A 57,671-nucleotide genomic window follows, 5' to 3' on the forward strand; every position below is an offset into this window, starting at 1 on the left:
TGCGACCTCCAGCTTCACGGGTAAGTTATGTGGCTCCAGTTCAGCAGCGGCTTCGAAGTAGGTCAGGGCTGCAGCGCGATCTCCACGCCTGCGAGCCACGTGACCGAGCGCTATGCGTGCACCGGCGTGCTGCGGAGCCTGTTTGAGGATCTCCTGGAGAACTGCTTCCGCCTCATCCAGCCGGCCGAGCTCGCGCAGATCTGCTGCGACCTCCAGCTTCACGGGTAAGTTATGTGGCTCCAGTTCAGCAGCGGCTTCGAAGTAGGTCAGGGCTGCAGCGCGATCTCCACGCCTGCGAGCCACGTGACCAAGCCATATGCGTGCACCGGCGTGCTGCGGAGCCTGTTTGAGGATCTCCTGGAGAACTGCTTCCGCCTCATCCAGCCGGCCGAGCTCGCGCAGATCTGCTGCGACCTCGATTTTGAAGGAAATCTGATTGGGATCGGCGGCTAGAGCGGCTCGGAGATGGCAAAGCGATGCGGTCCGATCACCGCGGCTTCGGGCTTGGCGCGACAAGTCCATCAGTGTTCGGGGTTCACCACGCATTCAGGATCATTCTCAACAGTTTGCCGCTCGGTACCGGGGATAAGGGAGACGACAACGGCACGGAGTAGAGCTTCAAGTCAGATCACCTCGAGGTGCTTAGCGATTTGGAGTGCAATGACCAAACCTAAGGCACTCGCACAGCGCTTTAGGTTTGATGATAGATGCATGGTCAAAAGGTCGCACTTTCAGATGAGTCAAGCTTAAAGCTTACCCGCGAGGAGGTAGATGGGAGAATGCAAAGGGGGAGCTTGAACGGTGGACTGTGGCCTTTCAGACTTTGCTCCCGTCGACGTCTCCACCAATGATGTAATAGAATTTTTTAGGTGCGCTTCTTGCAGCGGTCGCCTACAACGTTGTATATGAAGTGGTTCAGTTCATGGTTTTTATTATGTCTTGCTACAATAAGAAGTATATTTGAGAAGGTAGACAAACTTAACCCGACATAATTCCTTAGGTTCATCGCTATCTGGAAGTCAATGAGGGATCGTTTCAAACGCGACTCTGGATAGTCGATTCCATCAGGCAAATCCGATTTGAACTCGATCTTAAAACCATAATTGGCCGCAGCAACTTTGATTGATGACTTCTCTATTAGCAGATCGTCTTCGTCACAGCAGGCCCAAATCCTGTCGACTCCACTCAGCTCTGGGGTGTTAGCAATTTTGCTAAAGATTTTATCAACATCGACGGTCACGTGCTCATTGTCGCGTGTAAGTTCAACCGATCCGAATTTCCTAATTAGGTGTTCCTGCCAGTCACGTTCAATTCGGAGCTGTAGAGCGGTTACTCTGCTTAGGTCAAAATGCCCTGTGATGTCTGCTGCGACCTGCTGTAGCTGTTGTGTGGGAACCAAGTTAGCGGTAACAGTTATCGCTGCCGAGGCGGCTTTATCTTCTTCAGGATCAAAATTAGGTTTTGCTGCTCGGGTCAGCGCCTTCGCGCCAGCGGGAAAGCAATCATTAAATGACAGCACTTCGGTTGCTGGCTTCTCAGTCAACAAGTTTTCCGGGATGCTGTTCAGAAATGTGTTCTGATCGAAGGCTTCCCAAATCTGGAGCGTGTCAGACTCGGACGGTGACTTTCCAGCCATCGGCGTAAAGTCAAAAACATGATCCGGAATTCGCACCTTCCCATTTCGCTCAATTGCCGTTGCGAATAGGCCAGCGATACTCATCTTTTGGTTGTTAAGCCCGCCAGCCAAGGGCCCTAGTTCGAAAACTTCCATATTTCCATTCCAGCTATTCATTTGACGTGGCTGCCCGCGTTGTATGAAGCTCGCAAAGCAGCGTTCACTCTACCACTAAGCCCCTGTAGAGAAAGACGCAATAGCTCCAAGGGTCTGCTGGAGACTTCCATTGAGCGGATGACACCAATCGACGCTGATCCCCTTGCATTGACCTGGTCGCGGAGGACTATAGACATGATTTGACCTGCGCCGGTTTAAAACCCGCCACCGCCGCCATGCTGTTCTGGGTTCTGCTCGCATCTGGTGAGATCACCATGCGCAAAATTGACGGCTGGAAGACGCTCCAACAGGCATCAGTTTCAAGAGTGACGATTGACTGCAAAGCCTGACCTAATCATCATAATGTTACTGGAGGTCGCTCTGTCCGAAGTTCCATACAACTCGCGATTGGAATCGGCGCAAGATGCAGGCGCATGCAGCGGGGGCAGGCTACGAGGTTCTGCACCTACTAGTGACTCTTAAACGGGCACTCAGATTTTACTTAATTGCTCTGGTCCCCTTGGCGACCACGCGAAGCTGGTCGGCTTCCTTCTCACCTCAATTGAGCTGCGCTTAAAAAAGCTCTGATGTCATCAGATAGTATCAGTGGGAGGAACTCATCGACCTGCTGGTCGGGCCAATCCCACCAGCGCAACGAAAGAAGGTGTTCGACAATATCGGGAGTGAAACGATAACGGATAACGGCAGCTGGAATTCCAACTGCGATAGCATAAGGAGGAACGTCTTTCGTTATAACGGAGTGGGCTCCGATCACTGCTCCGTCGCCGACCGTTACCCCGGATCCGATGAATGCGCCTGAGCCGATCCATACATCATTCCCAATCGTAACATCGCCCCTCGTTGAATGGTCATTCACACCTACGGGTATGGATGACCAATACTTCCGAAGTGTGGCGAATGGATATGTACTAACGAAATCTGTTCTATGGTTTCCAAGGGCGATTGTAGTGCCACCCGCGATGGACGTATATTTGCCAATGGTTAGTTTAGCCTGTTGTTCCTCGAACACGGTGGGGCGGCCGTAAGTATGATCACCGATATTCCATCCGTAAATTGATCTTTGCTTTTCGAAATGCTGCTTTGTGCTATTTGGAAGCCGCGGTCGATTTTCCCATGTCTGCTGGTCGAGGTGCATGAAAAGATTTGCTTTGTTCAAAAGGAACAATCCGCGCAACCTTAAAATTCCGGCTTCTCGTCTGACTTCAGTGAAATGTGTGCTTACCCTTTGACCATCTTTGTGAACTAGAAGCAGGTAACCACCATCCAGACGCCAGAAGGTCTCATTTTCGTGAAGGTACCCGCCAATCTTCCCGTTAGGAAGAAATCTTAAAGCTTCTGTCGCAATGTGCCCTGTCGAATGGGATAGACGCCAAACGCATTCTAATAACTCTTTTTCTGAAACTAGTTCCTGATGCACGCTATCTTCAGTGTGCTGGATGAAGTTTTCCTTCATGACTGGATCATCTTTCCTAGAACATTGACGCTGTTGTGGCGCCGCACCTCGAAAGTGAGACAGGGACGCCCTGATTGATGTGAGAGGATCAATTTACTTGGGAACGATAACCAAGCGTCTTGTGAGATGAAGGTTGTTGTCCCTCTCAACACACATCGACAGGTTCTTCAGAACCGAATTAGCCTCAGCGGTTGGGCTCGTTCCGACGAAGTCATGCTTAACCGTGCGTATGAAGACTTCCATTACGTCATCGCTATGGGAACTCTGGTCTAGCTAGATCCGCTTCTCCTACGTCTCCACGCAGACCCTTTGTCTCGGGCGTGATGTGGCTCGATCCGTTGTCAGAGGCTCGCCCGATGGTCTCCGGCAGACGGTTCGCAGACCCGAAGCGTTCCTCGGCAACCGTGGGCACAAAGTCCCTTCGTCTTCGGTCTAGCGCTATTCAATCGTTATGACATGGCCCGGAATTTCCGATCGCATCTCTCCAGCACAGAAGCCACTCGCACTAAGTCGCTGTCGTCAGAGCCAATCCGGAACTTATCCAAGAACTAGCGCCCGTTACATTACTTTACCGCAACGCGCTCCTTGGCACCGGGATTGTGCTGCGCCAGCAGGCCATAGCCCCCAGCACCTGCGGGATTAGCTACGACTTACCGGTGCTCGGCCTTGCTCGCGCACTTGGCACACCAAACGGCTACACACCGCCGACGACAATGGCTTGGCGGACTGCGGATGGCCGCCTCAATGACTATCAGCTGTTTCTTCGGCTCCTGTCGCAGATCAAGTCGTTGGACTGGGCGTTTCTGAGCTTTCAGAAACTAGAACAAGGTTGATGCGTTAATGGTATCACGCAGAAAGTGCCTCAACAAACTTGTCGTCTTCGCCTTGGACAGATACCAATCCTCGATGAAAGGCTTCTAAGTAGGCTCGCTGATGTGCCCAAGTCGGTTCAAGTACTGCACCCTCTGCCCACTCGTTCCACGCGTTAATGAAGAGGAACGGTGCGGGGATCTTTCCGGCGCGAGCTCTTATGATTGATGCTTCAACTGCCTTTTGGGTCCACCCTTCGAATTTATGAGGCGTACTTCCTACTAGGACGTGTGCGTTCTTCGGGCGGCGCGACGAGTTATCCCAGTCTGGGCAAATGCCGGGCACAAGGTTCTCAATGAGATTGAGACCAGCAAGGCTCGCATCGCGTACAGCGTCATAGGCTTCGAAGTAATCTCCACGCTCCGGCTCAAACACATTTAAGGCCGCCGGATCGAGCAACGCCCGCTTCTGCGCTCTGGGAACCCGATGCGGCGGAAACTGAACCACGAAATCGAGCAACTTCGCCATCTCAGGTTTGAAGCCATGGGAGTAGACCCCACCAAGCATAACGTCCGCTGCCGTTTTTTCCCTCAGGCGCGCCCGAAACTCCGAAATCCACTCCCCAACCGGGCTCGGAAGGTGCTCGGTTTGATAGATCAGAAACACAGGACGGCCATTCACCCGGATATAGCGCGGATCCGCCATGGCTGAGGCCAAGTCGTCGATCAAACCTGTCAACGTGACTTCATCGTAGGTCTGCTCCCGGATCAGCTGATCGCTCCGACCGTCCCAGGCCCGAGTCCAACTTTCGTTCGCCCAGCACAGGCAGAACGGTAGGTTCGGATGAGGGCTCGACAACAGCGAGCGGACAGGCATATCGAGTTCCCGCTGTTCACCGAAGCGGTAGTAATAAAAACAGAAACCATAGATGCCATACGCTTGCGCCAGGGCAATCTGCTCGGCAAAAACAGGGCGATGCCGCAGATCATAGAAGCCGAGCTCACCCGGAATCCTCGGTTGGGCATGGCCAGGATAGCGCGGGGTGCCGCGTGCGACGTTGGTCCACTCGGTGAAGCCAGCGCCCCAATTCTCATCATTGAAGGCCGTAGTATGGAACTGCGGCAGGTAAAAGCAGATGGGTGTCACGTTGGTCATCGAAAAACTCTGCTCAGCGCTTGCTGATGTTAAGGTGATCCAGAATCTCAGCAGTCCGGGCCTTGAATGAATGCTTCTCCCGGACATGGCGCGAGACTTTTGAGCCGTCAAAGCCACGAAGGCCTTCGACCAGCGCAGGAAGCTTGGAGCTGTCGGAATACGTCCGCACGGCATCGCCGAAGATCTGATCCAGCCCTTCAACGAAGTCCGTGATAACAGGCCGACCAGCCGCAACGACATCGAAGATTCGATTCGAGATGATTCCGTACTCCCGCATCGTCAGCCAGTGATCATTCAGGACCACGGCCGCTGACCCGTACCAGTTGCCGAGGTCCTCGTTTGGAATGTACTCACCGCGCACGTAGTGAGAAGGAAGGAACGGATCCCAGTCCTTTCCATACACCACTAAGGGCAGCCCTTGCTGTACGGAATCCAACACGATGGTTCGCGGCTGGAGGCGAGAATTGCCGACAAACAGAACCTTTCCGGAGACCGCGTCGACTGGCCTGACCCGATCAACGCAGAACCGCGCCGGATCGGTTGCTTGCAGCAGCAGGTGCGAGTCAACGCCGAGAACCTGCCAAAGGTGAGCCTTGAGTTGGTACCCTGCCGCAAAAACAGCATCCATGGCCGCGTACTCGTCGGGCCGAATCTTGTCGGGATGGCTGATCACCCACATGGCATTGAGGGCGCTCTTGACCGGCTTCACGTCCACGATGCCGCGAATGTGCAGGACGACATCGCCAGCCGAACTCTCCTCGCTCCAGTCATCACGAAACTCAATAACGCCTGAATGACCATAGTCTTCCAGCGCTGCAATGATCGATTGTGCGTAATGGTAGTCCCCCCAGGAGTCTTTTTCAGGAGAGTTCGGGGCGGGGCACCGCAACGCAAACACCAGTGGCCGGGAAACGGCTGGTGCGACCAGCGCGCTGCCGCTGTGGGTATCAGGAAGAAGATTCCAGTTTACCACCGAGGTTGGCCTCTTGCGCGGATCACGCAAGGCAAAGCCTTCCGGAAGGCTCGGCTCGATGCGCAGCTTTCCAAGCCATCGCTCCTTCAACGCATCGAGCTCCTTAAGGTACTCGTTCTGCGATGATGCCGGCGAAAGCTTCTTGTTGGCGCTCAGGCGGGTGTCGAGATGGACGACGGTTGCACGAGGGTCCGCACTCAGGAGCCGAGCGGCAAAGTCAGCAAGACCATATGTGACGGCGAAGTCGGCTTCAAAGCCGCCGAGCTCTCGGAACGTCTGGGCATGGATCAGGACAGGCGAGGTCACCGGAATGATGCCGTGGATTTGTCCAGCTCTCGGCAGGTCCGATTGACCAGTTAAGGTAGGCAGGAGGAGAGCTGACGTAAGGTCCAGGCGCGCGAGCTCATTCACGACGACGGTCGCTGGATCAACCACAAGGGGGAGTGCCAATGCGGAGGGTCGCTGGCCTGCCACCCGCACAAAGTCGTCTACGGCGCTGGCCTCATAGGTGACGCCGGACCGCCACACCAGGAGGTGGTGTCCCTTTGCAATGGACGCGGCCAGGTTTGCCGCGGGATATTCCTGGAAGGAGCGCCAGAGATTGATTACCCGCACATGCCTTGTCTGCCGTGCCAGGGCATTGAGGAGGTTTGTGGCGGCGAAGGTCAAGGCATTGTTGACGATGATCAACTCGTGACCGGACTCGACAACGTGCCGGACCGCTGCCCAGAGATCATCCGTAATCGCGGCCCAATCCGCGTTGGAGATCGGCCAGACGATCGAAACAGAACACTCCCCGGCAGGCGCTGTTCCGACGATATGAGGATCAAGATTGATATTTCTTTGACAGACTTTGTAGAAGTCGCCGGACAGCTCGCTCGTCGTGATGCGCTCCAAGGTATCATTGTCGTCCACGTAGTTGCAGCCGATCACAGGAACAAACAGGGGGTCTGCAATCTTGCTGATGCGCAGGATCAGGTCCCAGTCGACGCAACGCCGCAGATTTTCATCGAAGGCAATCCCGTCATCGACGAAGCGGCGATGATGAACGTACACGTTCATATCGATGTAGTTTTCACGACGCAGGGCGTCGAGATTGAACACGTCGCCGCGGTACACGACAGTGCCGGCGGCGTTGAAAACCCGTAAGGTAGAGTAAGCCGCCGCGGCCTGCTTGAGGATCATTGCTTTGAGGGTGATCTCAAGGTGGCGCGGTTCCCAGTAGTTATCTGAGTCTAGGTATGCAATGTACTCGCCACGGGCCCTCCGGATTCCCTCATTGCGTGCGGCACTGACGCCGCTTGCGGCAATCGGGATGTAAACGACCCGTGGATCAGGTATGTGTGTCCGCAGAAGCTTTTCTGTGCCGTCTGTGCTTCCGTCGTCAACGACAATAAGCTCAAGGTTGGCGTGAGTTTGGCTCAACACGGAACGGATCGCGCGCTTCAGAACGCTGGCACGATTGCGCGTCGGCATGATCACTGAGACCAGGGGAAGGGGCCTCTCGGAGGGGCCAAACTGGGCGTCGATATCCCGGGCGTATTTCTCTGCGGCCGTCTCATTGAAGACAGCGTACTGACGCGCGATTGGCTCCCACCGTTTGGCACGGTTGGCCGTGAAGGTTGTTCCAGCGTGGGCTTCGCGTTCGAAGCGATCAACCAGCCAGGCCTGACCATTCACGGGCGGCAAGATGCCGTTATGTGGTGGCGTGTTGCCCTCGGTAAAAACCGTCTGGATGCCTGGGACAACAGTCGATCGAGACGGATTTGGTTCAAGAAACGCTGTTAGAGCCTCTGACGCTCGCCCCCGCGGCTCGACCTGAACCGCAGGGTGCGGCGCATGTCCTGCGGCGCGCCCTGTCTCGAGAAAATACTCGAATGCCTTTTCTTTCGCTTCAGCCGGAATCTGCTCAGCGTACCATTTCAGGTCAAACCGTGGATGGGGACGCCGGCCCTCACGCTGCCCCGAGGTAATGAAATGACGCAGCGGCGCTTGACGCGCTCTCGCGACGTCCGCATGGCGTTCGAGATAATAGCGTGGATCGAACCCAGGACACGGATGCCGCTGAAGCTTTTCCCCAGTATCGGCAAACTCCTCTAAAGCTGAGTTATGCCGCTCCGGGCTGCCATAATGTCCCTTGTACCAATCTGGGTGGAAAAGCGGGATCGGCAGCAGACCGTCTTTTTCTCCATGCAAGATGTAATCTGCGAGAGCCCGGAATGTGGTCGCACGACCGGTCACTTGCCGTAGGTAGTAGCGGGGATCGAAGTAAAGGTGGGTCCGAATTTCCCGGCCGCGGTAAGCGGTCCAGAATGTCTCGTACGCCCGAGAGGCATCTACATCCTTGTTGTGACGGACGACGAGAGTCAGATCGAGCAACGGGTGCGGGGATTGAGCAGAGCCGCTGTGTTGGGCGAGATAAGTCTCGAGCGGAGTTCGCTGCGTATTGCTCCCAAGGTCGAAAAGCCTTGCGACGAGGCTATGAGAGAACAGCCAGTTTGGTTCCCGAGCGCCATTCTGCCCGTTCAGCAGGTAATCTATCCAAGGGTGCTGATGATCTCGCGTCTCGTAACGTGAGCGATACCATGCCATTGAGAAGCAGGGGTGCGGGTCTGCATCGATCCTGTGGCCGTTGTGCAGGAAATGCAGAAACAAATCCTTATTCTGGATGGACTTGTCGCCAACTTGCTTCGCATAAAAGGCATGATCAAACAGGCGATGCGGGCTCAAGCCCTTATGCCGTCCATGATTCCACCAGTGGTCGAACGGCGCCTTCGATCCCCCGACACCGTCCGGAGCTTGATCGGCATACCATTCTGCATCGAAGAAGCGAGATGCAAGCACCTTCCAGTCAATCTTTTGGCTGGCAGGAGCGGCTAATTCCGGTTGAGTTTTCTTCTCAGCCGGAGTGTCATCGGAGCTCTTCTCGTCGGAACGAGCTAGTTTATCAGTGGGATCAGTTTGGGCTCTCGATCCACGAGAGGACGACACCGTTCCTAAAGAGAGAGTGCCATCGGGCAGGAGAATGCTGCCGAGCAGGGCAGATCCCTCGGCGGTTTGAACTGCGATGTGCACCTCTGCGGGCTTGCTGACGTCCATCGGTATGCTGCTGAGGGCAACCTGGAAGGCATGTCGGCCATCGCCGATATTAGCTTTTACCAGATCGCTCCGCTTCCGATCGGCTGCGACTTTGGCGACGACAACTCCATTGACATGTAACTCGACCGGAACACGCGACGTGGGATGCTGCTCATCCCAGACCCAGCCAATGATCTTGCCGTCCCGCAGTCCCTCCAATCGCCCACGGATCGTTTGAGATGGAAGTTGACCCTCAAGCAGAACAGTTCGAGCATCCACAAGGATGGCACGCCCATCAGCAGCCACAGCCTCAAGCGTCACCTGATGCGTCCGACCATCACACAGCTGCAGCGGGAGGGGCAGTTCGAATGCATGGGCGCCGCTTCCAATCCCTGCACGGAGCAAGTCCTTTCGGCTTCTGTTCGCTTTCACAGAGCCGATGACAGCGCCATCAATACTGACCTGAGCGACAAGGGGCTCGGTTGGGTGGTTGGCATCCCAGATCCACCCGTGCAGAGCGTTCTTCAGGGTGCGGTCGATCTTGCCCTTTATCGACATCACTTCAATCTTGGTCATGAAAATCAAGCCCTTGCTCAGGCGAATGGCTGTTGCACGCCGCTATAAATGAGGTCGCTGAGGAATGGTCGGCTGTTGGCACCGAGGCCAACGTTCCGGCCTACTCACTCGGCTGCAATACTCTGATGCCAAGCGGGGGCGGGATCGCTCGATCGTCCCACGCTGACATAGACAAATCCGTGTTTTTTCATCTCGTCCGGCCGGTAGACGTTGCGCAGGTCGACCACTACAGGCTCGGCCAGGGCCTCCTTCAGGCGGCGCAGGTCCAGGGCCCGGAACGTATCCCACTCGGTCACGAGCACCAGAGCATCGGCACCGCGGGCGCAGTCGTAGGCGTCCTTTGTGTAAGTCACGTCCGTCAGCATGGACCGGGCGGCTTCCATGCCCTCCGGATCGTAGGCCTTCACCCGGGCGCCGGCATCCTGGAGTGCCGTGATCACGTCGATGGAGGGCGCGTCGCGCATATCATCGGTGTTCGGCTTGAAGGTCAGCCCCAGCACCGCCACCGTCTTGCCGCGCACGGAACCGCCGCAGGCCGCGATCACCTTGCGGCCCATGGCGCGCTTGCGCTGGCTGTTGACCGCCGCCACCGTCTCCACGATCCGGATCGGCGCCTCATGGTCCTGCGCCGTCTTGATCAGGGCGAGCGTGTCCTTCGGGAAGCACGAGCCGCCATAGCCGGGGCCCGCGTGCAGGAACTTGGAGCCGATGCGGTTGTCGAGCCCGATGCCCCGGGCCACATCCTGCACGTTGGCGCCCACGTGCTCGCACAGATCCGCGATTTCGTTGATGAAGGTGATCTTGGTGGCGAGAAACGCATTCGCCGCATATTTCGTCAGCTCCGCCGTGCGCCGGGACATGGCGAGCACCGGCGACTGGTTGAGGTAGAGCGGGCGGTAGATGTCGTTCATCACGCTCAGGGCGCGCTCGTCCTCGGTGCCGATCACGATCCGGTCCGGCCGCTTGAAATCGGCAATCGCCGCGCCTTCGCGCAGGAATTCCGGGTTGGACACCACGGCGAAATCCGCGTCAGCCCGGGCCTCGCGGATAATGCGCTCCACCTCGTCCCCGGTGCCGACCGGCACGGTGGATTTGGTCACGACCACCGTGTAGCCGTCGATGGCGGCGGCGATGTCGCGGGCGGCCTGGTAGACGTAAGAGAGGTCCGCATGGCCGTCGCCGCGCCGGGAGGGGGTGCCCACGGCGATGAACACGGATTCGGCGCTCTTGACCGCCTGGCCTAAGTCGGTGGTGAAGGTCAGCCGTCCCTCGCGCACGTTCTTGGCGACGAGCTCGGCGAGCCCCGGCTCGAAGATCGGGATCTCGCCCCGGTTGAGGGCCTCGATCTTGGCCGGATCCTTGTCGACGCAGCAGACCTCATGGCCGAAATCCGCAAAGCAGGCGCCGGAGACCAGGCCCACATAGCCCGCGCCAATCATCGCAACATGCATCTTATTTGCCCCAAAAAATTATCGCCAAAGAGCTTGGTTAAAGCCGAGCCACTCATCTTTTATTATGAGAAAGTCTAATACCTCTCATGGATCAGGCAAGCAATCCTAGAGTGCCGCAGGGGCATCTTATCAGAGTGGTCCCCCAAACCGTGTGACCCGCGTATCACAGCGGCCTACCAAAGCCCTGCGATAGAGGGGAAAGCGCGCGATGTCCTTGATTGTACATGTGAACGACAACGGGGGCACTGTTTCGGCCTGACACCACTCTAATCAACTGTCAGGGCCGGGTCGGCATCGGCAGCGAAAATGCCGCAATACTTGCGCGGTCCCAACAGGTCCAATCGATCGTCTCGGCTCACGCTGGACTGGCGCAGAGCTGCTCTGGCGGACAGGACTGATTCGTCCGATTCGAGCCGCACGAGGTTCCGGCCTCCGCTCACCTGAAGAAAACGGAATTCCCGGTTCGGCTGGGACGCCCCGGCAGGGGCGCTCCTCTGTGAAGACAGCGATGCGGTCTGACATGGGTGCATGGCGTCCCGCCCCTTGGTGGCGGAGCATGCGCCCCGCCGCCTCGCCTCAAGCGCGCAGTCTAGGGCAACCAGAGCCGGCTACGATCAACACAGCAAAAGGTTAGGACAACAACAGCAAAGGTTTCGTGGTGTCGGATATCGTTGAGCCCTGTTGAGACTGGGGTGATCCTGTCGTGACGCAGTTCAACCGGGCGTCCAAGTCATCAGGCGGGCAGGGGCCACCTCTATATCTTCCTGGCCGTCACGACCCATCCCCTGAGCGCAGCGCTGAACATACATCACAAGCTCGCCCCGGCCGCTCCACGCGGCTCGGTCAACGATCGGTTCATAAAAGTCCAGATCCTCATCAACCAGGGTCTGCGGCCGGGCGCGCCTGAGGACATAGTCGGGAGGATCAAGCTGGAGTGCAACCAAGCGATTGTTGACCTCACGGCTGCGGTAAAGCACCAAGGCTCGTCCGGTAGGATCAATGAGCAACTCCGGGCGGCTGTGGGGCAGGGGGAGCGTCCCTCCACCGTCAAGCCGAAAGGGTGTTCGAAACGAACTGACGGGTGCAGTCCGCCATGACAGGTTCTCCAGCCAGCAGAGCCTGTACTGAGGAATGCCATCGCCTGCATCCCAATAAGTGAGCGCGGCCGGCTTGCCGGTTGGCAGGAGCGCCGCGGCTGCCTGATTGATGAGGCTGGCCCCGAGCGGCACCGGGATCACCCTCTCCGAGGTCAGGGGGGTCACTGGAAGGGAACTCTCGACCCCGCGATGGGTCCGGACGCTCCTGAGCCCATCCTGGGCGACCAGAGCATCCAATCCAACATTCACCACGGCTCCCGCAGAGGTGGCGGTCTCATTCAGGCGCCACACAAGAAACAGGTGGACGGACCCATCGGGCGCGACAACCGGAGTATTGAGATATGGTCCACAGGACCAGGGCTGACCAAGCCCGCTGATCAAGGGTGTTGCAGATCGTGTCCATTCCCTGCTGTCGCCTGCGAGCCGATCGACGTAAATTGCCCCCTTGTTATGCCGCCCTCGACGGTGAAGACGCACCAGGCCCTGGTCCTTCAGCGTCAGGAACATGGGGTAGGTGGCTTCCTCTGCATCCTCCCGAATTTCCTCGAAGCCATCCGTGAGTTCGGCAGACCGCGAGCGGGTCACGAGGAGGCTCGACGCATGAGCCCCAAAGGCAAGATGGAGGTGGCCTGTCGGGTCGATGCCAAGGCTGATGGCCTGGTGGGCGTCATAGGGTTTACGGGAATTGGTGATGTGGGCCCTTGCAACGGAGCCTGCCGACGGATCAACACCAGCGACCACAATGTCGCCGGCGTCATCAAAGTAGGCGACGTAGCGTACTCCGTTGTAGGTGCGCACGGCATCGACCCGGTACGGGACGCAATTGACGCTGTTGCCGGCCCAGGCGGGGCCGAGTTCAATTGTTTGCTGCAGCTGCAAGAAAGCGGTCTTGCTGCTGTGAGAGGATCGCCTTCGCTGGACTGTCTTTGTCATCTGACCCGCCTCGCTGCAGGGGTGAGGCCAAATCGTATTTGAGGGGTGAACTCACCGGAAGTGCGAAGACAAAGACGCTGGTGTTGCTTGTTGCGTTGCCTGAATCTCGGCCTCAACTTTCAGCCGATCGCCGAAAAGTCCTCGGCAGGGGCACGATGGTTCAACGGTAGTCGTCTGGGATGTCGTCCCATGAGAAGGTGCGGGACCAGGCGACATCGCTCTTGAGCTTCTTGGCAGGAGTGCCCGCATAAATGGAGTGCCCCTCAAGGCGGCCGCTGGCGATCGCCGCGCTCGCGAGGATGGCTCCTGTCTCGATCCGGGCCCCCTTGTTCACCCGTGAGCCATTCCCCAGCCACACATGCGGTTCAATGACGACCGGCTTGGAGGTGTTGATGCGCTCGTGGGTCTGGCGGTCGAAAATCCCGTGGCCGTCGTCCGTGCGGATCAGGACGCTGTTCGAGATCATGCAATCATCGCCGATAACAACATACTGGTCCTCCATTGAGCAAAGGCCGGACCCGCTTTCCCAGGTTGTGCCGGCTCCGATGATAAAGGCGCAGTTGCTACCCCAGACCTTGATTGTCGCCTTTCGAAGGCGGCAGCCCGGGCCGATGAAGACCAAGCAACCCCGTCCCTGGGCAATGATGTGCGTGCCCTCCAACTCGGCGCTTTCGGACAGATAAACCTTCGCCCCCTGAGCCGTGGCCACGATTTTTGCATTATCTGAAAACGAGCAGATACCGTCCGACAAGACCTCGGCGCCGTCTCTTACGTTCCACAGGGCGACGCCCGCATCGGGCTTCTCGATTGGACTGAACGGTTTATCCGGCATGGTCACATGGGTGGCGGCGGCCTGAATTATGGCGCGAATTCGTTCAAGCATCGGAGCAGCCGCAATCTGGAGAGCAATGGACCTGGAAGCATCTGCCCGAAACCGCAGCAGAATGCCAATTTAGCCGTCATAATAGCTTTTCGACCGCCCGGAAAGTGGCACTCTGCCGCCATCCGGTTGCGCAACATTGTTCAGCATTGTGATTGCATCGCTCCAACGGAAATGACGCCAGACCACTGCGGATCGCCCGTTTCTGTCTCCAGAGGCGGTGAAGGGGCTTAGCGTTTCGCGGCGAGGATGGTCTTCAGATTGGAGCGGCCCCAAGGTCACTTCCCGTTGCCGGGTGGAACGGGCGTTTGCGTTCGATCACGTCACGATACAAAGCCTCGTACTGCAGGCCCATATGGTCGATCGTGTGGACCCTGCTGTAGCCGTTCTGCCAAGACGTGATCTCGGCCACACAGGCCTGATGACTCGCTGCATCATCCCGGATGCTGAGCAGGAGCCGGTAAAGGTCGTTCGCTGTGCTGCCGAGCGGCAACAGCCATCCCCCACCATGGGCCTTAATGCGTTCTCCCACAGCGCCGCAGTCGATCCCGACAACGGGAACGCCTGTGGCCCACATCTCCGTGAGCGTGTGACAATAGGTTTCCGGCCAGACCGACAACACGGCGCCAATGTTCGGCCGGATCGCCTTGACCAGGGCTCCAAACTCGTCTCGCTTGTAGCGGCCGTGGACCACGAGACCGGCCCGGGCCTTGAGCCTGCCGGGATCGCCAAGAATATGGAATTCGAGCGTCTCACCGCGGTCCGCATCCACAACGGCGCTGATGAGCTCTGCACCTTTTGCCGCTGAAATATTCCCGGGAATAAGAATACGCATCCGGCTCAGACGGTTCGGCTCCTCGGAGTCCAGCGACATCTCCTCGAAAGATCGTCCATGAGGGATGACACGAAAGTCCTTATCGAGAACCTGCGGATAGACGGATGTAAACACCTCTTTGGCTGACTCTGCTGTGGTCACCAGCGCGTCCGATGTCTCAAGCACTGGACCGAACATTTCTCGCCAGCGATGAACGAAGCCATGCTTCAGGCGCGGAAACTGAGCCGATGTCCACAGCTCGACGGAGCAGTCGCCAGCCGTCGGCGTGCATGTCCCAGCGCAGTAGACGCGGTTCTCGTCCAGCAGCTTCGTGGCCGGACAGGTGGTGTAGAAGTCATGGAGCGACAGAACCACCGGGATCCCGAGCGTTCGGCATACACGCGGGAGGTCGATGCCGTGCCAGCCCAAGTGACGAATGTGGACGAACTCGAAGCCATAGCGCACAAGCATCGACGCGATAACATCATTATACTCGGGCGAGGTGTGCAGCGCCGGCTCGATCCTGGTCGCCAACGTCACCGTTTCGACAAGCACGTCTCCTGTGGGATCATACCTATAGATCTCGACGGCTTTCGAGTCGCATCGGAGCACCCATGGCTCATACCGATCGGCAAGCGTCGTCATGAGATCGCGGTTGGTCTGAGGCGTTCCGCCCGTCTGGGTCGAGATCACGAATGCATAGCGGGGTCTCGGGGCCAACTGCGCATCGCCAAGCTCTACGATCGCCTTGCGCACCCGCCAGCGCATCGAGAGGATCTCGGGACCGGTTGTAAACAGCGAGGTCAGCCTTTTGTATTCGGGGTACCGGGCCTCGATCACTGCGCGTCCGGCCGCATAGTGGCCATCCTTGCTGTCGCCAAAACTGGCGGATCGCTTATGATACACAAACGTGCGGTCGTCGATGATGTTCAGCAGACCGGCCCGGCCCGCTCGCATGCAAAAGTCGTTCTCCTCGCCGTAACCGACGGGAAACGCGGCCTCATCCAGGCGGCCGATTTCGTTGATCGCATCCCGGCGGACATAAAGACAGAAGCCGTTGCCGGTTGGAACGCGGGGGTAGGATACCGCTGACGCGTGACGGACCAGGCGCGCGAAATCATCGACGGAGAAGCCAGCAGGGAGGGCATTGTCGACGCCTATTTCCGGAACGTTAAAGGCCCCGGCGTTGTTGGAGGTGGGTGTCACGGTCGCGACACGGAGGTCACTGTAGGCCGCAGCCTGCATGCCCTGCAGCCAGCCTGGGGTGACGATGGTATCGGAGTTCAGGAAAACAACGTCATCATCGCCAGCCAACTCGATCCCGCGGTTGATGGTACGGGTAAAGCCAAGATTCGATTCATTCTGGTGAATGTCGATGTTGCTGTGCCCACGATAGGTCGCAAGAATTGCATCGACCTTGGGATCCGGGCTGCAGTCGTTGATCACGATGAGCCGACAGGGCATGGTCGTGTTGCGCACCAACGACTCGAGACAGCGGGCGAGATCATCGGCGGCATTATACACCGGCACGATGACGGACACACCGGCGGCGCGGGCTCGGGTGAGATTGGCGAAGAGGTTTCCGAGAGCGGCACATTTCGCTGACGGGAGGTCCAGCGTTGCGTTCGCGCCCTCAAGGAAGGTCGTTGTCAGAGCCTGGGCAACCTGGATGGTCACCTTGCTTTCGCCAAACTTTGGATTCGCCGGCTCAAACCTGAAACCACCACCCCGATCGGTTAGGCCCGCCCGAACGAGGTCCTCGCGGTTCCTGTCAGCGGGAAATGTCGCGTAGCGCACCCCGTCGACCAAGACATCCAGTTCCAGCGTGGTGGAGCTTTTCTCAGACGGAACAAGCCACCCCGAAACTCTGTCGGCCTGAGCAATCTCGAGGCGGCCTTTGGCTGGTCTCACGAGAGCAATGTCACGGATCACAGCCGCATGCCCGTTGATCATCAACGCAACAGAGGAGAGTGCGTCCTCATCCAAGATGAGTCTAGGTTCAAGACCTCGGATTTTGGCGATTAGATCCTTGCAGCTTATTGCAAAGTGTGACCGTACAACTCCATGGGCGCTCCAGGCCCGAGCGTCGGCACTATCGGCCACTAACGGGATTGCTAAATCCAATCGGCCCAGGAGGCGCAAGGTCACACTCGATGGATGCGCGTCCTGATCGATGGACAATAATGCTCCGCGAAGACCATGTTCGCTCACGCTCAAATCGTAAAGGTGGCTTGATGGATTAACAGGCTGTGACGGGAACTGAATCGTGAGTGGCTCGATTGCAGCCGAAGGAGTCAATCGCAAGGCCTGGGGGAGAGGCTGCTCACGATCAAGGCGGAAGGCGGCCATGAAGCCTGCATAGCCGTCGGCGATTCCAGCTGCCCTGATATCCTCTCGGTAGTTCAGAGCTCCGACCACGATCGAGTCGGATTGAACGCCGATGAGTTCTGCGCGAATCGGACCTGTCACGGCTGATTTGTCAGAACAGGATGTCCAGCCCGACACCAGCAGTGAGCGGCCACTGCGAAAGACCGTTTCGATATAGGCCGTGAGTGTTTGCGCTGGGAGCGGGGCGTTAGCTGTCTCAGAAGCGAGCGCCTGCCTCTCCTCAGGACTGGGCGGCTCGTGGGGATCCGCCGGACTTATAAGCTTTTCGGTTTTCGTCCGACTTTGAGGCGCATCAGAAAGACTAATTGGTGGAAATGGAGCAGTCGATGATTGACTGAGTTCTTCGCTGATCGGCTCGCCTGACCCAAGGTCGACATCAACAGAGGCTATAATTTCGCCGCCTGATAGCAAAGTCAGCGTATGATTCTGGCTGTCGAGCGAAGCGGCTTTGAGGGATTGGGCTATGCGTGCAACGACATCCTCATGACGCACTTCAAACCCGAACACATCTTGCCAGTATGGAACATCGGGGCGCGGCTTATTGTGGCTCAAGCGCACTTCATGCTTTCCATCCAGAAGCAGCCGCACAGAAGCGTCTGAGAGCCGGATGGCTGGATCAAATACCCACCCCTCGATGAGACCGCCCCGAGTCCGGTCGATTGTACCAAAGGGCACGAAGCGCGCCAATTTGGTCAGGGAACTGACCAAATTGGCGGTTTCTATGCCGTCAATAGAGGCGACGACAACTGGATGCTCAATGCCGGATTCCCGGAGCGGGATTGCGATTTGGAATGCGGCGTGCCCGCCGGCGATCCCTGCCGCTTCTAAATCCTGCCGGTAGAGAAGTTTCGGGACGAGCCCAGTGCTTGAGCCTGGAATCGAGATTGTTACCGGTCCGGAAACGGGGCTTTTTTCGCGATATGCCACCCAACCTGAAAGATAAACGAACCCGGCCCCGAATTCGACCCGCTCTGTATGGCCGATCAGCTGACTCATTGTGGCGCTCTTGTATTTGATTTGTATCACTGCTGAAGAGGGGAGGTGCTGTGGCACATTATTGCAGCTCCCACGCGAATATCAGGTCCTGAGCCAATTACCCGTTCGCCATTAGTATAGGAATAGTATATGAAAACCTGCGCTGTTTCATCTTGACCGATTGGTTCACATGGCGCTCATGTACAACCACTTCCGCCGAGCAAGGTTCGAAGGCTAGGGCTTCACGTCGATAAAGGGGTTCGACGGTGGTTAGATTCTCATCGGCGCAGGAGATTTGGTGCCCGAAGCCCACATTGGCCTCGGAGGCCAGGCTTACATCGCCTGATACGATTGCTTCGAAGTACATGTCCACCTGCCCCAGAACAGCCAATCGGGAAGTCTCAATGAGCTGAGCCATCCTCTGAACGTTGTGAGTATGTCTATTAACTTCCCGAGCTAAGGTGAGCAATCCCGCAATGTTTTCGCTGCTACACCGCCGGCGCACCTAGGATCTGTAGGATCAACCTTATCGAAGTAGCAAAACTTACCTCTAAGACTCTCTAAGACGCTTTTGAAGGCAGGATGGGCTGAAATGTCGCAACAATGCGCTTGCTGGTATGAAATTACTGAAGGCAGACCTACCTGAACGGTCGATCGGGAATGAGATGACAGCCTTGAGTTGTGGCACTTGAAGATAGATTGGGCTCGTGTCCGTAGCGCCAGTATGCATAACTCGTGACGCTCGCGATCTAAGGTGGTACAGGATTACAATAATTCGTCCGAAGGCGACCAAGCAGATTTTGGCAAGCACCAATGCCCTAAGGCTGATTAATCCGCTGTGAGACTGCTGGCGCGAGTGCGATCATCTTGACATGAAATTGGGTCTAGCAAAGGTTGAGCCCCGCGTTTGTTCACTGCAACGCGATCCTTACCAGGCTCTATCTATGCACCAACTTTCAAAAGACATTCCTCGGCTCGTTTCGATTGGTCTGAGCCGCGACCGCCGGCAACTCCTACAAGAATCGCTCCGGGGGATCTTCCACAATGATTATGCTATGCGGTACTTGGTGCCGCTCCTTGATGCCGTCGTCGACGGGCATGTCGGCGCTCTCGACACGGTGGTGCCTCGCGGTTTTGATGGGCTCTTCTTGGCGGCGCTGAGCGACAGTATCCGAGAACGCCTCAAGGCCCCTTGGCATGGGAGGCGCCTGCCAGTGAATGCAGACAAGGGATTTGATTTCCTCTGCCTTGGGTGCCATGAATGGGGTTTGATCCAAACGCTCAACTTTCTGTCGCGAGCAGCTTGCCGCCCCTCGCGTAAGTTGGCGATGCTTACCTCCATTCGCAGCGAGGGGATCAATTTGCTTGAGTGGATTGCATACCATCGTTTGGCGGGCGTCGAACACTTCTTTGTTTATGCAAACGACAATGAAGACGACTCAGACGAACTTTTAAGAACTTTGGAGCGGAATGGGATAATCACATACATCCCCAACGAAACCGTGGTTCGGGGGGTGTATCAAATCCAATCCAAGGTATTCGAGCATGCCATTCACTTTCTGCCTGAGATCAGGGATTTTGAGTGGGTATTCTTTGCCGATCCGGATGAATTTCTTATCTTGCAGTCGGGGACCGAGGCCTGCGGCACCATCACGGATTATCTGGACAAAGTGCCTGCCAGCGATTCGACGGGTGCTTTGGTTTCAGGCGTCTGCTGGAATTGGAAATGGTTCAACAATGAGGCTGTGTTGAAGCGGTCGGACCAGTTGAACTTCGAACGCTTTAAGCGCTCGAAGCCCGATCGGCACGTCAAGACCGTCGCTCGATTCCGTGACGTTGTTGGATTCGGTCTCTCACACAAACCTCGGGTGATGGGAGGCTCCATTTTGGTAAACCCGGTATTCCAGCCTGTCGATCTAAACTCTGTGGGTGCAGACCCCGAATACAGTGTCGGGCAGTTAAACCATTACTGGAGCCGCTCATTTGAGGAATTTGCCGCCAAACATGCGCGAGGTCGAGGCGATAGGGATTTCAGCCAGTTTTTCGTTTGGGGAAATCAGTTTATGGGGACCCCTGATGAAGTGCCAGAGGCATTGATCGTGCGAGTCCGAGGGGAGATTGAGAGATTGATCAATCTCGACGGTGTCGAGTTGGCTCATGAAATTGTACGGCGGGCATTCGACCGGTGGGTTTGCGATGCAAACAGTCGTCTCAACATTGGCCAACTCTTTGAAGAGACAAAGACGGCGAGCACGATAAAGACGGTTTAGATGCCGGACATTTCTTCACTAGCTCTTCAAAGCCGCCCCTCTGGTGGGCTTATTGTTTGGCGGCTTGGTGACACGAAATACCTTCCTAGCGCCAGTGACAGCCAGCGGAACGGGCCCGCCCAAAGCAAGGACAGGACGGCCTCAAAGGCATGCAGTTTAGCATTACGACCAGAATCTTTCCGCGCTTTGAATTCAACGACCAGCAGATTTGTCAAAACACTGAAATCGTGATCGAACCAACCTGCTCCACGCATGATGGCGGCTCATCCGCGCGGAATGCGCCTACTGAGAATTGAACTGCTGATAACCCGTCACCTGATCGAGTTATCATACTCCCACCATTCGCCAACCTTAGTGTTCCAGAAGTCAGGGCTGAAGGCTCTGTACGCATTAGTGGGTGTGAGGGTGACTTCACCAACTTTTACGCCGAAGACCGGAGACCAGAAAAAGTCTATACGGCTGAAAGGCATTTCACATTTTGTAGCCATTACTTTCGCCATTCCGACCATCGTGTCTAAATGTTTTGGGCAAGGCGGAGGGGCTGAACTCATAGGAAAGCCCTGGAGGATGGGCATCAGGTTCCAATCAACGTCAAAATAATCACGCGTATGACCTTGCTGACTATAGCTATTCTGATCGACCTGAATCAGCCGAGGCTCACCTTTGAAGCAGAAAAAGCGGTAATCGACAGCGTCATTCGTTCCAAGGGATTTCTCTAAAAAGATCTTCTTCGGAAAGGTCGAGTAATGGAACTCGCCCCAGGCGTAGCCGAAATTGTCGCTTAACCACTCGTGAGCTTTCAACTTAAGCGTTTCTGCTACGGCCGTGCGATCTTCACTGGTGAGTGTTATGCGCAGGTTGGTTCCGCTCGCATGATTGGCTTTGAAGTAGTAAATTCCATCTGGAAGAGACCAGACAACTTGTTCTAGCTGCTCTGCCGTGTCTGAGAACCACACGATCTCGGCGACGTGATTTTCGCCAAACAAAGCTGCCGCAGTCTGATTTACATAAACCTTATCTGCCAATGAAGGTATGGAGAATGGGACGAGAAATTTGGTGGCGAAAACCTTTTCGTTGAACGTCTTAGGACTTTGGATGGAGGGCAAATAGCCGTTTCCGAGGACAAATATCTCTAATGAGTTTGCAACTGCGACTCTTAGATCGACGCTGTTATAGAAGTCGATTCCGCGGATCTTGCCTGGTTGCCTCGCTGTTTGAGCTGACAGGAGGGACATCAGGTCGCAGTATGGCCGAGCAAGCTCTAAAAATTTTTGTTTCGGTTGCATGGTTCGCGATTTTTGTTGGTATGGCTGATGGTGCTTAAGCAAGATCCGACCGAAGATGACAGGTCGCTGCCGCCATTGGCTAACCTGACGGATCTTGGTCTGAGTTAGCTGTTATTGGTGAGCCCGAAGCAATGCCGTCAGGTCCTCACCAAGGCTGCCTTTGCTTGATCTTTTCTTTGTACAGAACCGCCGCTGGGGGGCGTCTCAGAAGGATCCACGAAATTCCGCCGGCAGGCGCAGAAGCTCTCGTCCGAACAGCACGGTGTTGACCCAGTATGTTTCCTGCTGCGGATGGCCTTTCTTTTCAGCCTCTTTGAATTCCTTTAGATATCCAGCGAGGATACCTTCGGTCGCGGAAAATGGATCTTCGTCGATGACGGGCAGGTTGCCCCAGTTTCTCATCATGGAGACCATGCTGTCGTCCGGAACCCTTTGATGTGATCCTGCATCAACGCGGGCCCAGTCCATGGAGCGGGTGATTGCAAGCCGGTCGAGGGTGTGCCCAACGTCAACGTATCTGAGATGGAACAGGAAGATACTGTCGAACACAGCTGGGGTTTGTCGACTATGGAAACCCGGCGACCAGACGACCTCTGTTGATGTGAGATTGGGTTTATTCATCGCAGATGAATAGTGAATATAGGAGCGCTGGAGCGAGATAAGGTTAAAGGGATCCAGATCCCCCTCAATCCCTATCTTATGTAGTACGTCCAGTCCGATCGAGGTTGCATATTCTGGCCTTACTCTCTCACAATAATCCTTCAACCCAGCGTATTTGCGTGGGTCTGCGACAAGTAGTTCATCGCAATCGGTGTAAAGAACGTAATCGTAATATTTCAGCAGGGAATTTGTGAGTTCGCCAATGAACTTGGTTCGTAACTCGTTGTTCTGGGGGGAGCGCGGGAGCCTGATGATATTTGCACCGCCGAGATTGGCGGTGGAGCCATCGGTGCTCCCATGATCGACAACGAAGCAACTGTCGACGCCAACCTCCCGCGAATAATGTCGGAGCCAAAGTGGGAGCTTCAGTCTCTCGTTATAAACCATTGTGATCGCGGCTATTCGCATAGTTCGTCCTAATCCAAGTTCTCTTGTTTGATATTTAGGCGGTTAACGCTCCGAATGCGACGATCAGCCTGTGATATCGAGTGCGCAAAGCATCTAAGGTCGATAGCCGTTCCACAGCAGCTGGATAGCCCCTAATTCAAACATACGAAGTTGCGCCCGAGGTGCCTTACTGGAAAAGCCTTTACGCAGGCTGCTCCTCTTGGTGCTCTGGTGCGCGGCCAAACGCGACCTTCCACTGATAGGCGTCCTGCTGAGCTCTCGCATTCGGGCTTCGGCCTTCGGCCGCGCCGGCCATGATAAAGTGCTCGGCGGCCGAATTGATCTTTCCAGCGCGGATCGCCGCGTCGATGTCAGGATAGGTTTCGCGATACCAAGCCTCGTCGACATCGGGTGTAGCACCAGCGCGTCCCTCAAAGAAGCCGTAGCCGATATAATGCAGACGTGCGGAGCGAACCTGGCCGTTTTTGACGGCTTCCGCGACATCTGGATTATCCCGCAGATAGCCGGCCTCGTTGAACGAGCCCGCCGTCAGCAGAAGCTGCAGCATAAACCTAAACAGATCTGCCGGAACCGTGAGCTGGTCGGCCGAGTGGAACTCCTCGGCCGAGGTGTTCATGTTTTGCAGGAATGCGGAGAGTGGAGGAATGAACACTATTTGGGCGCCCTGTGGATTAGATACGATTGGGTCTGGCTGATATGCGGCTCAGTGATTTTCAATTATTCGTTTGTTTGACGACTCGGAATACTCTGCGAGGTTTGTTGAGCGCGGGATCCGGCTCGGGTTCCGCATCGGCAGGACGTTTGGCTTTGAGCTGGTCGGTCACCTCAGCCAGATAGGATTGCTGAGCCCGCTGGATGGTCTTCGGCAGGTCGAAGGCCTGCGCCACAAGCTCCTGGATCCCTTCAATCTCCGCAACGTGCTTATCGGCCCGCATCGAGTGGGTCACGCTCTCGGCGTGACGCCGGTGGACGTTGAGGGACATTGCCTCATAGGCCACCTTCGCACCTGGCTCCGACAGCACCTCGAGATAGAGCCGCCAGTCGCCCGCCATCCGGAAGGTGGCAAGATCGTCCTCGCACCGGTCAAGGGCGCGCAGCAGGGCATCGCGCCGCCAGACGACGGCACTGACGTTCAAAATCAGGTTCTTGACTGACATAAACCGCCGGACGAACTCATCGCCGTCAAAGACGCCGCTGTGGCTCAGTGCGCCGGGTTGAACGGTCGCATAGTAGCTCTTGTAGCTGTCCCACTGGGGCAAGCCGTCGCTGGTGATCGTCCGGCTGTCTGAGAACCCCAGCACGATGCTGGGATCCTCCTCCATCGCCGTCATGATCTCGGCCAGGAACGCGGGTTCGGCGAAATCGTCGGCTTCGGCGATCCACAGGTAATCACCGGTGGCGAGCTCGGCCGCCTTGCGCCACTGCGCAAACACCCAACCGGAGTTCTCCTCGTTGGGAACGAGCTGAATGTAGCGGCGCCACTCGCCGGACACCTGGCGGATCACCGGGATGCTGTCGTCGGTGGAACAGTCATCCAGCACAATCACCTCGTGGACGGGATAGGACTGGCCGAACACGGAGCCCAGGCGATCGGCCACGAAGCGCGCATAGTTGTAGTTGGGCACCGCCACGGAGACCTTCTGCAGACCGGGCAGCACCAGGCGCAACAGGTGCTGCACATAGGGCGCAAAGGCGAAGGCCTGCTGTGCCTGCTCCTGCTGTTCGCGCCGCGCCTCCAGGCTGCGGGGCTCCTTGGTCAGTTCAACGAGCGCCCGGGCCATTGCGTCGACGTCGCCATGCGGCGCCACGGCTCCGAAGCCGGTTTCCCGCAGCATGTCAGGAATGCCGCCGGAGCGGTCGAACGCCACCACCGGGGTTCCGGTGCTCAGAGCCTCGAGGACCACGGACGGGAAGGGATCCTCGCGCGAGGTCAGCACAAAGGCATCTGCCGCAGACAAATAACTTTCAACGGCTGTCTGATAGCCGGCCAGGTGGAAGGTGCCGGTGGCTTTGGCATCCGCGAGCTCGATTCCGAGCCAGTCTTCCAGCTGCGGGTCCATGCCGCCTACCCAGCAAAAATGCATGCGGCCCGGCTGGTTGGAGGTGGCGGACGGCGCCTGGAGCATGCGCCACAGCGACAAGAAGAGGTCAAAGCCCTTGCGCATGTCAGCGTAGCCCATACCGAGCACGAGGCAGTCGTCGGCGGTGAGGCCGAGCTCGGTGCGCACCTGTGCAGCCGCCTCGGCCGAGAAGCTGACCTTCTTGTAGAGCCCGTTCTGAATGATGCGCATCCGGCTGTCGACCGCAATGTCCAGCGCCTCCGTCACCTTGTCCCGAACGTATGGCGCCGGAAAGACCACGCTCGTGGCGGCCGCCAAGCCAGCCTTGGCGCCAGCCGCCAGGTTCTTTTCCCGGATGATACGCGGCAGCTCGTGCACGAGCAGGTGCGTGTCGAAGCCAAGAGTCTTGGCGCCGGGAATGATCCGGGCGGCGGCTGTGGTGTTGACGATTGCGCTGGTGAATCCGCGCTCGTGTAATTCCCTGAGGCGGCGCAGGGCCTCCTGGTCACTGCCTGCCACCGTTGTCGGAGCCAGGGCCGCATAGGCATCCTGCAGCTTGCCTCCGCCGAGGAGCAGGAACGCGATCTCCACGCCATGGCGGGCGCGCAGGTCGTGCCCAATGTTGAGGAGGAGCTGCTGCGCTCCGCTCGGGAAGGCGTCATGCCCGATCAGGACCACGCGCGAGTTGGTCCGCTGCGACACGCCCGTGACGGCCCGGCTGGTGGCGTTCAGATAGGCCGCGCCGTAGTGCAGATCCGGTTCCAGGTAGGCGCCTTCGCACCACTCGTTCCAGGCGTTGACGCACACAAAGGCTTCGCCAAAGAACGGTGTGGTGTTGGCCTGGTCGATGAGCTGGTTCAGCCAGGTCTCATACTTGGCCGGCGTCGATCCAATCAGCGTAAGGCCGGATCCCTGCCGGCGGGCATCATTGTCCCAACTCGGCACAGCGGTCTTGATGAGCGGGAAGGACGCCGACGGGGCGTCCTCGAGCGAGACCCGCACAACGTCGTCATAGTGATAGACCCTGCCGTCAAACTCGGGGTCCAGGATCTGCAGATTGTTGGCAATCGAGGGGATCGCGGCGGTCAGCTTGTGCGGCGGAAACTCGATTGCCCCATCAAGGCCGAAGACCCGCGGGTCGGTGTCGTTGAAGCTCTGAGCCATGACGATGATGGGATCTTCATCGAACTGTTCCTGGAACATCGCGCGCCAGCGGGCGAGCGTCTCGACCGTGTCGGGGATCAGCCGTGGGCGGTAGATCATGAGCAGGGGGCGCCCCTGAACCCGGATGTAGCGCGGGTCCTGGAAGTGGCGGCCGAAATCGGCCACGAGGCGGGCATCATCGTCTTCCAGATAATCCTGGGAGATCAGGACTTCGCTTTCCGCGCCATCCCACCGGCGGGTCCAGTTCTCGTTGGCCCACATCACGCAGAACGGCATCTCGATCGACGGATCATCGAGGAAGCGCTCCATCGGAGCATCCATGATCCGCCGGCCGTTGAACCAGTAATAGTAGAAAACAAAACCGAAGACCCCGGCGTCCTGGGCCATCTTCACCTGGCGCCGGAGCGCCTCATTGGTCTCCAGGGTATAGAAGCCGAGATCGCGCGGCACCCGCGGCTGATAATGGCCGGCAAAGCGTGGGATGCCGCGCGGCAGGTTCGACCATTCCGTGAAGCCCTTGCCCCACCAGGCATCGTTTTCGGGAAACGCATGGAACTGGGGCAGGTAATAGGCGAGCAGCTTCACCCGCGGCTCAGACACCGCAGCCACCGGCTTGAACTCCTCAAAGTCCGGACCGGGCTTGGTGAACCGCTTGATCTCGCGCGGAATCGAGACCTCGTCCTCCGGCATACGCCCGTGGACACCCGGCTCATGCTTGTGCGCGATGAAATGAAACAGCGGACACTCGGCGGTTGAGCCCCCCAGGTACCGCTTGATGTAGAAGCGGGTGTCAAAATCAGCGGACGGATTGCGGCCTTCCCGAAACCCGGCGTTGATGTAGTGCTCGAAGGGATCGATCGCCGCCGCGGCAATATCCGGATAGGTATGGTAGTAGTACTCGGCATCAAATTCGGGAAGCGGGCTGACCTGCCCTGTGGTGCGGTGCGCGAGGAAGTGGGCAAACGCCAAGCCCTGGCCTTCAATTCGATATCGTTCGCGGTACCAGACTGGGTCGAAGATCGGGGTCGGCCGGCGCCCCTCGCGCTCGCCGATCAGAACATAATGGGTGAGGGGCTCGATCCCAGCCTGCCTGATGTCGGCGTAGGTCGCCAGGTACCAAGCGGCATCGAAGTAGGGGTTCGGCCGTCGCCCGGAAAAGGCACCGGTGGTGATGTAGTGCTCGAAAGGGTCCGCGCCGGCCTCACCAACGTCCGGATACGCGCGGACATACCACTCTCCGTCGAAAAGCTTCGCCTGTAGCAGGAGAGAGCGAAGCTCCTCTGGCGTGGACGGACGCTCCTCTGCCGCCTGTGCCAGCCCCGTTTCATCACCGATCCGCCGTTCGAGCTCGTCGAAAAAATCGAGCGCGGTGTGACCACCCTGTCGCGAGAATGTCTTCACTGGTGCCCCACAAGTATTAATGTATTTTTTGACTTGCGCCGTTAGTTGCAGCCGAGGTCAGGATCTCGCGCAGGATCGTCGCTTTGAGACTTCCTTGCCATAAGCTGTGGCAATAAGGAAGATCGGAATGTGGCGTCTTGCCTGGAGGAGACGCGGTCAAAAGCCTCATGTCCCCCTCAGCGGCTCTAGAAGTAACTGTACGCTTCCCTGTGCTCTTCCGACGCAGGACATGCCAAATCAGAAGGGAATTTTGCGAAATTGGTTAATTTCCGGGCGGGATTGCAACGTAAAGCCAAGCTTATCTGTTGAAACTCTGCTGTTTTGATACGGCGAGGTTTTATTCGCGCCGCCCTGCGTGCTGCTATTTATTTACTTTCGATTAGAGTAATGTTAGTCGATCAATAAGACGAATCGCTCGCCTGAGAAGCGAATTAATTGGGGCATTCCTGATGTCGAGCCTGATGGTGTGGTCAGCCAAGCGTGCTGGCCCGTTTTTCCTGATCTCTTGCTGTCTCAGCGATGAGCCCGGCCAGTTCGCCAAAGGCAACGCTCCATGCGCCTGAAAAGGCTGCCGGGCTAGCAGCAAATCCGCGCGGTCAGCGCCATCAACCCGCCTGATGTCCTATGCACGCTCAGATCGATGAACTGTTTGAATTCGGAGGCGTTCTCCTCGCGCTGATCCGCGTTGCGGCGCCATTGTGCGGTGATCCCGCCCTGTGCTGCCGCCTTGAGCAGGATGGCGCTGTTCTGTTGGTCCCCCGCCACAGTTGGGCTGAGATCCCATCGGCAGCCTCAGGCTTGGAGCAAAACCAGGATGGCCCCGGCCGCCGGGTGATCCCAGTACGGCGGATGCGGGCGTACCTGGTGGCGTTTGCGGACGAGGCGCGTCGTCAGTTCAGCGCAACCAATCCGGTGATCGTGACGGTGCAGGCAACTTCCGCTGCTTTGAATGAGAGGGCCCTGTCCATCAGCGGCCTTGCCATCGCCAGGTTGGATGATCCGGTGCTCAAGGAGGCTCTGCGTGCTGCGGTTCAGACCGCTGGGGTGCCAGCGGTGGCAGCCGCCCTCGATAAGACAATCAAAGTCGAAGCGCTTGAACGATTTAACGAGGTGCAGGTTACCGGCACGATCCTTGCCAATGCCGGCCTGGTGTTAACCGGACGGATCAAGGGGGCCGTCCGTCCAAATATGCACATTGTCAGTGCGGATCTGCGCTCCTGGGTGCCGCCGTTCCTGATTGCATACCACGCGCGCAGCCACGACGGAGCTAAGCCTGGCGCGAGCCCCGAAGGTGTCGCCCAGCACCCTGACGGCCCTGATTTCACAGCTGTTCTCAGCGCAACGGCAGGCCAGGTCGCTCGAGAAGTTTACTTCGTGGAGGCTGACCCTGCCGGCGATGCGACTGTGTTCTATGGTCCTCTGACCGTGAACGGGGTGAACGACGAGCAGCAGGCATTCAGGCGTGTCAAGGAGGCCTTCGGGCCGATCCAGTCGCTGCCGCGGGCGCTGGTCCAGCATGTGTACCGGCCTATCCTCGCCCGGCCCAAGACATCCGCTCGGGCGCGGCGCTTTACCTTTGGGCCTCCGATCGATGAAGCCGAACCCCTGGTCTCCATCATCATACCGTTCTACGGGGATGCGTTCTTTCTCAACTGTGCGTCCCATCTGCAGCGACTTCTGGGGCCCGGGTTTGAGATGATCCTCGTGGTTGATGACCCCCGCATCTGGCCGCGCGTGTACGGTCAGTTGAGCGCGCGCCGCTCGTCGATTGTGGTTCCGACCGTACTGCTCGAATGCGAGGACAATTATGGTTATGCCCGAGCCAACAACCTCGGGGCCATGGCCGCACGAGGCGACGTCCTCGTCCTCATGAACTCCGACATCATGGTGGTCGACGTCGCGGCTTTGAACCAGGCAGCCGCCGCAATCCGGGGAAGGCGTCAGGCTCGGGAGCCCGAGGCGATCATCGGTTTCTCACTTCTGTTTGAAGACGACACCATTCAACACGTCGGAATGGAGTTCCCGCGCTCGCCTCTCGTCGGTGACATGAGGTTGGCTGACCATCCCCTGAAAGGCCTGCCATCCGCCCTGCTCGAGGGAGACGAGGGGCGCCGTGTTCCTGCCGTGACGGGAGCCCTGATGGCTCTGTCGTCGGATCTCTACGGGACGCTCGGAGGGTTTGATGCCGCCTACGAGCGTGGGGACTTCGAAGATGCCGACCTGTGCCTGAGGGCCCAGCAGAGCGGGGCTGAGATATGGGTGCACGTTGCGCCGGGCCTTTACCATTTGGAGCGGCAGTCCATTCGCGCGATGGGGGATGCTCACCTGCGTGAAGCAGTCACCTATCTGAACTGTCTGACGTTCAACGCCCGGTGGGATGCTCACCTGTCCGAACCATCGGCCACCCATATCAGGGTGCCGGCCTCCCAGGCTGCTGGGCGGCGGCCAATCACCGTTCGCAAGCGTCACTCTCTGCAGGCCGCCCTTCATCATCCCGCCTCACAGGCGAGAGTGGATTGAGGCCGGCCCATGCGCGTTCTCATCCTCTCCCATGGTCATCCAGATCTGAGCCCCGGTGGGGGCGAACGGGCGGCGTATTCGCTGTTCCAGCGCCTCAAGCGGGCTCCGAAAGTCACACAGGTGGTGTTTGCCGCTTATGCCGGCTCGGAGACCATCGGTCATGATGCAATGTTTGGAAGCTTTCGGGGACGGCCCGATGAGATTCTGGTCGCGACCCCACCGGTTGATGGCTTTACGTTTCAGAGCCTCGGCTATGACGTACTCAAGCGGATTGTAAGCGACCTTGTTCGGTCTGTGCGGCCGGACATCGTTCACATTCATCACTTCATCCACTGGGGTGTCGAGATCTTTGATCTGTTCCAGCAGGCTGGCGTCCGGGTCGTTTTCACCCTGCACGAGTTTGCCGCGATCTGCGCTCAGTTCGGCCAGATGGTGAAGAGCAATGGTCGGCTCTGTCATGTGGCGTCCCCGGGCGAGTGCGGCCTCTGTTTTCCCTCGGTCAGCGCCGGAAAATTCTTCGTGCGCACCACCATCCTGAAATCGCTTCTGGCGTCGGTTGACCAGTTCATTGCACCCAGTGAGTTTCTGAAGGAGCGTTATATCGCCTGGGGGCTTGGGCAGGACCAGGTTGCGGTGATCGAGAACCTGCTCGACCGATCCGGCATGGCGCAGAACCGGAACGCAACAGGTCAAGGACCGGCCCAGGCGCAGTTGATGGCAGACGTAACCAGGGTGGTGTTTGGCTTCTTTGCGCAGATCAACCCGTTCAAAGGGTATGACGTCCTGCTTGAGGCGATATCGCTCTTACCCGAGGATGTGCGCCGTCAGGTGACGTTCCGCATCCATGGCGAGAACCAACAATACCGCGACACCCCGTTCCACGAGCGGACCGATCGCCTTCTGGAGGATGTCAATGATGCGGTGTCCCTGATCGGAAGCTATCGTGGGGAGGACGTGTTCACCCTCATGGCGGCCTGCGACTGGATTATCGTTCCATCGATCTGGTGGGAGAACTCCCCCGTCGTCATCCAGGAGGCTCGCATCGCCGGACGGCCCCTGATCTGTGCCAACATTGGCGGGATGGCCGAGAAAATCGACAGCCGAACGGATCTCCTGTTTCCTGCGCGCAGTCCTGGCGCCTTGGCTGAACTGATCACCCGGATCATCCGCCAGCGCATCAAGCCAAACGCTCAGCTCCTCGGTGACCTGGCGCAGGCACGGCTTGATGCGGATGAAACCCATTTCGCACGCCATGAAGCCATTTACGAGAGGCTCCTTCAGCAACCGAGTGCCTGGGGTTCCGAGACCCGGCAAGTCATGCGTTCAACCCTTTGATCTGTCGAGCATTGCCAGCCATGAATACGCGAAACAGCTGGGACTTCGCCCCGACATCAGGCCCGATGCACGCCAACGCCACGCACGGGATTAAACGACACCATCATTTTTTGCGAGTTCACGATGTCAAATCTAACGATTAAAGAAACTGGAATTCCCGACGTGGTCTGCCTCATTCCGCGGCGCTTCGGCGATGCGCGGGGCTGGTTTGCCGAGACCTACAGCACGCGCGCCTTCGCCGACCTGCTCGGCGGTACGGTGTTCGTGCAGGACAATCAGGCCTTTTCGGCGCAGAAAGGCACCCTGCGCGGCCTGCACTTCCAGCTTCCTCCTGAGCCCCAGGCCAAGCTGGTGCGCGTTCTGCGCGGGAGCATCTTCGACGTCGCCGTTGATCTGCGGCTGGGATCCCCAACGTACGGCCAGTGGGTGGGTGAGATGCTGACGGCTGACGGCGGTGAGCAGCTCTTCGTGCCGCACGGCTTCGCCCACGGCTACTGCACCCTGGAGCCGAACACCGAGGTGGCCTACAAGGTCGACGGCTTCTATGCGCCAGCCTGTGACGCCGGCCTGGCCTGGGATGATCCCACCATCGGCATCACTTGGCCGATTGCGCCCGAGGACGCCATCCTGTCCGACAAGGACAAGACGCAGCCGGCCTTTGCCGGGTTCTCGTCGCCCTTCCGCTTCCATCGCGCCGCCTCGGCCGCCTAGCACCAGGACCTCAGGGCTCATCTCATGTCTGTCACCTCACCCTCGAAGCGCATCCTGGTCACCGGCGGCGCCGGCTTCATCGGATCAGCCGTGGCCCGGCATCTGATCAACGAGACGGAGCATCAGGTGCTCGTCCTCGACAAGCTGACCTATGCCGGCAACCTCGACTCGCTCCAGCCCGTCGCGGACAACCCGCGCTACACGTTCGTCCAGGCCGACATCTTGGATGCATCGAAGCTGCGGGAGGTGTTTGCCGCCTTCCGCCCCGACATCGTCATGCACCTGGCGGCCGAGAGCCACGTCGACCGCTCCATCGACGGACCGGGCGAGTTCATCCAGACCAATGTGGTCGGCACCTACACGCTGCTACAAGCGGCTCTGGCCCATTGGCAGAGCCTGTCGGGCGCGGACAAGGACGCTTTCCGCTTCCATCACATCTCCACCGACGAGGTCTTCGGCTCCCTCGGGGCGGACGGCTACTTCACCGAAACCACCGCCTACGATCCCCGCTCGCCGTACTCGGCCTCCAAGGCGGCCTCCGATCACCTAGTGCGGGCCTGGCATCACACCTTCGGGCTGCCGGTCGTGGTGAGCAACTGCTCGAACAACTATGGGCCCTATCACTTCCCGGAGAAGCTGATCCCGCTCGTCATCCTCAACGCGCTGGAGGGCAAGCCGCTCCCGGTCTACGGCGACGGATCGAATGTGCGCGACTGGCTCTACGTGGAAGACCACGCCCGGGCGCTCGCTCTGATCGCTCTTACCGGCAAAGTGGGCGAGAGCTACAATGTGGGCGGCCACAACGAGAAGACGAACCTCGAGGTGGTCCAGGCGATCTGCACGATCCTCGACGCGATCGCACCGGACGAGCGGATCGGCTCCCGCCAGAGCCTGATCACGTTCGTGCGCGACCGGCCCGGTCATGACCAGCGCTACGCCATTGACCCGACCAAGATCGGCCAGGATCTGGGCTGGGTGCCGCAGGAAACGTTTGAAACGGGTCTGGCCAAGACCGTGCGCTGGTATCTGGAGAACCGGCCCTGGTGGGAGCGCATCCGGTCCGGTGTGTACCGCGGCGAGCGGCTGGGGCAGGTGGCATGATCCTGGTGTTTGGCAGCGGCGGGCAACTGGGGCAGGAACTGACCGGGCTTGCGCGCGGCGGGAATGTGCCGTTGACCGGCTTGACCCGGGCCGAAGCTGACATTGCGGATCCTGCGCAGGTCGAGCGGGCCTTGGCCGAGATCCGCCCCCGTGTCGTTCTCAACGCCGGTGCCTACACCAAGGTTGACCGTGCCGAGACGGACGAGGCTGCGGCCTTTCAGGCCAATGCCACGGGTCCCGAGGTCCTGGCCAAGGCGTGTGCGGCCGCCAACGTTCCCCTGATCCATGTCTCGACCGATTATGTCTTCAACGGCTCGCAGACCGGCGCCTATCGCGAAAGCGACCCCGTGGCCCCGCTCGGGGTCTATGGCCGCAGTAAACTGGCCGGCGAGGACGCGATCCGCCATCATCTGCCGCAGCATGTCATCGTGCGGACCTCATGGGTGTATGGCGTCTATGGGGCGAACTTCCTGAAGACCATCCTGCGGCTTGCCGCCGAGCGCGAGGAATTGCGGATCGTTGCCGATCAAAGGGGCTGCCCCACATCGACGGCCGACCTCGCCAACGGGTTGTTGGCTGTGGCCCAGGCTCTGGGTGAGGGCAGGGCGGTGCCAGGCACCTATCACTTCGCCGGGTCGGGCGTCACCACGTGGCACGGCTTTGCGGCTCGCATCGTCGAGGCCCAAGCACCCTTCACCGGCCGCGCGCCTGGGGTCGTGGCCATCCGGACGGAGGAGTACCCGACGCCGGCCGAGCGGCCGGCCAATTCGGAACTCGACTCAAGCCTGTTCAGCCGCACCTTCGGGTATACCGCGCGCCCTTGGCACGAGGCCACCGACGCCACCGTGGCGCAGCTGCTGTCACAGAACCAAACGCATTCGTAATCCAAACAGAAAGTACACGGGGCTCACTATGAACCGAAAAGGCATTATCCTCGCAGGCGGCTCGGGCACACGCCTGCATCCGCTCACGCTGTCGACCTCGAAGCAACTTCTGGCGATCTACGACAAGCCGATGATCTATTACCCGCTCACGTCATTGATGCTGGCAGGGATCAAGGAAATCCTGATCATCACGACGCCTGAAGATCAAGCGGCCTTCAAGAAGCTGCTAGGCACAGGCGCCCAATGGGGCGTCCGCCTCGAATATGCGGTGCAGCCCAGCCCGGACGGTCTGGCACAGGCCTTCATCATCGGCGAAGACTTCCTGCAGGGTCACCCCTCCTGTTTGGTCCTTGGCGACAACCTCATCTACGGCCATGGCCTCACCGAGGTGCTGCAGCAGGCGCATCAACGGCGCGAAGGAGCCACCGTCTTCGGCTACCGGGTCGAGGATCCGGAGCGCTACGGCATCGTGGCCTTCGATGGCGACGGCCGTGCCACCTCGATCGAGGAGAAGCCGGCTGTCCCGCAATCCCACTGGGCCGTGATCGGCCTCTACTTCTATGATGAGCAGGCGGTCGAGATTGCAAAGAGCATCAAGCCATCGGCGCGCGGCGAACTGGAAATCACCGATCTGAACAACGTCTACCTCAACCAGGGCAGTCTCTATGTCGAGCGTCTTGGGCGCGGGTACACCTGGCTTGATGCCGGTACGCACGAGTCACTTCTCGAAGCCGGAGAATTCGTGCGTGTTCTGCAGTCCCGGCAGGGTCAGCTGATCGCTTCGCCCGAGGAGATTGCCTACCGGCAAGGCTGGATCGACCGCTGGAGCTTCGAAGAGGTGGCGGCCAAACTGTCCAAAACCAAGTACGGCCAAATGCTGCTGGCGCAGCTTCAGGCGCACGATCTCTGAGCGGCTGACGCTGCGGGAGCTGTCGCGCAAGAGGAGGCGGCGTTCCGCAGCAAGCTCCGGTCATGTTAGCTGGGTGGCCACTGCCGCCCATCGGGAGTGATGGACGCCGGAATCGTCACTCCTCATGGCGGATAGGAATTCACAGGACAGCGAGTCCTTTGAGACGAGTGGCCGACGCTCCGGGCACCGTCTCAACCAATGTGGAATCGGCCTTGTGCTTTCCGCATGGGCCCACAGGACGCCTCTTGAGTGTCGCACACTCTCGGAGCCAGCAAAGCGCTCCCCGCGGCAGTCAAATCAGCCCGTGCTGGGATTGACAGAAATCCTAGAACATGAGAATTCCCGAAGGATTAACTCTTACGAGGTAACGATTCGGCAGCTGGGCCGATGCCTTGTGTAATTTAAAAACGATTTCAGTAAGATAGCAGCGGCCTGGCAAAGTGATATGATATGTCAATTTCACAGAAAAGACCGGTTTGCGCCAAATTAGGCTTAATAAGTTCTTATCTGTGTTGAATCCGTGACAGAAATGTCATCTCCGACGTGGTACATCAGCAGAGTAGATTAATGGTCGAGCTCGAAACGGGCTCGCAGGGGGTGTTATGGCAACAGTACGAGCTGCTTTTGACGGGCACGTTTCGCCCGAAGCGTATTCTGCATTTCTCAATGCAGTTCCCAGGTCGCTGCGGGATGATCCTGCTCGGTTCCGTGATCTGAGTGATCTGCCGGGCTCTCAGACGTTTTCTGCAACCAAGTCGTCCGACTATGTGGTCCTGGGCAGCGGCGACAAGCTGGCCAAGATCAGTGGCCAGGGCTCGGGCTTCGACGTTGTCGAGACGTCGCGTTCGATCAACATCAACGGCACGGGCTTCGACAGCGTGATCCTGACCGGATCGGCGAACATCAGTGTCACCGGTGGCCGCTATAACGAGGTGATCGCCGGCAACAGCGGCAACAACACCGTTCGCGCTGGCGACGGCCGCGACCTCGTGGCCGGTGGCGCCGGCAACGACAAGGTCTTCGGCGACGACGGCAACGACACCTTGTTTGGCGATGTCGGAAATGACTCGCTGGTGGGTGGTGACGGGAGCGACAAACTCTACGGCGGCGTGGGTCGTGACACCCTTCGGGGCGGCGACGGCAATGACACGCTCGACGGCGGCGACGACAGGGATTCGCTCTTCGGCGACTCCGGCAACGATCTCCTCTACGGTCGCGATGGCAACGACGTGCTGCGCGGCGGTGACGGCAAGGACACGCTCTCCGGCGGCAACGACAACGACACGCTCCGGGGCGATGACGGCAACGACAAGCTCGATGGCGATGCCGGCAACGACACTGTGTACGGTGGTGAGGGCAACGACTCGCTCTTCGGCGGTCTCGGTGACGACAGCCTGCTGGGCGACAGCGGCAACGATCGTCTCTACGGAGAAGCCGGTGACGACGTGCTCAAGGGTCTGGTGGGCAACGACGTGCTCTTCGGCGGCTCGGGCGACGACACGCTGTTCGGCGACTCGGGCAACGACACGCTCTTCGGTCAGGCCGGCTCCGACTGGCTGCGCGGCGGCGCTGGCAAGGACACCTTCGAGATCGCCAAGGGCGCGGCGGGTGAGATCGACACCATCGCCGACTTCAAGCTCGGTGAGGACATCATCGACCTCTCGGAGACGGCTGCGCATAAGTCGAAGTTCAAGGGTCTTGACTTCGACAGCGACGGCCAGGGCAACACGATCGTGACGGTCAAGGGCGACGGCACCCAGTTCAAGCTGATCGGCTTCGAGCCGGACGACATCACGTCGAAGTTCTTCCAGTTCTGATGCAGGCCGTTCACGGCGATTATGCAAAGCTCCCGGTGCCGAACGCACCGGGGGCTTCAGCTTTGTTCGTCATCCCCCATTCAGCCAACGAAGCGTTTGTCTGGTGCTCGCTGGCCGATGGCGGAAGCATCGAGAATGTGCAGATCGGGGGAGCGTCCGCGCCCGTGCTCGATCGCAAAAAGCTGTTCCGGCCGGGGAGCAGCCTTGAGGTTTTGTTCATCCAGGCGGCGCAGCTGCGCGACGGGATTGAGTGTGACCTGCACGTGTCCCTGCCTGCCGGCGAGGTTCAAATTGTTCGTGCTGTGGCGCAGCTTGCGCGCTGGGATAATGCCGACACAGTTCGCGTTCTCACCCTGATTGCCAACCGGTTCGAGGGCGCCGGCGCCGCTCCCGTCCTGGAGCGCTATCTTGCCTACATCAGCATTTGGCAGGCGCCGAGCCGCCTGATCACGAAGCTGTCCGATGCACGCATTGTCGAAGTCGACGTTGAGGCCCAGGACGACAGCCTGCGCATCTTTGGTTTTTCGGACGAGGGCTTTCGCAGCGATGTCGCACAGCTCCTCACCACCGGCGACGGAAAAGTCGTTCTTTGGGTGAGCGACGCCAGCGTGCAGCAGCTGTATCTTGATGGGGCGGGATCCCTGGTGCGGGTGAGCCTCGACGTGCGCCCATCCGCTCTGTCGGTTCCGGTTGCCCCACGCGGCCCGAACCACACGCTCGTGGAGGCCCTGCACCGGTCCGTTGAGAACCCTTCGCCTGAACTCGCGGCATGGGCGGCGAACCAGTGCCAGCCGCAGGGCTCGACGGTCATCGACACTGGTGTCCTCGAGGTGGTCAGAGCGGTCCGTCTGCCCAGCGATGAGGTGGTGCTGCTTCTGGGCGTGTCGGGAGCGGCTTTCGATCTCGAAGCCGTTCATGTTGAGGCCTTTGGCGTGCCCGAGGTCATCGAACCCCGGATCGTCGCCCGTGACACCGAGGGCGAGGCCTCTGAGTGGCAGCAGCAGATCCTGGCATCCTTCCCGGCGCCCGTCGGACCCGACGGTTGCTACAGGATTGAGTGGACCTGCGCCGGCCAGCGCCTCTCTGCTTGGATTCGGGAAACAGGCGCAACGGATCCCGCCATGCCGGCGCTCGCGCGCGCCTTCCGGTCGGTGGCTTCGGTTGAGCCCGAGGCCTTTGCGGCGCTCATCCACCCGCTGGCGACGGCCTCAGACCATTATGCACTCCCGAGTCGTGCGCGCGTGTGCGACTTCGGAGCGGCCCTCCCGGACCCCCGCGCCGAGGTCCATGTGTTTGTCGGCAGCGACTTGGATGCAGCCCACCGCACCGTGCTCGGGTTGTTTCTCACGACGGGAACGACGCCGATCCGGGTGCATCTCTGCCTGTTCGACGGCGGTCTGGCTGATACAGTTGCTGCAGCGGCGCGCGAGTGGTCTGAGACATACCAGCTTTGTCTGCGGATGACGTGTTACAGTGCGCGCGCTACCGAGGCCCAGGTCGTGCGGCACCTGTGCACAGCTGCCCATCCGGCTGTGTTCGTGCGGGCCGGTGCCGTCCCGCGCCACAGCGACTGGCTCAGGCGGGTGCTGGATCACCTGCAGACGGAGCCGGTGCTCCATATCGGGGGCAGGGCAAACGATGATGTGCTCGGCGCTGACCCGCTGCGCCTCGTCGAGCCTCGTCTCACCGCAGCGGCGGTTGGCCCCGGCTACGCCGTGACGACTGCCGGCATGCCGCGGTTTTACTCCATGGAAGGGCTGTTGCTCGGCCAGGTGATCCGTGAGGGTCAGACACAGGCCACTTTGCCGCTGTTGCCTGAGCTGGATTTTGTCTGCACTGATAGGAATTCTGGTGCGGACCCGTTTTCGACCGAGCTCGATTCGCGTAGTTTGACCATTCTCAGTCAGCCATCGGCTGCGACAGGGACCCGGTCCTCGCCCCGTCGCTCCACGAAGGCTGGCTAACGGCCGATTTGGGCTTCTGCGGCCCGACAGCAAAGATGTATGATGAATAAGAACAGCGACCATTCCGTCCAGGATGATGACGTAAGGGCCGCGCTGCGCGCCTGCAGCGCGCATTTTCTGTTTGCCCTCGGCTTCAACTCCTTTGTCAACATCCTGCTGCTGGCCTATCCGGTTTATATGTTCCAGCTCTACGACCGGGTCATCCCGGCCCGGAGCTGGGAGACGCTGATCGCCCTCGGGATCGGCCTGACCCTCGCGGTCTGCGCCAAGGGTGTTTTTCAGTGGGTTCGGGGCACCTTGCTGGTGCGGGCGTCCGCCCGCATCGAACAGCGCCTGGCCGATCGCCTGTTCACCGTCATCATGCGGCGCTCGGCAAGCGGCAGTGGCCCGGCCAATGCGCAGTTGATCCGGGATCTCGACAGCTACCGCCAGTTCGTCACCGGCAAGGGCGCCCTCGCGGCGATTGATATGCCGTGGGGGTTCCTGTTCTGGGGCGTGCTCATGGCGATCGACCCGGTCATCGGTCTTGTTGCCGGCCTCTGTCTCGCCGTGTCAGCGGCGGCCACGATCCTCAATTCGATCCTGACCAAACGCGCCCTGATCAAAGCCAACGTCATCGGCAACGCCTCGCAACAGTTCAGTGAGGCGGCCACCCGCTCCGCCGATGCCGTGATGGGGCTCGGCATGCTCAATGCTGTTGTCGGGCGCTGGCGCCGCGAGCGCAACAAGGCGATCCAGGAGCAGCTGATTGCCAGCGGCCGCGGTGTGTCGTTTTCGTCGTTCCTCGCCGCCGCCCGCATTCTGATGCAGGGCATTTTGATGGGTGTGGGTGTTCTTCAGGTTATCAACGGCCACGTGCCGGCAGGCGTTGTGTTCGCCGCGATCCTCATCTTCAATTTCGCCATGAAGCCGATCGACCAGCTAATCGCCGCCTGGGAGGACTACCACACGGTCAAGGACTCCATGCGCCGGATCGACGCCGCGCTCACGCAGACCCCGGCGGTGATCACCTCGTTGCACCTGCCGCGCCCGGCCGGATCGATCACCTGCCAGGATGTGACCTTTGTGCCGCCAGGCTCCGATCGGCCGATTCTCAAGCGCATCAGCTTCCACCTGGCGGCCGGCCAGAGCCTGGGCCTGATCGGCCTGAACGGATCCGGCAAGACGACGCTTGCCCGCATTCTCACCGGCGGCCTGCGCCCCAATGTCGGAACGGTGCGCCTCGACGGCGCAGAGCTCAACCAGTGGAGCAATGACGAGTTCGGATCCTTCTTCGGCTATCTGCCTCAGTCGGTCGGCCTCCTGCCGGGTACGATTGCCGACAACATTGGCCGGTTCGGCCGGTTCTCCGATGATGACATCATCGATGCAGCCAAGCGTGCACGGGTGCATGATCTGATCGTTCGGCTTCCCAAAGGGTACGAGACGCCTCTTGATGAAGGCACGATGCTGTCGGGCGGACAGCGCCAGCTCATTGCGCTGGCACGCGCCATCATCGGCAACCCGTCGATCGTGATTCTGGACGAGCCGAACTCCAATCTGGACGGCCCGGGTGAGGAAGCGCTGGTTTCGTGCATGCTGGATCTGAGAGATCGCGGAACGACTGTAATCCTGATCACGCACCGGCCGAACCTCGTGCTTCACCTTGACCAGGCCGCCGTGCTCAAGGAGGGCGTGCTGGTCAGCTTCGGCCCAACTCAAGACGTGTTCAAACACATTGGTCGCCCGGCGATCGTCAAGAAGGTGGCCCATGTCAACGAGTAATCACCTGCCTGTGCCTGTTGCCGCTCAATCCGCGCCCGCGCCCTTCAAGGACACAGCCTTCGGCCCGGTGCTGTTCGGCGGCGTTGCCGCGCTGGCTCTCGTCGCAGCCGTCACGGCGTGGTCGTCCACCATGTCGGTGGCCAGCGCCGCGATCTCACCCGGCAAGGTGGCGGTTGAAGGCAACCGCAAGGCCGTTCAGCACCACACGGGCGGGGAGGTCGGCACTGTCTTTGTGCGCGAGGGGCAACTCGTCGAGAAAGGGCAAAAGCTGATCCAGCTTGAACTGGCGGATGCCAAGGCAGAGGCCCTGGTTCTGAGCAGCGGCCGCGCCGCGGCTCTCGTGCGGGCCGCCCGGCTTCAAGCGGAAAGTGCCAATGCGCCGGACCTCAAGTTTCCGGATCAGCTGTCGGACCAAAAGGGTGACCCGCAGATCCAGATGCTGTTCCGGCAGGAAGCGGCGCTCCTGACCGCCCGCCGTGCCGCTTACCTCGGTCAAATCAGCTTGTTGACGCAGCAGGTGGACGGCAGCCGGCGCCAGATCGGCGCGCTGCGCGATCGGATCCGGGCTGCCGAAGCGCAGCTGACGAGCGTGCAGCAAGAGCTGCAATCCCTGTTGCCGTTGTTGGAGAAAGGGCTTGTGGCGCGCCCCCGTGTACTGACTCTGGAGCGCACGGCGGCAAGTCTCCTGGGCGACATCTCCGCATTAGCGGGATCGATCACGGCCGAGGAGGACAAAATCCGTGCGGCTGACATCCAGAGCGAGCAGCTCACGAAGGAACGCTTGGAGAGCATCGCCAAGGACAGTGCGGAGAACGATGCCAACCTTGCAACGATCGAGCCTCGGCTGGTCTGGGCCCAGCGCCGCCTCGAGCAGGCCGTGATCGCCGCTCCGGAAAGTGGCTACGTGTATGGGTTGTCCGTATTCGGGTCCGGGGCCACGCTCGCCCCAGGCCAGACTGCGCTCGAGATCGTGCCGAAGGACGATCCCCTGGTGCTCGCGGTTGAGATCTCGCCGACCGATATCAACCGGGTGAGGCCGGGCCAAACCGCCAGCATCCACCTCTTGCCTTACCGTCAGAAGTATCAAACTGCGATTGAGGGCAGGCTTGAGAAGGTGTCGGCGGATCGCTTTGACGACAAGGCGAGCAACACGACCTACTACAAGGGGGTCGTCAAGGTTGATCCCAAACAGCTTGAGCAGGCCCAGGTCGAACTGACACCGGGCATGCCAGCGCAGGTCACCATCGAAACGGGAAAGCGCACGATCCTTGCATATTTCCTGGATCCGGTGCTTAGAATCTACGACTTTGCTCTCAAGGAACAATAGGAGAAGCCAAATGGCATTGGGGCGTGCAGGATCAGTTGCAGATCAGACGAAGGGGGGCGCAAGCCGGCCAGTCAATCTTGAGGGGGACAGCCCCGAGGTCGTTGCGTTCGCGTTGCTGCGGTACCTCGCGCAGTTAGAGCAGGCCACCGCGCGTGAGTCAGGCACGGTCTTCGACCGCGATTGGATGCTCGACGCTTACGCGGAATGCCTTGCGGCCGTAAAGGGAAACCGGTCGGTTGGCGGCAAAAAGACGAAGTGACATTCGCAGTCGCGCCAACATTGAGGCGCCGCTCCGGCGGCGCCTGTTGCCTCATGCGGCAAGCACGTCAGAGATGAGTCTCTCATAGGCGGGCCAACTCGCCGAGCGAAAGTCATAGCGCTCCACAACCGTGCTGCGGGCGTGGGCTGACAGCCGGTTTCGCAGATCGGCGTCCTCTGCCAATCCTGCAACCTTGTCGGCCAGCTCACGGGGGTCGAAGAAGTCGGTCAGGAGGCCGTTCTCGCCATCCTGGATCACCTCCATCACCGGCTCGGTCGCCGAGCCCACCACCGCACATCCGGTGGCCATGGCCTCAAGCAAGGACCATGACAACACGAACGGGTACGTCAGATAGACGTGGACGGTCGAAAGGCGGAACAGGTTGATCAGCGCTGGGTAGGGCAGGGTCCCCAAGAAGTGAACCCGGCTCCAATCAACCTGGGGGCCGAGCTCATCGAGCATCACCTGCTTCCACGTGCGTCCACGCGCGGGGTTGCGGCCATAACTTGTCTTCTCCTTGCCAACGATCGCCACGTGAGCATGGGGAAGATGCTTCTGCAGATATGGGAGCGCCCGCATGAAGCTGTGGAAGCCTCGGTAGGGTTCCATGGAGCGGGCCACATAGGTAATGAGCGTGTGGCCTGGCTGGATCACGCCGGATGATGGCACCGCCAGAGGTGACGCCACTCCGGGCTTTGCCAATTCGGTATCAATTCCCTCGTGCAGGACCTTGATGCGATTTGACAGGGGAGTTGGGAAGGTCTGAGCCTGCCACCGTGTCGGTGAGATCAAGGCGTCGGCCTCGGCAGCCGATTGGAGTGTGGGGAGATTGCGCAGCGGGACATATTGGAAGTCGACCGAAGGAGCCTGGAATTCAGGATCGTAGTCGAGATCGCTGCCGCGGCTCCGGTAATAGTATTCCAGATACGAGACGATCTTGGTCCTGGGAAACACATCCCGCAAAAACAGAGCCTCACCCCAGCCAGGGTGCACGAAGCAGAGATCCGGCGCAAAACCCTGCTGCTTCAGCTCAAGCAGGTGCTGGCGCACGATGTCGCCCCGCCGCGCCTGCTCCGAGAAAAAGGTGAGGGGCGGGAAGAGGTCGGCGCCTGTGTCCGGTCCGGAGGTGTATGCGTGATACTGAACAGGCCCGAAGTCATGCGCGAAGGGCGACTTTTGCCCGATTGCAACGACCTTGTAACCGTCACGGCTCCCGAGTTCGCGCGCGAGCAGTTTGTACTGCCCGGGGAAGTTCTGATGAGCGAATAAGACATTGCACGTCATAGGATGTCCGGTTGGAAGTCGGGTGTTCGGTTGAGGTGGGCAGGTCATCAAGTCTCGTGTGCACCGTCGAAGCTGGATGAATGGCGCAAACTTTAACAGTCCCTCTGAGGTGTTCTAGCGCAGCAGCGTCTTCGAGGGCCACCACAAATCGGACCACCTGCCGGTCTTCTGCGCGCCTCTGTTCACGATCTGCTTAATGCATCGAGCCTCCTCGCTGCTGGCTCGGGGACTTCTCGAGTGGACCGCTTCTGAGAAGTGCACGGGCCGGTTTCCGTGAAACCCGGACGAAAGACCCAGAGTTCACGAGGGTCGGGGCGGAACCTGCCGCGAAGAGCAGAGCCGATTCTTTTGGCTCAGGGATTGCAGCGCGTCCATGAGGCCAAAGCGACTAGCCTCAAAGTGCCGGGAATCAACACGAAGAGGCTGCCGTTCCCGTACATTCGAGGTGCCGCGCTTTCATCCTAAGTAGTCAGGCAAGTATTCTGTACAAGCTTGACAATACATGCGTTAATTCCCCCGTAGCGTCCAACGAGAGCTACAGTGACTGTCTTACAGGCGGCATACGAGGGGAAACACATCAATGAAGCGTACAATGTTCGTCGCCAGCCTTCTGGCGATCGGGGTGACCGCCGCCATTGCCCAGAGCAATGTGGTCGAGCAGCGTCAGGCTCTGATGAAGGAGATGGGCGCGCAGACCCGGCCCATCGGCGCCATGATGCGCGGGCAGGAACCCTTCGACCTTGCCAAGGCTCAGGCCGGCCTGAAGGTGTTTGCCGAAAACCCCAAGAAGTTCGTCACGCTCTTCCCGGAAAGCTCGAAGAACGCGGAGAAGACCGAGGCCCTGCCGACAATCTGGGAGAACAAGGCCAAGTTCGAGTCCATCGGAACGAAGATGAGCCAGGACGCTCAGACCGCCATGACGACGATCAAGGACGAGGCCTCCTTCAAGACCGAGATGCCCAAGGTGCTTCAGAACTGCGGCGCCTGCCATAACGAGTTCCGCAAGAAGGCCTCCTGATCTGCTTCCGGATGCACGACTATCTTCTCGGTTGCCAATGTTGTGACAGGCGGTTGGCGCAGAGGGTCGCTCTCAGTGTCCCGCCGCCTGATCTGTTGTGAACTATCCCATGCGCCTATCTGCCAGGCGCTAATTGGGTTTCTGGAGCCTTCCGGGCACATCTCCCGGAAAGACTCTACACAAGGTGGGGACAGGTGTGAGATCACTTGCGGGATTGGTGTTGAGGGATGCATCGCGCCAAGCGTCTGTGAGACGTCACAAAGGGCATCTTCTGGCCAGAACAGAAGGCTGATGCTGCAGAGGCTTTGTCGCGCGACAATACCGAGCGACGGTGCTCTGGACTACGACCAAGGGACGAGTTCCCTGACCTGCGGAGTGCTGTTCGTCCCGCAGTGCCCGGGCGCCTGTCGTATGACGGAGGACCCATCGCACGCGACGATCCGGTTCGCGATTGTCTTCCACGTGACGAACAGCCTCAACAGCAGAGCACGGGTAAAGGCAATGCTCCACCGGTCTTAGAGACGCCTCACAACTTCACTGCCAACCCGCGGGACGGCAGGGACAGCGCTCGTGGGTCGTGAAAGCTGACGTGGATGGTGTCATTGCTCTCTGGCAGTACCATGGCGCGTTGTCATCCAGGTGGCAGCACCGCCTGCGGTGACAGGCCCGGTCAGACCTTAGCCTCGGACCTTCGGACGATGACATGCGCCGGCTGTGCCGTCAGCTTAGTCTCGCGAATGGTCGCCATCTTGTTGCCCCTAGATGGAGACAGCCATTCGCTGACTTCAGGGATCAGGAGCGATGGCCGCTCTTGGTCCCTCTTTTCATGCGCAGGACCCGATGAAATCCTCTGGGTAGAGAATGGAACCTGGCGGTTCGATTCCTGCGGTTGATCCTGCACCACGGTGGTTGATACCTGTTCGAGGGTCCAAAGGTCCTGCGGGAATTGGGCCAAAGGTCCGATTTGCGGAAGTCGGAACTGCGGTAATCATCAGCGACAACGATGAAACTTCTCTCAATCTCGATCACATGTCATTCCGCATCGACCGTACCATGAGGTTCCGCCACACCGGTTCAGGAGCGAACACCAGGTGGGCAATCCTGATCTTGCTTGGCGTTGTCCTTGGGCCTGGCACCGTCGGCGCTAAGAACAGGCCCGCCCATCTGGTGGTCCATGAGATGCCGCGCTCCCTGCCGGACATCTCGTTCACTGACGAGACGGCAAGGTCGCTCAAGCTGTCCGACCTTCGCGACAGGGTGGTTGTGCTGAATGTCTGGGCGACTTGGTGCTTCCCTTGCCGCGAGGAGATGCCCAGCCTTGACCGACTTCAGGCGAAATTTGACCCGCGGGATGTCGCCGTGATCGCCCTGTCCATTGACAGGAAAGGTCCCAGCGCTGTGCGCAAGTTCTTCGACGAGGTTGGGGTGAGAAACCTAAGTCTTCATAATGACGAGAGCGCCCAAGCCATGCGCGATCTAGGCCTCGTCGGCCTGCCGGGGACTCTGGTGATTGATCGGGCTGGACGGGAGATCGGCCGTCTCGTGGGCGGCGCGGAGTGGGATAATCCGGGGACAGTCGAATTCCTGAAAAGCCAGGTTGAACAAACATCCCAAGGCGCTGCCCCAAAACAGGCGAGTGCCTCGTGATCTCACCGGAGAGCATATCATGAAAACTATCTTTTCTGCCGTTGTAGGCGCCGTCCTCCTGGGCGCCGTGGCCGGCATAAACATCCGGCATGCCTCCGCCCAAACGGCAGAGCCCCCCACCTACCGCATCGGTTCCATCGTGATCGAGGTGCCCTGGTCGAGAGAGGCGCCTGGAGGGGTCAAACGGGCCGTTGGCTACATGCGCATCACCAACACAGGGCAGCAGGCGGACAGGTTGCTGGGCGGCACGGCAGCCGAAACGGGACGCCTCGAGATTCATCAATCCGTCACCTCTGACGGATTCACTCGCATGCAAGCTGTGGCGGAAGGTCTTGTGATTGACCCGGGAGAAACGGTGGAGCTGAAGCCAGGTGCCGTGCACGCGATGCTCGTAGATCTGCACCGAGGACCAAAGGCCGGTGAAATCATCAAGGGCACGCTCGTGTTCGAGAAGGCCGGTATTGTGGAAATTGAGTACCAGATCGGCCGCGCCGGTGTCCGAAACGCGCCGACGGCAGCCGCGGGCCACCACCACTGATGCTGGAAGGTCGTTACCACGTGACTTACATCGCGGCTGGTTCCAGGCCTGAGAAAGCCGTAATTCAAAAAGGGCAGGGCGGCTTTCCAGAGACCAAGCGACCGGCTCTCACCTAACTCTCCTGCAACATCCCAACCCATGAAGTTCCATGCGCAGGAGAAGCCGATCTAGGGACGATGTTGCAGATATCAGGCCGTTGATGGAAAGCATTCAGGCGAGCGGCGCCGTGTCCTAGCGCTAGATGCGGCAGCCCTGATCGCGCAGGGATCAGGACATCCAACGATGGTGAGTGGGGCGCTGTGCAGGTTCAGCGGGTGGTGGGGCGAGCAATGTGAGCTGCTGGCGACAGGGCCGCGTCAGGCTCAACCCCGCGCTCGGCTCTGGTTCTCAGGAGGGCCAGAAGAAGGCCTGCCATGAGGCACAAGAGGCTCCCTCCAAACGGGGCTCCGAGCAGCGCTATGAGTATCCCGGAGGGCAAGAGTATCGCAAATGTAGCGAACCCGCCCAGTAGGGCCGCAACCAATAACAAAGCCATACTGTCCTCTGCCTGTAGAGACGACCACTATGAGGTAACTCTTTCTCGGCTGTCCAGTTCAAAACACGGAGCAGCCTTGTAGCTAAGCTCTGGCGAATTGCCGCTGGGTTTACACGTCAAGGGCAGCAGGCCGGCCGGGCAGAAATCTACAGCCACTCACGTGATACGAATTACGAGGCAAGAAGAAAGCTCAATCGGAAGCGGTCTGGACGGGCTTAGGTCTAGGGGGCGATCAAGGCCTGTCAGAGATGCTCCATGTGCGTCAGGACCATTCCCGATTAGTCTCATCGAAGTCCGCTGGCGGGGCCAGGGTGATGCTGCCGAGCGAGGCGAGAGCCGACTTCCCCTGATATGAATCAACTGTTTGCTGGCCATCCTCGCTACGAAGCCACGCCTGAGCGCTGGCACGAGAAGAAAACTCGGCCACATGGACCTTCGGAGTGAGCTTCCCGCAAATGGGAATGACGACCCGCCATCGTCTCTTAATTTCCAGAACGTAAGCAGGTGGGTGATTTTGCCTCTTCATAAGGCCCTCCGAGTTCAGTCGGAGAAATCAAAGTGCGCTGATCCGCATTTCCAGAGGGTTAACTGGCGACTGGTTAACGTTACCACGACAGACGAGCAGGTCAGCGTTTACGAATTGATAACCATACTGCCGCAGCTTGCGCCCTACCCGGAGCAGATCGGCCGATGGCTTGCGCGCTATTCGCCGCTCTCTCCAAGCGACACTGCCTTTTGATTTCAGCGGGGTTCCAGTTCATGGAAATCAAGTGGATGTTGACCCAAGAGGATGCTCAACCCAAGCCGGACTTTACAGCGTTCGACGGCATCAAAGTCATCGGACGGGTGTGCCAGATTGAGGACGGGCCCGTCCGAGGGTTATGGCTTTGGACGATCACCGTTGCCGAGTCTGCATCGCCCTCTGAGCAACTAACCTGCGGCAGAGCAACTGAGGGCGGGAAAGCGGGGCGCTGTCTAATCGAAGCGTATCATGCGCTCCTTACGCGGCAACCGTTTGATCGACAACTTTTTGCGTGCCCCTCCGTTCGGGCATAGGGCGCAAAAAGCTCATGAGCAGCAACCGTCGATACAGTGAGGTTGCCTGTAGCGACCTCGCCATCGTCTTCAAATCGGAGTTTCTGCTGACAATCATGGGGTAGGCTCTCAATGTGCTTGGTTCAAACTTCGATCACGCCAACAGTCGAACACGCCACAATTCAAGCCGGAGGATAAGCCGTTTTCGGCTGCGTCTCAGGTTCGTTCCGGAGGGGGGCCTTCACAAAATCTCAGAAACGACCTTATGACCTGTCATCAATGCAGAGGAAACGGCGCGTCCTGATCGTGACCATAGACACTACTGTGCTCATATGCCCTCTTACGGCCGAAACCCAATGCGCCTTTGGGACGGGAATCTACAGGAACGTCCTGAACCCTCACCCTGAGATCGCATTTCATAGCCGGGATAGCGGATCAATCACGCGAAAGGCAGGACGGGCAACGCTTACGTCTGCGGTAGCTCAATGAATCTCGAATGGTTTTTACGGGTGCCCGTCGGGATTGGGCCGACAGTTCAAAATGCGCAAAGCAACGAAAGTACTGCATCCAGTGTCGTCGTGCACTTGAACTCATCTTTCTTTCCTTATTCCATAAGGTGTGTTCCCCGGAACATAGCAAGCTTGGCCGCGTTCCTCCCTTCGGAAACAAGGGAGACCTGCAATGGGCCGTCGACTCATGGGTGCTTTCGCTGGCTTGAGCTTCTCAGCCTGTTCCATGGCTGGTCCAATGGGTACATACGCGGCAGACCTCATCGAAAGGTATGACAGGGTGGTGCCGCAGGCCAAGGCTTACCGCATGGATCGTCGCCTGTGCGTTGACGAGCATGGTCCCGATGCCCCGCCTTATGGGTACGGCTGCATGGATCACTGGATCAAAGTGAGGAACACCCATGAAGTGATCCAGGATAATGGATCTGGCTATACGATAACAACAGAGACCATCCGTCGCCGATATCCTCCACAAGTCTATGCCCCACCCTATGAAGTGCCAAGTCTATACGAAGGTTACTATGCAGGCTTCGGGCAGAGGTGATCTCGCATCTGATTGCGCTAACCACACGTCGGCTTGACGTCATGTCTACGAGAGAATCGGACGAGACGTGGAGTCCAGTGAGGTCAGCCTCTCGGTAATCCTGGCGCTGTCTCGAAGCTGCCGGTGGTGCGTCTACTGAAAGGCGCGACGCTTGCAGCAAGACGAGCGCAACATGGATCCGGCCCTCCATATGCTCCCTCAACCCGAGAGCCCGGGCGAGCCAATTGAGTGCTCGCCGGCACGCCTTAGGAGCCGCTCGGCACGCAGCAGGTGAGGCCGATCCAGCATCTCGCCGTTGACACCGACAACGCCTGCTCCGGGATTGGCTTTGAAGGCCTCGATCACCGCTAGGGCTCGTTCGACCGCCTCCTGCGACGGTGTGAAGGCTTCGTTGATAACCGGTACCTGGGCCGGATGGATCGCCATCTTGGCCACGAAGCCGTCGCGCCGTGCCTCGCGGCATTCGGTTTCCAGGCCCGCCATATCGCGGTAGTTGGTGAAGACGGAATCAACAGCATCAACACCGGCCGCCGTGGCGCCCAGCAGGGTGAGGGAGCGGGCGAGACGGTAAGGGTCCGTGTACCCGCCATCCGCATCGCGGTTCGTTTCGGCGCCGAGATCAGCCGACAGATCCTCGCCGCCCCAGGTGAGGCCCATAAGCCGGTGGCTCGCTCCCGCGAAGGAGCCGAGCGCAAAGACGCCGGCGGCATTCTCCGTCGCGATGGCGAGAATGCGGGTGACGCCATCCTCCAAGCCGGACTCGGCCTCGCGCACAGCGAGTTTGGCGCCGAGATGCGCTACGTCGGCGCCGCCGATCGTCTTCGGCAGAACGACTCCATCAGGACCGGATCGCATGACGCTGTCGAGATCTGCGTCGATGAGGCCGGTAGTCAAGCCGTTGACGCGTACAAAAAGGCGCGGGCGCTCAACCTTCGTGCGATGCTCGTCGAGAAACTCCGCCGTGACGCGGCGTGCTTCTTCCTTGGCGGAGAGGGCCACCGAATCCTCAAGATCGATGAGCAGGACATCGGCTCCGGAAGTCAGGCCTTTCTCAAGCTTCCTGGCGCTGTCGCCCGGCACGAAGAGAAGGGAGCGCATCAGGCGCTCCTCTTGCGCATGAAGGCCTGACGGCGGCACTCGGCAACGAGAGTGCCGTCCTGCTTGTAAGCCCGGTGAATGAACTCCACGATGCCGGCGTCAGAGCGCGACTTCGACTCGCGCTTGGCGACGATCTCCGTCGTGGCATTGATCGTATCGCCCTCGAACAGCGGGGCCGGGAACTTCACGTCCGTCATGCCGAGATTGGCAATGGTCGTGCCGACTGTCGTGTCATTGACGGAGATGCCGATGAGCAGGCCGAGGGTGAACAGGGAATTCATGAGCGGCTTGCCCCATTCCGTCTCCGTGGCGCAGAAATGCGCATCGATATGGAGCGGCTGCGGGTTCAGCGTCATGTTGGAGAACAGCATGTTGTCCATCTGCGTCACCGTCCGGGTCAGGCGGTGATGGATGGTGGTGCCGATGGTGAAATCCTCGAAATAGAGGCCGCCTCTTGGATGCCTGTTGTCATCGTTCATGATGGTGACCTCTGATTCTTAAGCCAGCACGTTGAAGCCCGCGCCTTCTGTCATCGTCAATAGCCGAACTGCTCCCGCAGGATACGCTCGTCGAGGCTGTGGCCCGGATCGTGCAGCATCACGAGATCCACGCTGCGGTCCATGGAGACATCGACCCGAGAGACGTTACGGAATTCGGTGTGGTCGGCGACCGCGCTCACCGGGCGGTTTCCGGGCTCCAGAACCTCGATCTGGATTTTGGCGTAATCCGGAAGCAGGGCGCCACGCCAGCGCCGCGGGCGGAAGGCGGAGATCGGCGTAAGGGCAAGCAGCGGGGCGTTCAGTGGCAGGATCGGCCCGCCAACGGAGAGATTGTACGCAGTCGACCCAGCAGGGGTTGCGACCAGGATGCCGTCCGCGCTGAGTTCAGGGATGCGCACCCGGTTGTCGACGCTCAGCCGCAGCTTGCCGGCCTGATAGGTCTGGCGCAGCATGGAGACTTCGTTGATGGCCCTCGCCGTGTGTGCCACCCCGTGGACATCCCAGGCCACCATCAGCAGCGGGTGAACCACACTCCGTCCGGCCGCTTCGAGCCGGTCGAACAGGTCCTCTTCCCGGAAGTCATTCATCAGGAAGCCGACGGTACCCTTGTTCATGCCGTAGATGGGCTTGGCGGTGCCCATGAACCGGTGAAGGCTCTGCAGCATGAGGCCGTCGCCGCCGAGGGCTACGATCACGTCGGCCTGCTCGGGCGCAACATTTGTGTAACGATCCTGCAGCACTTGCAGCGCGCTTTGTGCGTCAGGTGCTGCGCTGGCTACGAATGCGATGTTGTTGAAACGACGGGCCATGCCCAGTTACCCTCGCTGCGTCCTATAGGATGCGGAGGAAAGGCATAGCATGGATCGCCCGCTACTCGTCTATACGACCTTTCCCAATGTGGACATCGCGCTGTCGATCGGGGAGGGGCTGGTCCGAGACCGGTTGATTGCGTGCATCAACGTGCTGCCGGGAATGAGGTCGGTCTATGCCTGGAAGGGCGCCGTCGAGCATGGGCAGGAGGCGGTTGCCATCCTGAAGACCGGCAAGGGCCTTCAGGATCAGGTGCACCAGGCGCTGAAGGAGCGCCATCCTTATGAGACGCCGGTCGTTCTCTTCATCGAGCCGACCGGCGGAGATGCGGCCACCCTGGAGTGGCTTCTTGCGGAAACAGCCGCAGGCCTGTCTTAGACCGCCGGGCTCCACTGAACGGGCACGAAGCGGAAGCTGTTGCCCTCCTTGGCGATGTGACCCGTTCCCGGGAAGGGAGCGTGGTAGAAGGCAACCTGTGCCCGCTCCGAGGCGGCCATATCCAGCAGCCGGCGGCGCGTGGCGCGGGCCTGGTCCGCATCCATGTCGAAGACCGCCGACCAATCGGGATTGCGCACGAACAGAGCTGGGTGGTTCGTGGTGTCCGACATGATCATCAGCTTGCCGTTGCCGGAGGAGAGCATGTAGACCGTGTGACCGGGTGTGTGTCCCGGAGCTGCCACGGCGGTCAGGCCCGGCACGACCTCTTTGTCCATCTCATACCGCTTTACGTTATTGGCGATGGGGCCAAAGACCCGGCGGGCGCCCTGGAAGGCGCCCTTCATGCCTTCGGGCGCCTGATTCATGCGCGCATCGTCCATCCAGAAGGTCCACTCAGCAGCCGGAACCATCACTTCGGCATTCGGGAAGACGGCGGTGCCATCCTTCAGGCGCAGGCCGTTGATGTGGTCGCCGTGGAAGTGACTGATCACGACCGTGTTCACCTGGGCCGGATCGAACCCGGCGGCGCGGAAATTTGCCATCCAGCGGCCTGAGGTCGGCGCACCCATGTCGCCGTTGCCGGTGTCGATCAGGGTCAGGCGGCCGCCGTTGTTGAGCACGAGCGTATTGAAGGTGATCGGCAACGCGTTGCCAGGCAGAAACGCCTCCTGCATGGCCTGCTGTACCTGGGACAATTCAGCATTGCGAACGAAGCCTTCGAGGGGGCGTTGCGCGAAACCGTCATTGATCGCCGTCACCTCGATGTCGCCGACCTTATAACGATAGAAGCCCGGCGCCTGACCCGAACCCGCCCCCTGGGGGGGAGCCGACGAGGAAGGAGTGGTCTGAGCCAGGGCAGGCCCGACAATTGGAGTGGCGGCGAGAGCGGTGGTGGCAAGAATGGTGCGGCGTGTGATGGTCATGAGCGTCTCCAGGCATGAGAGCAAAAGCCTAGAACGGCCACGCTTACAGGCAAGGGCGTGGCCTTTCACAAGTCAGCGAGCGGGACAGGGTCTTAACCCTTATTTGCTCCGGGTTAGATGGTGCAGGGCAATGCCACTGGTGGTGGCGACGTTGAGGGAGTCGAAGCCGCCGCTCATCGGGATGGACACTGTCCGGGTCCGGACCATGAGATCCGGTGGCAGGCCAGGGCCCTCCGCCCCCAGGAGCAGGGCTGTGCGCCGGGCGGGCTGGACCTCAGAGAGGGCCTCAGTGCCGGAGGGGGAAAGGGCAATCACCTCGAAGGAGGCCTCCTCCAGCGCCTGCACCAAGGCATCGGTCGCGGGAACACGCGTGAAGGGAACCACCAAGGCTCCGCCGACCGAAACGCGAACCGCTTTGCGGTAGAGCGGGTCGCAGGTCTCCTGATCGAGCAGGACCGCATCTGCCCCAAAGGCGGCCGCATTCCGGAAGATTCCGCCCACATTGTCGTGGTTGGCAAGGCCGACCATCACGACCACAAGGGCTTTCTCCGGCAGACTCGCCAGGAGAGCTTCGACCGAAGGCAGCACCGGTCGCTTGGCGACCGCGAGAATGCCTCGATGAATTGGAAAGCCCACAATTGCATCCATCACCTGCCGGTTTGCCACGTAGACAGGCACCTCGGATGACAAGGAGTGGAGGGCATCGCTCAGGCCCTCTACGCGTCCTTCGCTTAGAAGCAGCGATTCGACGTCGAAGCGGGACTGCCTCAGCAGCACCCTCAGGACCACCTCGCCTTCCGCGATGAAGCGATGCTGGCGGCCCAGAAGATCCCGCTCTTTCACGGCCCGATATGGTTCAATTCGCAGGTCGTCAGGATCCGTGATGGCGATCAGCATGGGGTCTTGTCGTAGCGTCGGACTGTTTTCAGCATCCCGCTTGTCTAATGCCGGATCTCGGCTTTGCCTATGCATGGTGTTCGCGCGGAACAACAGGTTTGCATACCGGTTAGCCCTGCAAGCACAGTCAGGGCCGTCCCAAGGCGGCCCTGCATAAGGAGCAGGATGATGTGGGATATAGCCGATGGTTGGGTCTGGGCATTGGTGATCATCGGCGGCCCGTTGCTGATCGGCATCTTCATGGCCGTTGCCAGCAGCCGGCGCCGCAGACTTAACCGAACCGAGCAGAAGATCTCCGACGAGGTCGCACACAAGAATTGGGGTAAGGAGCAGATTCGCTAGAAGCTTGGCATTTAATCCCTGGTGAGGCTCCCACTGGAACCGCCCGGCGCCAAGGCTGTAAATGTGCTGCTCAATCGACTATGCGCCGTTCCGGCCTTGGGTGCACCAGATGGCTGTCGCACCCATGTGCAATTTCGCGGGACAGCCGGGTAGCGATGATTCCAGCAATGATGCCAGAGGCAGCTGCCGCTGAGCCCATCACTTTGAGCAGGAATACCTCCACGAGTGCCTCCAGCCATAGCGCGAGGCAGCCTAGGCGAGATCATGGAGAACCGCCTCCTGGGAAGACGGGCTAACCCCAGCGGGCAGCAAGGGCCCCGAAAGAGCAGGAAGTGGCGGCTGAGCAGGGCCTTAATCGTCAATGAAGCACAGAGCCCCAACGGCCTGCTGAGGCTGTTCTCAAAGCAATCGCCATTTCAAGGATGTTGGAATGGTGCCGGTGGAGAGGATCGAAAACTCCGCTCGACAAGCATAATCTTTCAGAAACAACGACTTAGGAAGCGTCTTGCCTCTCAATGTGTGAGACTTCTGTGTGAGAATGTCAAGCCGTCCAGAGGCTTCTAGGATATGGGGCTTTAGTTAACCATCTAAGTCCTTGCCAAAAGCGAGGATTCCTAAAGCCAAGCTATTGATTCCTAGGGAGAACAAAAGTAGAATTGTTGTTGGTCGAATCAGTTTTTCAAATTCGGCTGATAGTAACTTAGGAGTACAGAAGATTATGGCTGATAAGTTCTTTGTCTGGATGCATGGTATCGAAGTGTTTGGCCTCGATAAAAACGAGTGGCGTCATGATGAGTTCGGAAACCTGATCCGGTTTTCCGAGTATGGTAATCGCCAGTCTTCCTATGGATGGGAGATCGACCACAGACACCCCAAAGCCCTCGGCGGTAGCGGCCTTCTCTCAAACCTTCGGCCTCTCCATCACCGCGCTAACTCCACGATGGGCGGCATTCTTGGCGGTATCCTGAGCCGAGTCTAATCAATCTCCATGAAAGAAGCCCCGGCAAGTTCGTGCTCGCCGGGGTCATCATCGGGTCAGTTCGCGGGATCGGACATCAATAAAGAGCCTAAAGACATGGACTGGGTCATCTTCGCCCGGGCGACCGTCCCAAGCGCCTCGATCGCGACTAACGACGGCAAAAAGCTTTGGCCTCAGCGTCCAACTGGTCTTGTGCGCTCCACGCAGCGGTACCCGATAGGGCACTGAGGGTTGTCTGCGGTGGGTACCCAAGCAGGATCTGGCACCTCACCCAAGACACACCGGCCATATCCAGCGACGTAGCGGTCGTATGTTAAGGGACCAGTATTGAGAACGATTGCACCTTGGCTGGCTACCAGTGCTCGTGCCCCATTGCAGGACATCCGTAAAGTCAGAGGGTTGCTCTGGGCCAATGCACTGAAACTCATGCTTACAAGAGCTATAGCCGAGTAGATCACCTTTACAGGTTTCATTGCGACCCTCACTAGCGAGTGCGTCTAGGCGAAGCTCAAGGTCATATAGTGCAGACTAGAGGAAGGTGGACCCGGAGCCTTGCGGTTGAAGTGCGCTCCCACACTGTTGAAGGGTTTCAGTTGCCTTCGTTCTCTTCGCAAAAACAAACGCCCCAGCCGGGGAGGGGGCTATCCTCGGCTAGGGCGCTAGGAGTGTCTGAGGCACTGCCTCGGGTTGGTATGCAACGCGCCCAGTGGCCTGTCCTATGGGACTTCCAAGGTTGATATTCAGTTCTGGCGTCGTGCTCGATTGGCGGCATCTGAAGGGGAAGCGTGGTGCTGGGCACGTAATTCCTCAACGGCATTTTGGAGAGGCAGTCGCCTTTCCTGGTGGCGAGTTTGGATGTCCTGCCTGACAGCCTCCTTCAGGTCTTCCTCAGCGCCACTCTTGTCGAGCCATTCCAACTCACGAGCGGTTCGCATGTCCATGCACTCAAGAGCGTTTAAGAGAGTATGCAATCTCTCCTCAATGTCCGGTGCAATGATCGGCGTGTTGGTCTCGTATTCCCCCTGAAGCGTTCTGTTATAGTTCATGATAGTTCCCGCCATCGTAGAGGCTTCTACATATAGCCTACATTGATTAGGGAGTATTAGGACATGCTGCTCGTGCAGTGAGCAATACTCAAAACGCAATCTACTACTTCATGGTTATTCTAAGATCGGGCGGCTTGCTGGGCCTCGCCATTGGCTAGACTGTCCACCCTCTCATTCTCAGGGTGACCTGCGTGACCCTTCACCCACTTCCAAACGATCTTCCGGCCCGCCATAGCGGCGACCATCTGCATCCATAGGTCCTGGTTCAGCACAGGCTTGCCGTCTGCCTTACGCCACCCTTTGGCCATCCACCCACGCAGCCACTCGGTCGCGCCTTTGATCACGTATTGGCTGTCGCTATGGATCACGATGGAGAGACCCTGAGGGACAGCCTCAAGCGCCTTGATGGCGGCTGTCATCTCCATCTTGTTATTCGTCGTGGCTCGCTCGCGGCCAACAATGATCTGCTCTTCTCCAGCAACGGTAACGACGGCTGCGTAACCGCCAAGACTGTCAGGCGACCTCAGAGGCGCTCTCTTGGGGAGGGTTGCACTTATAGACGGCCAGCGTTGGTTGATAGGGTTCAAGCACCTGCCAGCCGAGAAATGTCGCCAGTGACGAGACGGTGACGCTGCAAATGGCAACTAGAACGGGAGTCTCTGCTCCAGCTTAGGCGGTCTGATCAACATCCGATGCAGATGCTCCTCGTCGTTCGCTTTAGCATCTCGTCGCGAGTGCGTTGTACAGCCTCTGCCCTCTTCCGCTGGACCTCAGCCATTGCCGCACCCTCCTCGGCGCTCAGTGCCTTTGCAGCGGCAGTTTCAGGGGCTAGGACCTTGGCTGCTTGCCCTTGAGCCAGTGCGGCTTGGGACGCAAAAGTCAGAGCAAGGAAAGAGGCGGCTGTAAGGAGGTGCATGGTTCGCTCGCTTGAAGAGGTTTGTGTCTTTAGCGTATCACGTTCCATGCAGTCTCAAGGGGCACTTTCGGTCAATGATTGTAACCTCAATGGGTCGCAGAGCCTCCCTAAGGAGCAGCTAAAGGCGTGCCAAAAGGTCGAACACCTTATAGATAGCTTCGGTGCTCTATCCCCACTCTCCACAATCTCTCCATCACCCCATCGACGGACCTACGGCCTCTATGAGACGTTCCCTTTCCGTTCTCATGGAGATTCGCCGTGCCAATACGGAAGCGGAAGCTGACCACAGAGCAGGTTCTGGAAGCTCGCCTCAGGTTCGCCTCGGGTGAACGCGAGTGGGGCAAACTCTCCCGTGACTATGGCGTCAGCAGAGGGGTAATCAAAAGTGCCGTGATG

Annotated in this window: 38 protein-coding genes; 17 read left to right on the forward strand and 21 right to left on the reverse strand. The window is 59.1% G+C overall.

The window, feature by feature from the left end; genetic code table 11:
* The 9 genes from JKL45_RS12485 to JKL45_RS12525 form a co-directional block, all read right to left on the reverse strand.
* Positions 1-546: tetratricopeptide repeat protein (locus JKL45_RS12485; RefSeq protein ID WP_201861464.1), on the reverse strand; the 546-nt coding region annotated here is incomplete at its 3' end.
* A gap of 319 nt (positions 547-865) precedes the next feature.
* The gene (locus JKL45_RS12490) at positions 866-1,771 is read right to left on the reverse strand and encodes a hypothetical protein (RefSeq protein ID WP_201861465.1); all 906 of its coding nucleotides are present in this window, start codon (positions 1,769-1,771) and stop codon (positions 866-868) included.
* A 553-nt stretch (positions 1,772-2,324) separates the two neighbouring features.
* Complete coding sequence (locus JKL45_RS30485) at positions 2,325-3,245, reverse strand: CatB-related O-acetyltransferase (RefSeq protein WP_281401761.1); 921 nt, start codon at positions 3,243-3,245, stop codon at positions 2,325-2,327.
* An 846-nt stretch (positions 3,246-4,091) separates the two neighbouring features.
* A complete protein-coding gene (locus JKL45_RS12500) occupies positions 4,092-5,210 on the reverse strand; it encodes a glycosyltransferase WbsX family protein (protein ID WP_201861466.1) in 1,119 nt (372 codons plus the stop codon).
* Between the two features lie 13 nt (positions 5,211-5,223).
* Positions 5,224-9,837: a glycosyltransferase gene (locus JKL45_RS12505; protein WP_201861467.1), complete on the reverse strand. Its 4,614-nt coding sequence runs from the start codon at positions 9,835-9,837 to the stop codon at positions 5,224-5,226.
* 104 nt (positions 9,838-9,941) lie between these two features.
* Entirely contained in the window at positions 9,942-11,288 is a 1,347-nt protein-coding gene (locus JKL45_RS12510; RefSeq protein ID WP_201861468.1) for a UDP-glucose dehydrogenase family protein, read from the reverse strand.
* A gap of 713 nt (positions 11,289-12,001) precedes the next feature.
* On the reverse strand, positions 12,002-13,264 hold the full coding sequence (locus tag JKL45_RS12515) for a BNR-4 repeat-containing protein (RefSeq protein ID WP_201861469.1): 1,263 nt from the start codon (positions 13,262-13,264) through the stop codon (positions 12,002-12,004).
* Positions 13,265-13,478: 214 nt separating this feature from the next.
* Complete coding sequence (locus JKL45_RS12520) at positions 13,479-14,201, reverse strand: acyltransferase (protein ID WP_201861470.1); 723 nt, start codon at positions 14,199-14,201, stop codon at positions 13,479-13,481.
* A 253-nt stretch (positions 14,202-14,454) separates the two neighbouring features.
* Positions 14,455-18,396 (reverse strand): glycosyltransferase, encoded by a 3,942-nt coding sequence (locus tag JKL45_RS12525; RefSeq protein ID WP_201861471.1) that lies wholly within the window; start codon positions 18,394-18,396, stop codon positions 14,455-14,457.
* 851 nt (positions 18,397-19,247) lie between these two features.
* Between JKL45_RS12525 and JKL45_RS12530 the strand changes: the two genes are divergently transcribed.
* Positions 19,248-20,645 (forward strand): glycosyltransferase family 2 protein, encoded by a 1,398-nt coding sequence (locus JKL45_RS12530; protein WP_201861472.1) that lies wholly within the window; start codon positions 19,248-19,250, stop codon positions 20,643-20,645.
* A gap of 311 nt (positions 20,646-20,956) precedes the next feature.
* On the opposite strand, the gene JKL45_RS12535 is transcribed toward JKL45_RS12530, so the two are convergent.
* From JKL45_RS12535 to JKL45_RS12550, 4 genes are all read right to left on the reverse strand, one after another.
* Positions 20,957-21,931, reverse strand: a complete 975-nt coding sequence (locus JKL45_RS12535; protein ID WP_201861473.1) for an ATP-grasp fold amidoligase family protein — start codon at positions 21,929-21,931, stop codon at positions 20,957-20,959.
* Positions 21,932-22,135: 204 nt separating this feature from the next.
* Positions 22,136-22,978, reverse strand: a complete 843-nt coding sequence (locus tag JKL45_RS12540) for a glycosyltransferase family 2 protein (RefSeq protein ID WP_201861474.1) — start codon at positions 22,976-22,978, stop codon at positions 22,136-22,138.
* Positions 22,979-23,180: 202 nt separating this feature from the next.
* Positions 23,181-23,615, reverse strand: coding sequence for a hypothetical protein (locus JKL45_RS12545; protein ID WP_201861475.1), 435 nt, complete (start codon positions 23,613-23,615; stop codon positions 23,181-23,183).
* A gap of 97 nt (positions 23,616-23,712) precedes the next feature.
* On the reverse strand, positions 23,713-27,624 hold the full coding sequence (locus tag JKL45_RS12550) for a glycoside hydrolase family 99-like domain-containing protein (protein WP_201861476.1): 3,912 nt from the start codon (positions 27,622-27,624) through the stop codon (positions 23,713-23,715).
* 624 nt (positions 27,625-28,248) lie between these two features.
* Here JKL45_RS12550 and JKL45_RS12555 point away from each other — a divergent pair.
* The 10 genes from JKL45_RS12555 to JKL45_RS12600 all read left to right on the forward strand — a co-directional run bounded on the left by JKL45_RS12555 (position 28,249) and on the right by JKL45_RS12600 (position 41,957).
* Positions 28,249-30,144: a glycosyltransferase family 2 protein gene (locus tag JKL45_RS12555; protein ID WP_201861477.1), complete on the forward strand. Its 1,896-nt coding sequence runs from the start codon at positions 28,249-28,251 to the stop codon at positions 30,142-30,144.
* A gap of 9 nt (positions 30,145-30,153) precedes the next feature.
* The gene (locus JKL45_RS12560) at positions 30,154-31,479 is read left to right on the forward strand and encodes a glycosyltransferase (protein WP_201861478.1); all 1,326 of its coding nucleotides are present in this window, start codon (positions 30,154-30,156) and stop codon (positions 31,477-31,479) included.
* 123 nt (positions 31,480-31,602) lie between these two features.
* Positions 31,603-32,190, forward strand: a complete 588-nt coding sequence (gene rfbC, locus JKL45_RS12565; RefSeq protein ID WP_201861479.1) for a dTDP-4-dehydrorhamnose 3,5-epimerase — start codon at positions 31,603-31,605, stop codon at positions 32,188-32,190.
* 24 nt (positions 32,191-32,214) lie between these two features.
* Positions 32,215-33,291, forward strand: a complete 1,077-nt coding sequence (gene rfbB, locus JKL45_RS12570; RefSeq protein ID WP_201861480.1) for a dTDP-glucose 4,6-dehydratase — start codon at positions 32,215-32,217, stop codon at positions 33,289-33,291.
* Entirely contained in the window at positions 33,288-34,175 is an 888-nt protein-coding gene (gene rfbD, locus JKL45_RS12575) for a dTDP-4-dehydrorhamnose reductase (protein WP_201861481.1), read from the forward strand. The genes rfbB and rfbD overlap by 4 nt, the downstream gene beginning before the upstream one ends.
* A gap of 28 nt (positions 34,176-34,203) precedes the next feature.
* Entirely contained in the window at positions 34,204-35,085 is an 882-nt protein-coding gene (gene rfbA / locus JKL45_RS12580) for a glucose-1-phosphate thymidylyltransferase RfbA (RefSeq protein ID WP_201861482.1), read from the forward strand.
* Positions 35,086-35,687: 602 nt separating this feature from the next.
* A complete protein-coding gene (locus JKL45_RS12585; protein WP_201861483.1) occupies positions 35,688-36,902 on the forward strand; it encodes a calcium-binding protein in 1,215 nt (404 codons plus the stop codon).
* The gene (locus tag JKL45_RS12590) at positions 36,902-38,866 is read left to right on the forward strand and encodes a hypothetical protein (RefSeq protein ID WP_201861484.1); all 1,965 of its coding nucleotides are present in this window, start codon (positions 36,902-36,904) and stop codon (positions 38,864-38,866) included. Before JKL45_RS12585 ends, JKL45_RS12590 begins: the two co-directional genes overlap by 1 nt.
* A 39-nt stretch (positions 38,867-38,905) precedes the next feature.
* Positions 38,906-40,630, forward strand: coding sequence for a type I secretion system permease/ATPase (locus JKL45_RS12595; protein ID WP_201861485.1), 1,725 nt, complete (start codon positions 38,906-38,908; stop codon positions 40,628-40,630).
* Positions 40,617-41,957 carry an HlyD family type I secretion periplasmic adaptor subunit gene (locus JKL45_RS12600; protein WP_201861486.1) on the forward strand — a complete coding sequence of 447 codons (1,341 nt, stop codon included), beginning with the start codon at positions 40,617-40,619 and terminating at the stop codon, positions 41,955-41,957. The genes JKL45_RS12595 and JKL45_RS12600 overlap by 14 nt, the downstream gene beginning before the upstream one ends.
* Before the next feature lie 310 nt (positions 41,958-42,267).
* Here JKL45_RS12600 and JKL45_RS12605 read toward each other — a convergent pair whose 3' ends face one another.
* Positions 42,268-43,500 (reverse strand): glycosyltransferase, encoded by a 1,233-nt coding sequence (locus JKL45_RS12605; protein ID WP_201861487.1) that lies wholly within the window; start codon positions 43,498-43,500, stop codon positions 42,268-42,270.
* Positions 43,501-44,080: 580 nt separating this feature from the next.
* Between JKL45_RS12605 and JKL45_RS12610 the strand changes: the two genes are divergently transcribed.
* From JKL45_RS12610 to JKL45_RS12620, 3 genes are all read left to right on the forward strand, one after another.
* Positions 44,081-44,518 (forward strand): c-type cytochrome, encoded by a 438-nt coding sequence (locus JKL45_RS12610; RefSeq protein ID WP_201861488.1) that lies wholly within the window; start codon positions 44,081-44,083, stop codon positions 44,516-44,518.
* 1,107 nt (positions 44,519-45,625) lie between these two features.
* Positions 45,626-46,165, forward strand: a complete 540-nt coding sequence (locus JKL45_RS12615; protein WP_201861489.1) for a TlpA disulfide reductase family protein — start codon at positions 45,626-45,628, stop codon at positions 46,163-46,165.
* 19 nt (positions 46,166-46,184) lie between these two features.
* A complete protein-coding gene (locus JKL45_RS12620; RefSeq protein WP_201861490.1) occupies positions 46,185-46,703 on the forward strand; it encodes a copper chaperone PCu(A)C in 519 nt (172 codons plus the stop codon).
* Positions 46,704-49,524: 2,821 nt separating this feature from the next.
* Here the strand turns inward: JKL45_RS12620 and JKL45_RS12625 are convergent.
* The 3 genes from JKL45_RS12625 to JKL45_RS12635 are packed head-to-tail and all read right to left on the reverse strand — an operon-like array spanning position 49,525 to position 51,733.
* A complete protein-coding gene (locus JKL45_RS12625; RefSeq protein ID WP_201861491.1) occupies positions 49,525-50,424 on the reverse strand; it encodes an HpcH/HpaI aldolase/citrate lyase family protein in 900 nt (299 codons plus the stop codon).
* Entirely contained in the window at positions 50,424-50,903 is a 480-nt protein-coding gene (locus JKL45_RS12630; protein WP_201861492.1) for a MaoC family dehydratase, read from the reverse strand. Before JKL45_RS12630 ends, JKL45_RS12625 begins: the two co-directional genes overlap by 1 nt.
* A 56-nt stretch (positions 50,904-50,959) precedes the next feature.
* Positions 50,960-51,733: an NAD kinase gene (locus JKL45_RS12635; RefSeq protein ID WP_201861493.1), complete on the reverse strand. Its 774-nt coding sequence runs from the start codon at positions 51,731-51,733 to the stop codon at positions 50,960-50,962.
* A gap of 49 nt (positions 51,734-51,782) precedes the next feature.
* Here JKL45_RS12635 and cutA point away from each other — a divergent pair, with 49 nt between their 5' ends.
* Complete coding sequence (gene cutA / locus JKL45_RS12640) at positions 51,783-52,112, forward strand: divalent-cation tolerance protein CutA (protein WP_201861494.1); 330 nt, start codon at positions 51,783-51,785, stop codon at positions 52,110-52,112.
* Here cutA and JKL45_RS12645 read toward each other — a convergent pair.
* Positions 52,109-53,095, reverse strand: a complete 987-nt coding sequence (locus tag JKL45_RS12645; protein WP_201861495.1) for an MBL fold metallo-hydrolase — start codon at positions 53,093-53,095, stop codon at positions 52,109-52,111. The two genes, cutA and JKL45_RS12645, sit on opposite strands and share 4 nt — an antisense overlap.
* Before the next feature lie 99 nt (positions 53,096-53,194).
* Complete coding sequence (locus JKL45_RS12650; RefSeq protein WP_201861496.1) at positions 53,195-53,992, reverse strand: TrmH family RNA methyltransferase; 798 nt, start codon at positions 53,990-53,992, stop codon at positions 53,195-53,197.
* A 165-nt stretch (positions 53,993-54,157) separates the two neighbouring features.
* Between JKL45_RS12650 and JKL45_RS12655 the strand changes: the two genes are divergently transcribed.
* On the forward strand, positions 54,158-54,334 hold the full coding sequence (locus tag JKL45_RS12655; RefSeq protein ID WP_201861497.1) for a hypothetical protein: 177 nt from the start codon (positions 54,158-54,160) through the stop codon (positions 54,332-54,334).
* 718 nt (positions 54,335-55,052) lie between these two features.
* Entirely contained in the window at positions 55,053-55,313 is a 261-nt protein-coding gene (locus JKL45_RS12660; RefSeq protein ID WP_201861498.1) for an HNH endonuclease signature motif containing protein, read from the forward strand.
* Positions 55,314-56,053: 740 nt separating this feature from the next.
* On the opposite strand, the gene JKL45_RS12665 is transcribed toward JKL45_RS12660, so the two are convergent.
* Positions 56,054-56,359, reverse strand: coding sequence for a hypothetical protein (locus tag JKL45_RS12665; protein ID WP_201861499.1), 306 nt, complete (start codon positions 56,357-56,359; stop codon positions 56,054-56,056).
* A 119-nt stretch (positions 56,360-56,478) separates the two neighbouring features.
* On the reverse strand, positions 56,479-57,003 hold the full coding sequence (gene rnhA / locus JKL45_RS12670) for a ribonuclease HI (protein ID WP_312896954.1): 525 nt from the start codon (positions 57,001-57,003) through the stop codon (positions 56,479-56,481).
* Between the last annotated feature and the right edge of the window lie 668 nt (positions 57,004-57,671).

It is taken from the genome of Microvirga soli (assembly GCF_016734765.1).
Lineage (GTDB): Bacteria > Pseudomonadota > Alphaproteobacteria > Rhizobiales > Beijerinckiaceae > Microvirga > Microvirga soli.

Coding starts and splice junctions, on each gene's coding strand:
- JKL45_RS12490 (WP_201861465.1), bottom strand. CDS start 1,771: ATGGAAGTTTTCGAACTAGGGCCCTTGGCTGGCGGGCTTAACAACCAA.
- JKL45_RS30485 (WP_281401761.1), bottom strand. CDS start 3,245: ATGAAGGAAAACTTCATCCAGCACACTGAAGATAGCGTGCATCAGGAA.
- JKL45_RS12500 (WP_201861466.1), bottom strand. CDS start 5,210: ATGACCAACGTGACACCCATCTGCTTTTACCTGCCGCAGTTCCATACT.
- JKL45_RS12505 (WP_201861467.1), bottom strand. CDS start 9,837: ATGACCAAGATTGAAGTGATGTCGATAAAGGGCAAGATCGACCGCACC.
- JKL45_RS12510 (WP_201861468.1), bottom strand. CDS start 11,288: ATGCATGTTGCGATGATTGGCGCGGGCTATGTGGGCCTGGTCTCCGGC.
- JKL45_RS12520 (WP_201861470.1), bottom strand. CDS start 14,201: ATGCTTGAACGAATTCGCGCCATAATTCAGGCCGCCGCCACCCATGTG.
- JKL45_RS12525 (WP_201861471.1), bottom strand. CDS start 18,396: ATGAGTCAGCTGATCGGCCATACAGAGCGGGTCGAATTCGGGGCCGGG.
- JKL45_RS12530 (WP_201861472.1), top strand. CDS start 19,248: ATGAAATTGGGTCTAGCAAAGGTTGAGCCCCGCGTTTGTTCACTGCAA.
- JKL45_RS12535 (WP_201861473.1), bottom strand. CDS start 21,931: ATGCAACCGAAACAAAAATTTTTAGAGCTTGCTCGGCCATACTGCGAC.
- JKL45_RS12540 (WP_201861474.1), bottom strand. CDS start 22,978: ATGGTTTATAACGAGAGACTGAAGCTCCCACTTTGGCTCCGACATTAT.
- JKL45_RS12545 (WP_201861475.1), bottom strand. CDS start 23,615: ATGAACACCTCGGCCGAGGAGTTCCACTCGGCCGACCAGCTCACGGTT.
- JKL45_RS12555 (WP_201861477.1), top strand. CDS start 28,249: ATGCACGCTCAGATCGATGAACTGTTTGAATTCGGAGGCGTTCTCCTC.
- JKL45_RS12560 (WP_201861478.1), top strand. CDS start 30,154: ATGCGCGTTCTCATCCTCTCCCATGGTCATCCAGATCTGAGCCCCGGT.
- rfbC (WP_201861479.1), top strand. CDS start 31,603: ATGTCAAATCTAACGATTAAAGAAACTGGAATTCCCGACGTGGTCTGC.
- rfbB (WP_201861480.1), top strand. CDS start 32,215: ATGTCTGTCACCTCACCCTCGAAGCGCATCCTGGTCACCGGCGGCGCC.
- rfbD (WP_201861481.1), top strand. CDS start 33,288: ATGATCCTGGTGTTTGGCAGCGGCGGGCAACTGGGGCAGGAACTGACC.
- rfbA (WP_201861482.1), top strand. CDS start 34,204: ATGAACCGAAAAGGCATTATCCTCGCAGGCGGCTCGGGCACACGCCTG.
- JKL45_RS12585 (WP_201861483.1), top strand. CDS start 35,688: ATGGCAACAGTACGAGCTGCTTTTGACGGGCACGTTTCGCCCGAAGCG.
- JKL45_RS12590 (WP_201861484.1), top strand. CDS start 36,902: ATGCAGGCCGTTCACGGCGATTATGCAAAGCTCCCGGTGCCGAACGCA.
- JKL45_RS12595 (WP_201861485.1), top strand. CDS start 38,906: ATGATGAATAAGAACAGCGACCATTCCGTCCAGGATGATGACGTAAGG.
- JKL45_RS12600 (WP_201861486.1), top strand. CDS start 40,617: ATGTCAACGAGTAATCACCTGCCTGTGCCTGTTGCCGCTCAATCCGCG.
- JKL45_RS12605 (WP_201861487.1), bottom strand. CDS start 43,500: ATGACGTGCAATGTCTTATTCGCTCATCAGAACTTCCCCGGGCAGTAC.
- JKL45_RS12610 (WP_201861488.1), top strand. CDS start 44,081: ATGAAGCGTACAATGTTCGTCGCCAGCCTTCTGGCGATCGGGGTGACC.
- JKL45_RS12620 (WP_201861490.1), top strand. CDS start 46,185: ATGAAAACTATCTTTTCTGCCGTTGTAGGCGCCGTCCTCCTGGGCGCC.
- JKL45_RS12625 (WP_201861491.1), bottom strand. CDS start 50,424: ATGCGCTCCCTTCTCTTCGTGCCGGGCGACAGCGCCAGGAAGCTTGAG.
- JKL45_RS12630 (WP_201861492.1), bottom strand. CDS start 50,903: ATGAACGATGACAACAGGCATCCAAGAGGCGGCCTCTATTTCGAGGAT.
- JKL45_RS12635 (WP_201861493.1), bottom strand. CDS start 51,733: ATGGCCCGTCGTTTCAACAACATCGCATTCGTAGCCAGCGCAGCACCT.
- cutA (WP_201861494.1), top strand. CDS start 51,783: ATGGATCGCCCGCTACTCGTCTATACGACCTTTCCCAATGTGGACATC.
- JKL45_RS12645 (WP_201861495.1), bottom strand. CDS start 53,095: ATGACCATCACACGCCGCACCATTCTTGCCACCACCGCTCTCGCCGCC.
- JKL45_RS12650 (WP_201861496.1), bottom strand. CDS start 53,992: ATGCTGATCGCCATCACGGATCCTGACGACCTGCGAATTGAACCATAT.
- JKL45_RS12655 (WP_201861497.1), top strand. CDS start 54,158: ATGATGTGGGATATAGCCGATGGTTGGGTCTGGGCATTGGTGATCATC.
- JKL45_RS12660 (WP_201861498.1), top strand. CDS start 55,053: ATGGCTGATAAGTTCTTTGTCTGGATGCATGGTATCGAAGTGTTTGGC.
- JKL45_RS12665 (WP_201861499.1), bottom strand. CDS start 56,359: ATGAACTATAACAGAACGCTTCAGGGGGAATACGAGACCAACACGCCG.